48 protein-coding genes (1 of these 48 cut by a window edge) are annotated in these 56877 nt (G+C 67.8%); 23 read left to right on the plus strand and 25 right to left on the minus strand.

Annotated elements, in window-relative coordinates; translation table 11 throughout:
* Positions 1-85 precede the first annotated feature (85 nt).
* Positions 86-1207: a benzoate/H(+) symporter BenE family transporter gene (locus MG068_RS20755; protein ID WP_132811062.1), complete on the plus strand. Its 1122-nt coding sequence runs from the start codon at positions 86-88 to the stop codon at positions 1205-1207.
* 6 nt (positions 1208-1213) lie between these two features.
* Here MG068_RS20755 and MG068_RS20760 read toward each other — a convergent pair whose 3' ends face one another.
* The 5 genes from MG068_RS20760 to egtB form a co-directional block, all read right to left on the minus strand.
* Positions 1214-1987 (minus strand): DUF2628 domain-containing protein, encoded by a 774-nt coding sequence (locus tag MG068_RS20760; RefSeq protein WP_132811063.1) that lies wholly within the window; start codon positions 1985-1987, stop codon positions 1214-1216.
* A 49-nt stretch (positions 1988-2036) separates the two neighbouring features.
* A complete protein-coding gene (locus MG068_RS20765) occupies positions 2037-2903 on the minus strand; it encodes a D-hexose-6-phosphate mutarotase (protein ID WP_132811064.1) in 867 nt (288 codons plus the stop codon).
* A 40-nt stretch (positions 2904-2943) separates the two neighbouring features.
* On the minus strand, positions 2944-4212 hold the full coding sequence (locus MG068_RS20770; protein WP_132811065.1) for a lytic murein transglycosylase: 1269 nt from the start codon (positions 4210-4212) through the stop codon (positions 2944-2946).
* Positions 4213-4296: 84 nt separating this feature from the next.
* Positions 4297-5271 (minus strand): L-histidine N(alpha)-methyltransferase, encoded by a 975-nt coding sequence (gene egtD, locus MG068_RS20775; protein WP_132811066.1) that lies wholly within the window; start codon positions 5269-5271, stop codon positions 4297-4299.
* A complete protein-coding gene (gene egtB / locus MG068_RS20780; protein ID WP_132811169.1) occupies positions 5268-6539 on the minus strand; it encodes an ergothioneine biosynthesis protein EgtB in 1272 nt (423 codons plus the stop codon). Before egtB ends, egtD begins: the two co-directional genes overlap by 4 nt.
* Positions 6540-6689: 150 nt before the next feature.
* Between egtB and MG068_RS20785 the strand changes: the two genes are divergently transcribed.
* Positions 6690-7970 carry a GGDEF domain-containing protein gene (locus MG068_RS20785; protein ID WP_132811067.1) on the plus strand — a complete coding sequence of 427 codons (1281 nt, stop codon included), beginning with the start codon at positions 6690-6692 and terminating at the stop codon, positions 7968-7970.
* Positions 7971-7973: 3 nt separating this feature from the next.
* Here MG068_RS20785 and MG068_RS20790 read toward each other — a convergent pair whose 3' ends face one another.
* Positions 7974-8366 (minus strand): YchJ family protein, encoded by a 393-nt coding sequence (locus tag MG068_RS20790; protein WP_132811068.1) that lies wholly within the window; start codon positions 8364-8366, stop codon positions 7974-7976.
* A 102-nt stretch (positions 8367-8468) separates the two neighbouring features.
* Here MG068_RS20790 and MG068_RS20795 point away from each other — a divergent pair, with 102 nt between their 5' ends.
* Positions 8469-9248, plus strand: coding sequence for a sulfite exporter TauE/SafE family protein (locus MG068_RS20795; protein WP_071229494.1), 780 nt, complete (start codon positions 8469-8471; stop codon positions 9246-9248).
* Between the two features lie 96 nt (positions 9249-9344).
* Here the strand turns inward: MG068_RS20795 and MG068_RS20800 are convergent, their stop codons facing one another.
* From MG068_RS20800 to folE, 4 genes are all read right to left on the minus strand, one after another.
* Complete coding sequence (locus MG068_RS20800; RefSeq protein WP_132811069.1) at positions 9345-12725, minus strand: ATP-binding protein; 3381 nt, start codon at positions 12723-12725, stop codon at positions 9345-9347.
* Positions 12726-12741: 16 nt separating this feature from the next.
* Positions 12742-13443, minus strand: coding sequence for a DUF4194 domain-containing protein (locus MG068_RS20805; protein ID WP_005411692.1), 702 nt, complete (start codon positions 13441-13443; stop codon positions 12742-12744).
* Complete coding sequence (locus MG068_RS20810; protein WP_046985163.1) at positions 13430-14899, minus strand: DUF3375 domain-containing protein; 1470 nt, start codon at positions 14897-14899, stop codon at positions 13430-13432. Before MG068_RS20810 ends, MG068_RS20805 begins: the two co-directional genes overlap by 14 nt.
* Positions 14900-15011: 112 nt before the next feature.
* Positions 15012-15623 carry a GTP cyclohydrolase I FolE gene (folE, locus tag MG068_RS20815; protein WP_008267997.1) on the minus strand — a complete coding sequence of 204 codons (612 nt, stop codon included), beginning with the start codon at positions 15621-15623 and terminating at the stop codon, positions 15012-15014.
* A gap of 689 nt (positions 15624-16312) precedes the next feature.
* Between folE and MG068_RS20820 the strand changes: the two genes are divergently transcribed.
* From MG068_RS20820 to MG068_RS20845, 6 genes are all read left to right on the plus strand, one after another.
* A complete protein-coding gene (locus tag MG068_RS20820; protein WP_012481667.1) occupies positions 16313-16768 on the plus strand; it encodes a MarR family winged helix-turn-helix transcriptional regulator in 456 nt (151 codons plus the stop codon).
* Positions 16769-16876: 108 nt separating this feature from the next.
* Positions 16877-17086 (plus strand): DUF1656 domain-containing protein, encoded by a 210-nt coding sequence (locus MG068_RS20825; RefSeq protein ID WP_010487502.1) that lies wholly within the window; start codon positions 16877-16879, stop codon positions 17084-17086.
* Positions 17083-18000, plus strand: coding sequence for an efflux RND transporter periplasmic adaptor subunit (locus tag MG068_RS20830; protein ID WP_032973896.1), 918 nt, complete (start codon positions 17083-17085; stop codon positions 17998-18000). The genes MG068_RS20825 and MG068_RS20830 overlap by 4 nt, the downstream gene beginning before the upstream one ends.
* Positions 17997-19457: an efflux transporter outer membrane subunit gene (locus tag MG068_RS20835; RefSeq protein WP_132811070.1), complete on the plus strand. Its 1461-nt coding sequence runs from the start codon at positions 17997-17999 to the stop codon at positions 19455-19457. Before MG068_RS20830 ends, MG068_RS20835 begins: the two co-directional genes overlap by 4 nt.
* A gap of 3 nt (positions 19458-19460) precedes the next feature.
* Complete coding sequence (locus MG068_RS20840; protein WP_132811071.1) at positions 19461-21500, plus strand: FUSC family protein; 2040 nt, start codon at positions 19461-19463, stop codon at positions 21498-21500.
* A gap of 93 nt (positions 21501-21593) precedes the next feature.
* Positions 21594-21992, plus strand: a complete 399-nt coding sequence (locus MG068_RS20845; protein ID WP_132811072.1) for a hypothetical protein — start codon at positions 21594-21596, stop codon at positions 21990-21992.
* 326 nt (positions 21993-22318) lie between these two features.
* On the opposite strand, the gene MG068_RS20850 is transcribed toward MG068_RS20845, so the two are convergent.
* The 4 genes from MG068_RS20850 to recC all read right to left on the minus strand — a co-directional run bounded on the left by MG068_RS20850 (position 22319) and on the right by recC (position 31894).
* Positions 22319-22861 (minus strand): hypothetical protein, encoded by a 543-nt coding sequence (locus MG068_RS20850; protein WP_132811073.1) that lies wholly within the window; start codon positions 22859-22861, stop codon positions 22319-22321.
* 131 nt (positions 22862-22992) lie between these two features.
* Positions 22993-24873, minus strand: a complete 1881-nt coding sequence (recD, locus tag MG068_RS20855; protein WP_132811074.1) for an exodeoxyribonuclease V subunit alpha — start codon at positions 24871-24873, stop codon at positions 22993-22995.
* Positions 24870-28550: an exodeoxyribonuclease V subunit beta gene (gene recB / locus MG068_RS20860; protein WP_132811075.1), complete on the minus strand. Its 3681-nt coding sequence runs from the start codon at positions 28548-28550 to the stop codon at positions 24870-24872. Before recB ends, recD begins: the two co-directional genes overlap by 4 nt.
* Entirely contained in the window at positions 28547-31894 is a 3348-nt protein-coding gene (gene recC, locus MG068_RS20865; RefSeq protein WP_132811076.1) for an exodeoxyribonuclease V subunit gamma, read from the minus strand. Before recC ends, recB begins: the two co-directional genes overlap by 4 nt.
* A 189-nt stretch (positions 31895-32083) precedes the next feature.
* On the opposite strand from recC, the gene MG068_RS20870 reads away from it, so the two are divergent.
* The 6 genes from MG068_RS20870 to MG068_RS20895 are packed head-to-tail and all read left to right on the plus strand — an operon-like array spanning position 32084 to position 36186.
* Positions 32084-32872: an ABC transporter ATP-binding protein gene (locus MG068_RS20870; RefSeq protein WP_010487485.1), complete on the plus strand. Its 789-nt coding sequence runs from the start codon at positions 32084-32086 to the stop codon at positions 32870-32872.
* On the plus strand, positions 32872-33621 hold the full coding sequence (locus tag MG068_RS20875; protein WP_005414955.1) for an MlaE family lipid ABC transporter permease subunit: 750 nt from the start codon (positions 32872-32874) through the stop codon (positions 33619-33621). The genes MG068_RS20870 and MG068_RS20875 overlap by 1 nt, the downstream gene beginning before the upstream one ends.
* 59 nt (positions 33622-33680) lie before the next feature.
* Complete coding sequence (gene mlaD, locus MG068_RS20880; protein ID WP_010487482.1) at positions 33681-34205, plus strand: outer membrane lipid asymmetry maintenance protein MlaD; 525 nt, start codon at positions 33681-33683, stop codon at positions 34203-34205.
* Positions 34202-34870: an MlaC/ttg2D family ABC transporter substrate-binding protein gene (locus tag MG068_RS20885; protein WP_132811077.1), complete on the plus strand. Its 669-nt coding sequence runs from the start codon at positions 34202-34204 to the stop codon at positions 34868-34870. The genes mlaD and MG068_RS20885 overlap by 4 nt, the downstream gene beginning before the upstream one ends.
* Entirely contained in the window at positions 34860-35171 is a 312-nt protein-coding gene (locus tag MG068_RS20890) for an STAS domain-containing protein (protein WP_032128488.1), read from the plus strand. The genes MG068_RS20885 and MG068_RS20890 overlap by 11 nt, the downstream gene beginning before the upstream one ends.
* A 1-nt stretch (position 35172) precedes the next feature.
* Complete coding sequence (locus MG068_RS20895; RefSeq protein ID WP_132811078.1) at positions 35173-36186, plus strand: MlaA family lipoprotein; 1014 nt, start codon at positions 35173-35175, stop codon at positions 36184-36186.
* An 85-nt stretch (positions 36187-36271) separates the two neighbouring features.
* On the opposite strand, the gene MG068_RS20900 is transcribed toward MG068_RS20895, so the two are convergent.
* The 3 genes from MG068_RS20900 to MG068_RS20910 form a co-directional block, all read right to left on the minus strand.
* Entirely contained in the window at positions 36272-36817 is a 546-nt protein-coding gene (locus MG068_RS20900; RefSeq protein WP_010487473.1) for a glutathione peroxidase, read from the minus strand.
* Between the two features lie 137 nt (positions 36818-36954).
* Entirely contained in the window at positions 36955-37353 is a 399-nt protein-coding gene (locus tag MG068_RS20905) for a hypothetical protein (protein ID WP_132811079.1), read from the minus strand.
* A gap of 71 nt (positions 37354-37424) precedes the next feature.
* On the minus strand, positions 37425-38960 hold the full coding sequence (locus MG068_RS20910; RefSeq protein ID WP_049400349.1) for a DNA recombination protein RmuC: 1536 nt from the start codon (positions 38958-38960) through the stop codon (positions 37425-37427).
* 45 nt (positions 38961-39005) lie between these two features.
* Here MG068_RS20910 and MG068_RS20915 point away from each other — a divergent pair, with 45 nt between their 5' ends.
* Positions 39006-39611: a glutathione S-transferase family protein gene (locus MG068_RS20915; RefSeq protein WP_132811080.1), complete on the plus strand. Its 606-nt coding sequence runs from the start codon at positions 39006-39008 to the stop codon at positions 39609-39611.
* Between the two features lie 67 nt (positions 39612-39678).
* Here MG068_RS20915 and MG068_RS20920 read toward each other — a convergent pair whose 3' ends face one another.
* A complete protein-coding gene (locus MG068_RS20920) occupies positions 39679-40686 on the minus strand; it encodes a zinc-binding alcohol dehydrogenase family protein (protein WP_132811081.1) in 1008 nt (335 codons plus the stop codon).
* A 91-nt stretch (positions 40687-40777) separates the two neighbouring features.
* Between MG068_RS20920 and MG068_RS20925 the strand changes: the two genes are divergently transcribed.
* The 5 genes from MG068_RS20925 to MG068_RS20945 all read left to right on the plus strand — a co-directional run bounded on the left by MG068_RS20925 (position 40778) and on the right by MG068_RS20945 (position 45118).
* The gene (locus MG068_RS20925; RefSeq protein ID WP_132811082.1) at positions 40778-41749 is read left to right on the plus strand and encodes a LysR family transcriptional regulator; all 972 of its coding nucleotides are present in this window, start codon (positions 40778-40780) and stop codon (positions 41747-41749) included.
* Between the two features lie 14 nt (positions 41750-41763).
* Positions 41764-42393 carry a leucine efflux protein LeuE gene (gene leuE / locus MG068_RS20930; protein WP_005411716.1) on the plus strand — a complete coding sequence of 210 codons (630 nt, stop codon included), beginning with the start codon at positions 41764-41766 and terminating at the stop codon, positions 42391-42393.
* Positions 42390-42818: a hypothetical protein gene (locus MG068_RS20935; protein WP_049420929.1), complete on the plus strand. Its 429-nt coding sequence runs from the start codon at positions 42390-42392 to the stop codon at positions 42816-42818. The genes leuE and MG068_RS20935 overlap by 4 nt, the downstream gene beginning before the upstream one ends.
* A gap of 5 nt (positions 42819-42823) precedes the next feature.
* Positions 42824-43513 (plus strand): suppressor of fused domain protein, encoded by a 690-nt coding sequence (locus MG068_RS20940; RefSeq protein WP_219634980.1) that lies wholly within the window; start codon positions 42824-42826, stop codon positions 43511-43513.
* 177 nt (positions 43514-43690) lie between these two features.
* Positions 43691-45118 carry an amino acid permease gene (locus MG068_RS20945; RefSeq protein WP_032128498.1) on the plus strand — a complete coding sequence of 476 codons (1428 nt, stop codon included), beginning with the start codon at positions 43691-43693 and terminating at the stop codon, positions 45116-45118.
* Between the two features lie 92 nt (positions 45119-45210).
* Here the strand turns inward: MG068_RS20945 and MG068_RS20950 are convergent, their stop codons facing one another.
* The 3 genes from MG068_RS20950 to MG068_RS20960 form a co-directional block, all read right to left on the minus strand.
* Positions 45211-46452 (minus strand): dipeptidase, encoded by a 1242-nt coding sequence (locus MG068_RS20950; RefSeq protein WP_132811084.1) that lies wholly within the window; start codon positions 46450-46452, stop codon positions 45211-45213.
* A gap of 124 nt (positions 46453-46576) precedes the next feature.
* A complete protein-coding gene (locus MG068_RS20955) occupies positions 46577-47746 on the minus strand; it encodes a class I SAM-dependent rRNA methyltransferase (protein ID WP_126929264.1) in 1170 nt (389 codons plus the stop codon).
* Positions 47747-47800: 54 nt separating this feature from the next.
* Positions 47801-48763: an IS110 family transposase gene (locus tag MG068_RS20960; protein ID WP_132811085.1), complete on the minus strand. Its 963-nt coding sequence runs from the start codon at positions 48761-48763 to the stop codon at positions 47801-47803.
* Positions 48764-49399: 636 nt separating this feature from the next.
* Between MG068_RS20960 and MG068_RS20965 the strand changes: the two genes are divergently transcribed.
* Positions 49400-50362 carry a TerC family protein gene (locus MG068_RS20965; RefSeq protein WP_005411722.1) on the plus strand — a complete coding sequence of 321 codons (963 nt, stop codon included), beginning with the start codon at positions 49400-49402 and terminating at the stop codon, positions 50360-50362.
* Positions 50363-50455: 93 nt separating this feature from the next.
* On the plus strand, positions 50456-51226 hold the full coding sequence (locus MG068_RS20970) for a rhomboid family intramembrane serine protease (protein ID WP_071228672.1): 771 nt from the start codon (positions 50456-50458) through the stop codon (positions 51224-51226).
* Positions 51227-51380: 154 nt separating this feature from the next.
* Here the strand turns inward: MG068_RS20970 and MG068_RS20975 are convergent, their stop codons facing one another.
* The 4 genes from MG068_RS20975 to yidC all read right to left on the minus strand — a co-directional run.
* The gene (locus tag MG068_RS20975) at positions 51381-52496 is read right to left on the minus strand and encodes a glycerophosphodiester phosphodiesterase (protein ID WP_132811086.1); all 1116 of its coding nucleotides are present in this window, start codon (positions 52494-52496) and stop codon (positions 51381-51383) included.
* Between the two features lie 199 nt (positions 52497-52695).
* Complete coding sequence (gene mnmE, locus MG068_RS20980) at positions 52696-54045, minus strand: tRNA uridine-5-carboxymethylaminomethyl(34) synthesis GTPase MnmE (protein WP_132811087.1); 1350 nt, start codon at positions 54043-54045, stop codon at positions 52696-52698.
* 3 nt (positions 54046-54048) lie between these two features.
* Complete coding sequence (locus tag MG068_RS20985; RefSeq protein ID WP_132811088.1) at positions 54049-56721, minus strand: polysaccharide deacetylase family protein; 2673 nt, start codon at positions 56719-56721, stop codon at positions 54049-54051.
* Positions 56722-56871: 150 nt separating this feature from the next.
* Positions 56872-56877 carry the final stretch of a membrane protein insertase YidC gene (gene yidC, locus MG068_RS20990; RefSeq protein ID WP_005414969.1) on the minus strand. It continues 1710 nt past the right edge of the window, so 6 of the gene's 1716 nt are visible here — the last part of the coding sequence; the start codon falls outside the window, past its right edge — the gene reads right to left on this strand; the stop codon is at positions 56872-56874.

Here is a 56877-nt window from a genome sequence, read left to right on the forward strand (position 1 = left end):
GCACAGTGGAGAGACCGCCATGAACATCCACCTGCCGCCAGCCTGGTGGCCCGCCCTTTAATTACCGGCCCTCGTTGCCGGCTTCATTACTGTGCTGGTCGGCTTCGCCAGTTCGGCCGTCATCGTGTTCCAGGCTGCACAAGCCGTCGGTGCCAACCAGGCACAGATCGCCTCATGGATGTGGGCACTGGGACTGGGCATGGGTGTCACCTGCATCGGGCTGTCGCTGCGCTATCGCGTGCCGGTGGTGACCGCGTGGTCAACCCCGGGCGCGGCGATGCTGGTGGTCGGTGCAGGCGGTGCCTCGCTCGCTGAAGCCACCGGTGCATTCCTGCTCGCTGCGGTGCTTGGCATGCTGGCAGGCTTCTCCGGCATCTTCGCCCGGTTGATGCAGCGGGTGCCGATGGCGCTGGCCGCCGGCATGCTGGCCGGGGTGCTGCTGCGCTTCGGCCTGGACGTGTTCGTGGCCATGAACACCCAACTGGTACTGGCGCTGGCCATGTTCGCCACCTGGCTGGGCGGACGCCGCCTGTTCCCGCGCTATGCGGTCATCGCCACCCTGCTGGTCGGCATCGCGGTGGCGGCCAGCCGTGGCCTGCTGCACGCACAGCAGGTGCAGCTGCAACTGGCGGTACCGCAATGGGTGACCCCATCCCTGTCCTGGACTGCAGTGGCTGGCATCGCCCTGCCCCTGTTCGTGGTCACCATGGCCTCGCAGAACATTCCGGGCGTGGCGGTGATGCGCGCATCCGGCTACGACGCCCCGGTGTCGCCGCTGATCGGCTGGATCGGTGTAGTCAATACGCTGCTGGCACCGTTCGGTGCATACGCACTGAACCTGGCGGCAATCACCGCAGCGATCTGCATGGGCCGCGATGCGCATGAGGACCCGGCACGACGCTATACCGCAGCGATGGCGGCCGGCGCCTTCTACATTGTCGTCGGGCTGTTCGGCGCCACCGTGGCCGCACTGTTCGCGGCGTTCCCGAAAGAGCTGGTGGCCTGCGTGGCCGGTATCGCGCTGTTCGGCACCATCGCCAACAGCCTGGCCAGTGCGCTGGCAGTAGAGCGGGACCGCGAGGCGGCACTGGTCACCTTCCTGGTGACCGCCTCGGGCGTCTCGCTGGCCGGCATCGGCTCGGCGTTCTGGGGGCTGGTGGCCGGAGCCCTGTGCCTGCTGGTACTGCGGCCACGCCAGGCCGGCTGATCCGGCCTAACCCGCCAATGCAGCGCCGACCGTACTTAGCACCACCGCGATGACGATGGCGATCAGTGTGGCGACCACGCTGGTGCCGCCGCGTGCAGTCAGCTCGCTGCGCAGCCGTGTGTCATCACCGCCGGTCACGGTACGGGCCTGGGCGATCAGGCGCTGGCAGTGTGCCAGGTACCAGCTGTTGCCAAAGATGCCGGTGGTGATGCTGAGCGCGAAGGTGATGACCAGTGACAGGCCATCCGGCACATCCAGCAAGGTCTCGACCACGCTGATCAGCAGCAGCAGGCCAGCCCACATCGCCGCCAGGCGGTACATCTTGCGGTACATCATCCAGATCAGGCCGAGCAGGAAGGCCGGCCAGTGCCAGGTGCCACTGCCCGTGGCGATGCCCTGATCCAGCCGCCAGCGCTGGCGATAGATCGGGAAGTTGCCACCGACCACGCTGGCGTACAAGGCCATTTCGCCCTCCAGCCCAGCCGCCGCGGCCGTCTCCGGTGCCGCAACCGGTGCACGATAGGGATCGGACGGATCGCCGACACTCGGCGCGATGCCCTCAGCCGCGGGCGCTGCGTCGATATCCAGGACCGGAGCCACCTCGACCTGCGTTGAGGCCTGATCCAGCTCCGCCAACGGCCGCCACGAGGGCATGCCCTCGCACCAGAGCAGCGTTCGCGCCGTGACCGTCCCTTCCCGCTGCAGCTGGCGAAGACCGGCCAGATCCACCGGCCCACTGCTCTGCCTGCCATTGGCGTACCACCATTGTGCTTCCTGCATGTTTTCCGTCCTTGCTACTGCATCGACAAACTGAAACCGCTGCCAGCGCCTACAGCCCGGTACTGGCCAGGGTCTGCACCAGCTGATGGCGCTCACCCGGCGCAAGCGTAATCTGCTCCGGGCCTGCGTTGGCCACTTCCAGGCAAACGTAATCGTGCCAGCCATCGCCGACATCGGCCATTTTCGCTGCCGCCTCCGCACCGGGATTCCAGGCCACCAGCGTCTGGCTGCCTTCGCTGCGGATCTCGATCCGCCGCTGCAGTACGGGATCACGCAGCACGTAATGGCCGCCGGCACCGGTATAGATGCGATCGCTGCGACCTGGGTCACGCGGATCGCGCAATGACCACGGTCCCTGTTGCAGGCGCAGCTGCGCATAGTCCTCGTACTTGTCCAGGTACTGCAGGCCATCAAGGCCCTCGACCTCGACCTGGTTGGCATCGCCCACCCGGAAATAGCTGTGCAGGGCCTGGGTGAAGGTCACCGGCGAGGTTCCGGTGTTTTCGGTGACGAGCTGCTGACGCAGCTGGCGGCCGATGCGCAACTGCATCTGCAGGCGCAGGCCGGGATCGGCGCAGGGTGCAGGTGCCAACTGCAGCTCGACCTCACCGTCATCGCTCTGGCTGGCCTGCAGAAGCTCCCAACGCGCGGTGCGCACCAGGCCATGCGCGGGCACATCATTGTTCTGGCCCTGGCGGCCGAACCACGGCCAGCACACCGGGACGCCACCGCGGATGGGCGTGGGCAGCTCGGCGCGCGTGGGCGAAAGCCACAGTACATCGGGCTGCCCATCGGGAATGAACGACAGCAGCTGTCCGCCGAACACGCTGATGACCGCCGTCGCGCTGGGGGTGCGCACGTGCCAGGCCTCCAGCCCGTGATACAGGCCGCTGCTGATGTCCGGATCCGACTGCATGCGATGACGCTCCTTGAAGACCGCGGCGATGATGTCGCGGTCAGCGTGCCTGGGGCAAGGCCTTCTGCGCAGCGGGTGCGATGGCGGCCGCCTCTTCCTGCAGCGCGCGCAGGATGCGTTGGCCGGCACGCCCATCGGCGTTGGCCCAGCCCAGGCGCTGCTGCTCGGACTGGATCGCGCGACGGGTGGCAATACCGATCATGCCGTCGGCGCTGCCGATGTCGTAGCCACGCGCCAGCAGCAGGGCCTGCAGCTGGCGGCGTTCATCGCGGCCGATGCCGGGATCATCCGTCGGCCAGGCGGTAGCCAGCCCGTTGCCGCCACGCAGCTGGTCGGCCAGCGTGGCGATCGCCAGCGCATAGCTTTCGGCGGCGTTGTAGCTGTAGATCGCGTCGTAGTTGCGGAACACCAGCAACGCCGGGCCCTTGTTGCCGGCCGGCAGCAGCAGGGCGGCGCGCGCATCCGCCGGCAGGTTGGCCGGAGCCAGCGCACTGCCATCCAGCGCGGTCAGGCCCTGCGCACGCCAGTCGGCCAGGGCGCGACGCTGGGTACGTCCGGCCTGGCTGGCGTTGAAGCCAGCGGGAACGAGAACTTCCATGCCCCACGGCTCGCCACTGCGCCAGCCGGCACGCTTGAGGTAGTTGGCAGTGGAGGCCAGCGCATCGGGAATGCTGCCGACCAGATCGCGGCGGCCATCGCCATCACCGTCCACGGCGATGCGTGCGTAGGTGCTGGGCATGAACTGCGTATGCCCGAAGGCACCGGCCCAGGAACCGGTGAGGCCCTGTGCCTGCAGGTCGCCGCGGTCGATCAGCTTGAGCAGTGCCAGCAATTCACCGCGGAAGAAGGGTTGGCGACGGCCGGCGCAGGACAGCGTGGCCAGTGACTGCAGCAGGGGGCGCTTGCCGAACACGCGGCCGTAGTCGCTCTCCACGCCCCAGACCGCGACGATGGTGGCCGGATCGACACCGTACTGCGCCGACACTCGATCGAGCAGGTCGCGATGCTGCTGCAGCATGGCGCGACCATCAGCCACGCGCTGGCGATCGACCAGCGCGGCCAGGTAGTCCCAGATCGGCGTGGTGAATTCCGGCTGCGCGTCGAGCAGGCCGAGCACACTGGGGTCCGGGGTGAGGCCGGCGATGATTTCGTTGAAGCGCTCGGCGCTGATGCCTTGGCTGGCGGCCGTGGCCTGAAGGCCCGAAAGGCAGCGGCTGAAGGCCGGATCGACGCTGGCATCCGGTGCTGCAGGCAGCGCGGGGGGCGAGGCGAGAGCGGCCGCCAGGCCGAGGGTGGTCAGAATGGGCATGGCGTCCTCCGTGTTGCCGTTGCACGGCCATCTTAGGGGTAGCGGTGCTGCAGAACCTGAAGGGGTACCGGCTGGCCGGCCGCCCTAGATGGCACGCAGCAGGCGCAGGCCGTAGGCGGGACTGTCGGCATTCCAGCGCTGCGTGACCTGCAGGCCCGCCTGCTGCAGCAGCGCCTCGAAGCTGTCGTCGGTGTACTTGTGGCTGTACTCCACACGGATCGGTTCGTCGGCGGCGAAGTGGAAGGTGCGGCCGTCCAGATGCACATCCTGCGCCCAGCGGCTGACCAGATCGGTTTCGATGCGCAGCCGCGCGGTGCTGTAGCAGGCGCGGTGGTGGAAGCCGTCGAGGTCGAAGTCGCTGCCGATCTCGCGATTGAGCCGGGCCAGCAGGTTGAGAGTGAACGCGGCGGTGACACCCTGCGTGTCGTTGTAGGCCGCTTCGATCAGCGCCGGGTCCTTGTGCAGATCGATGCCGACCAGGGCCAGGCCGTCGCGGCCCATCGTCTGGCGCATCGCCCGCAGCAGTGCGACCGCGTCTTCGCCTTCAAAGTTGCCCAGCGTGGAACCGGGGAAGAACAGCAGCCGTCGCGCGGGTTCGCGCTCGGGCATGGGAACGGCGACGGGGCGGGTGAAGTCGGCACAGACCGGCAGCATCTCCACCTCCGGCAACGCCGACGCCAGATGATCGATGCTGGACAGCAGCGCGGCCCGCGAGATTTCAATCGGCGTATAGGCCACCGGGTCGTGAAGTGCGGCCAGCAGCAGCGCGGTCTTGCGTCCGCTGCCGCTGCCCAGCTCCACCACGTGCAGACGCGGGCCAACGCTGCGGGCGATGTCCGGCAGCACACGCTTCAGCAGGGCCAGCTCGGTGCGCGTGGGGTAGTACTCGGGGGTCTGCGTGATCTGCTCGAACAGTCGCGAGCCACGCGCATCGTAGAAGTACTTGGACGGCAGCTGGCGCGGCGTACGTGAGAGTCCGGCCACTACGTCGGCCAGGATCTGCTGGCGGCCGGGAGTGAGATCGGTCAATGCCTGCAGCGCGTCATGGACGGTGCTCATGTGAGGTCCCTGGCCAGGCGCAGCCCGGAGAACTGCCAGCGCGCCGGCGGCATGAAGAAGTTGCGGTAGCTGGCGCGCACATGGCCGCGGGGTGTCGCGCAGCTGCCGCCACGCAGCACCCACTGCCCGCACATGAACTTGCCGTTGTACTCACCGAGGTTGCCGGCGAAGGGACGGAAGCCCGGATAGGCGCCATACGCGCTGTGGGTCCACTCCCAGACATCGCCGAACAGCTGCCGTATTCCACTGCCCTGCGCTGCCAGCGGATGCAGCCGGTCGTCGTCAGCGAAATGGCCGCGCAGCGGCTGCGACGCAGCGGCGGCTTCCCATTCGTACTCGCTGGGCAGGCGCGCGCCGGACCAGCGGGCGCAGGCATCGGCCTCGTAGTAGCTGAGGTGGCAGACCGGCGCGTGCGGATCCAGTTCGCGCCAACCGCCCAGGGTGTACTCGCGCTGCAGGGCGTCATCCCAGTACAGCGGGTGCTGCCAGCCCTCGGCTTCGCGCAGCGCCCAGCCTTCGCTGAGCCACCAGCGCGGTTCGCGATAGCCACCGGCGTCGATGAAGGCCCGATACTCGGCATTGCTGACGGGACGCTCGGCCAATGCGTGCGCGGGGAGCAGCACGCGGTGCGCTGGCGATTCGTTGTCGTAGGCGAACGCGGCCTGCTGCGGCCATGCCGCGGCGCCGACGGTGACGATGCGCTCGGGTGATTCGATCCAGCCCTGCGCACTGGCAGCGCTGGTGGCAGGCTGCAGGTCCTCGCGGTAGGCGGGCTGCAATGGGTTGCACCAGAACGCATGCTTGATGTCGGTGAGCAGCAGTTCCTGGTGCTGCTGCTCGTGCTGCAGGCCCAGCTGCAGATGTTGCAGTGCCTGTTCATCGAGATCGCCCGCCGCCAACCGCGATTGCACCTGCGCATCGACCTGCTGGCGGTAGTCGCGCACCTGCTGCAGCGACGGGCGCGACAGCAACCCGCGCTGTGGCCGCGCATGCGCCGGGCCGATGCTCTTGTAGTAGCTGTTGAACAGGTAGTCCCAGCCCGGGTCATGCGCTGGCGCGGTGGCGAAACCCGCCAGCACGAAGCGTTCGAAGAACCAGGTGGTGTGGGCCAGGTGCCATTTGCTCGGGCTGGCGTCAGCCATGCTCTGCAGCATGGCGTCCTCGGCACTGAGCGGCGCGGCCAACTGCAGGCTGCGCGTCCGTACACGGGCGAACTGGCGGGCGAGATCGTGCTGCGGGGCAGCGACGGCGGCGGGTACGCTGTCCATGTGGGCAGCATCGGCGCTGGACGGTGAGTGCGACGTCATGGTTCGGCGTCACTTCGTTCACATGGATGAGCCTGCCGCATTCAAGAAGCCACCACGAGCGCCGCTAACGGCAATGCTGCGGCCGCGTCGTCACCGCGCTGGAATTCCTGCTTGCCCCTGCATCCGCTCCGCCAGCCTGCGCATTACCTGTTCGTGCTGCCTGCCGTGCTGGTTGCCGTGGTGGTGTGGACCGCATTGGATACCGCAGACGTGGCCAGCCCGGCGCAGCGCGTCCTGCCCTGGCTGATGGCCTGCCTCGGTGCCGGCCTGGCCCTGCTCTACCACCAGGTGCGCACGTTGTGCCTGCTGATGGTTGTGGCGGTGATGTTCGCGCTGCTGCACCAGGACGTCGCTGGCTACCTGCGCAATGGCCATGTCACCACGCTGACACCGCTGCGCTTCCACGCCATCTCGGCCTGGTTGCCGCTGTTGTCTGCCGGCCTTGCGTTGTGGCCGGAGCGCGGACGGCGGCGCCAGGACCTGCTGCTGCGCGGTATTGCCAGCGGCACCGCGGTGATGATCTTCCTGCTGCTAGCCACACAGCAGCCGCGCGGCATGCACGATCTGCTGTCGAACCGTCACTGGGCCTGGATTCCCGCCGACTGGAGCGCGCTGGCGCAGCTGCCGGCGCTGCTGTTCCTGCTGGCGACCGCAGCGTTGGGCTGGCAGGCGTGGCGGCATCCTCGGCCACTGCACACGGCGATGCTGCTGGCCCTGCTGTGCCTGTGGTGGATGCTGCCGCGGATCTTCCTGCAGCCGGTGCTGCTGCCGGCGCTGAGCAGCGCCGCCCTGCTGCTGATGCTGGGCGCGATGCTGCAGGAGTCCTTCCACATGGCCTTCCGCGATGAGTTGACCGGCCTGCCGGGGCGACGGGCATTCAACGAGACCCTGCAGCGGGCACGCGGCACCTACAGCATCGCGATGGTGGACGTGGACCACTTCAAGTCATTCAACGACACCCATGGCCACGACACCGGCGACGATGTACTGCGCCTGGTGGCCTCGCGGCTGGCGCGGGTGGGCGACGGTGGCCGTGCATTCCGCTATGGCGGTGAGGAGTTCGCGGTGGTGTTCCTGGACCGCCCTGCGGCGGCCTGCATGGATGCCGTGGAGGCGCTGCGGCAGAGCATCGAGGAGACCCGCATGCAGCTGCGCGACCGCAGCACCCGCAGCCGTGATGACGAAGCCGGCCGACAGCAGCGCGGACGCGGTGGCAGCGGCCAGGTGGTACAGGTGACGGTGAGCATCGGGCTGGCCGACAGCCGCGTGGATCCGCGCCCAATGGCGGTGGTCAAGGCCGCCGACCAGGCGCTGTACGTGGCCAAGGACGGCGGCCGCAACCAGGTGCACGCGCACGGCGGCCAGCGCGTGCTGGCTGCGCGCAGCGTGTAGGGCTCAGACCGCGTCGAGGTAGTACCAGCGGCCGTCGATGCGCTGGAAGCGGCTGTGTTCGGTCATCTTGACCGCACTGCCGCCGCCGACGCGATAGCGCGCGGTGAAGCGGACATCGGCGCTGTCAGCACCGGTGACGGTGTGCTCGTGCACGGTCAGGCCCAGCCAATGGGTACGCTGGCCGGGTGCATCATCCAGCGTCAACTCGGCCGGACGCGTGTCCGGATGCCAGCTCTGGCGCAGGTAATCAGCCAGACCGCGCACGTAGGCGCTGTAACGCGAACGCATCAGGCGCTCGGCATCGGGCGCGGCTTCACCGGCGTGGAAACGGCCGCAGCAGGCTGCATAGTCGGCGGGAAGGCCACAGGGACAGGGATCGGCGGGTTTTCGGCTCATGCCGGCATTGTCGCCGGGTTGCGCGGATTGATCCACGCGCGGCACGGGCCAGCTGAAGCAGGACAGGCGTATGCTGTCGCGCCCCCACCTTGATTGATCGCCGTGCTGGAACTGGTTCCCCCTGAGTTGTGGTGGCTGGTGGTGATCGCCTTCATCGCCGGTCTTGTGGATGCCGCCGTGGGTGGCGGTGGCCTGGTTCAGCTGCCCGGCCTGTTCACGGTGCTGCCGCAGCAGACGCCGGCGATGCTGTTCGGTACCAACAAGTTCAGTTCGATGTTCGGCACCGGTGCGGCTGCCTGGCGCTATGCGCGCAACGTGCGCTTCCCGTGGAAGCCGGTGCTGTTCGCGGCCGGCACCGCCTTCATCTTCTCCTTCGCCGGGGCCACCGCGGTGAGCCTGCTGCCCAAGGACGCGGTGCGCCCACTGGTGCTGGTGCTGCTGATCGCGATGTTGGCCTACACGTTGTGGAAAAAGGACTTCGGCGCGCTGCACCGGCCGCAGGAGATCGGCCGCCGCGAGCTGACCATCGCACTGGCCATTGGTGCGGCGATCGGCTTCTACGATGGTTTCTTCGGGCCGGGCACCGGCAGCTTCCTGATCTTCCTGTTCGTGCGCTTCTTCGGCCTGGATTTCCTGCGCGCGTCGGCGGCATCGAAGGTGGTGAACCTGGCGACCAATGTGGCGGCGATCTCGTTCTTCGTGCCGACCGGCAACATCCTGTGGCTGTTCGCGCTGCCGATGGCGGCGGCCAACATCATCGGTTCGGTGGTGGGCACGCGGTTGGCGCTGAAGGGCGGCACGCCGTTCATCCGCAAGCTGTTCGTGGGGCTGGTGGTGGTGCTGATCGCGCGGATGGCGTGGGATACGTTGCGCGGAGCGTGAGTGCGGTTGCCGGCCAGCGGCCGGCACTACCGGGTCATGAACCCCGCCCATGGGTAGTGCCGGCCGCTGGCCGGCATTCCCATTCAATCGGCCGGGTCAGGCCTCCGCTTCTTCCGGTTCGTTGGCCTGCTGGCGGCTGCGCTCGGGCAGCTTCAGGCGCTTGCCTTCTTCGTCGTACTCGATCAGCAGCACGCCGGAGTCGTGACGGCCGCTGATTTCGACGAAGCAGGCACCGCCGATGAACGGTTCCAGCGTCATCACCGACTTCAGCGGGGTGGCCACCACCATCTGGAAGCCGAAGTTGTCGAAGATGTTCATCGCCAGTGCGGTGAACTCGTTGTCGGCCTTGTCGAAGGCTTCGTCAAGCACGACCGCGGCGTAACTGGGCAGCTGGCTGTCGGCACCGCCGAGCTGGTAGCGCAGCGCTGCCGCCAGGCAGGTGGTAGCCAGCTTCTGGCGCTGGCCGCCGGACTTGCCGGCGCCGCTGCGGTAGATCTCGACCTGCTGGCGCGTTTCCGCATCCAGCTCGACGCCGATGAACTCCACGTGCATGCGCACGTCCAGCACCAGTTCGCGCCAGCGCTTGTCTTCGCCTTCCTGTGAACCCAGGCGGTTGACCAGCTGGCGCAGCACGGTGAACTGCGATTCGGCCAGCTCGCGCTGCTCGGTCTGCTGCTGCGACAGCACCTCGCGCAGCTGCAGGTGGAACTCACCGACTTCCGGCAGGCGGCGGTCGCTCAGTTCAATGGTCAGCAGCGTGCCACGGTTGAACGGCACCTGTTCCAGGCTGGCGTTCACCTCGTCCAGGCGCTGGCCGATCGACTTGCGGGCCTCGGCGCTGTGGCGCTGCAGGGCCAGCAGGTTGTTCTTGCTCTGGTTCTGCAACAGATCGAAGAAGCGCTCTTCGTGCTGCGGCAGGCCGTCGCGCTCCAGGCGTTCGAGGCGGGCGAGGAAGTCCTCGGCCGAGGCCACCGAGACGGTGAAGTCGCCCGATTCCTCCGGCCACTGCTGGATGAAGCGACGGAAGCAGCCGATCAGCTGGTTCTCGATGCGGTTGAGGTCCTGCTGCGAGGACGACAGCTGCTCGTTCAGCGCGTTGCTGACCTGGCGCATGTGCGCTTCCAGCGTTTCCAGGCTGAGCGGGCCCTGCTCCTGCAGGCGCTCGGCAAGGCCGGCTTCCTGCTCCTGGGCCAGGCTCGGCAGCACCAGCGCACGGCTCTGCTGGCGCGCGCGGTCCAGGCGGTCGCGTTCCTTGACCAGCTGCCCGCGCTCGACGCGGACGTCTTCATAGGTGCGGCGGGCCTGCTCGATGTCGGCGCGCACGGCGTCGATCTGCTTGGCCAGCTTGGCGAGGTCGGCGTTGCCTTCACGCAGGTCGCGCAGCGTCGCTTCGATATCGCTCAGGCGCTGCTGCGGGGCAGCGATGTCGATCTCGTTCCAGCTGATGCTGACCAGCTCGTGGCAGGCCAGGCGGCGCTCATTGTCGCGGTCGCGCTGGCCGCGCAGGCGTGCGATGTCGGTCTCGCAGCTGGCGATGCGCTTGGCCAGTTCCTGTGCTTCGCGCTCGAAGGCGCCCACCTTGTCGTGGTTGTTGAAGCCGAGGATCCAGCGACGGCGGTCGCCCACCGCACTGCGGTCGTCCTTCTCGAAGCGGTCGCCCGGATGCTTGACCTGGCCTTCGCGGGTGATGCCGCGGTCGACGTTGCGCAGCTGCTTGGCATCCACGCACTCGTAGTCGAAGCGCTTGCCGAGCTCGCGCCGCAGCCAGCTTTCGAACACATGCTCGCGCAGCTCCAGCTTGTGCAGCAGCGACTTCGCCGACGGCTCGCGCGCGAACGCATCATCGTTGCGGCGCACGCGGTAGTAGGTGAAGCGCATGCCCAGGTGGGTACGGTTCACCCACTCGGCGACGTCGTTGTAGTGCTTGTCATCGACCAGCAGCGACAGCGCGAAGCCGCCCAGCACACGTTCGATGGCGCCCTGCCAGCCCTGCTCTTCCGAGCGGACCTGGATCAGCTCGCCGACGAACGGCAGCGCCGCTTCGGCGATGCCGGTTTCCTCGGCCAGGCGCGCGCGCAGCTTCTGCATCGGCGCCGGAATGTTGGACGGCGTGCGCTGCATCGCTTCGAGTTCGCTGCGCACTTCACTGAAGCGGCGCTCGTCGTCGCGCTTGCCGCCGAGGCGATCGCTGATCGCATCGTCCAGTGCCGCCGAGGCACGCTGGCGGTCCTGCAGTTCGTTCTGCGCGCGCTCGACCAGCTCGGCGAAACCATGGGCATCGTCGGGCAGTTCGGCCTGCAGCTGCTGTGCCGCCTCCTGGGCCTGGTCACGCTTGGCCTTGCGGCGGTCGCGCTCGGCTTCGGCGCGGCCCTGCTCGCGCTCCAGTTCCTCGATACGCTCACCGCCCTGCTGGCGGCGCTGCAGTTCCAGTTCGGCCAGGCGCTCGGTGTGGTTGTCGAGCGCGGCGCGGCGCTGGGCCTCTTCGCCGAGCAGGCCACGGTCACGCACGTCCATCTCGCGCAGGCGCGCTTCGATCAGCGCCTGGCGGCGGCTTTCGCGGAAGCTGTCGACGCCGAGCTTCAGCGCTTCGTCGTCGCCGCGCTGGCGGTGCATTTCCTTCAGGTCGTTGTAGTAGGCGCGTGCCGGAAGCAGGGTTTCCACCTGGCGGCGCGCGGTGACCACGGCCTGGTGCGCGCCATCGAGCTCGGCGAAGTCGCTGACCAGGCGCTCGGCGGCGTCGAAGGTCTTCGGCGTGTCGAGCATGAAGTCGCGCAGGAAGACGTTGAGGTCGCCCAGGTTCTTCGCCGACTGCGTCTTGTGCAGCAGGCGCAGCGCCATTTCGTTGTCGATACCGAGCAGGTCGCGGAAGCGCTCGGCGTAGCCGGAGAAGGTGTCGAAGTGGTGCAGGTCGGACAGCTTCTGCTTGAGCTTGCGCAGGTCCAGGTCGAAGCCGCCGAGATCCTTGGCGATGTCGAACGGACGCTCGGCGATCATGTAGTGCTTGCGCACGTCGCCGGCCGAGGTGCCGTTGCCGGAGATCCACAGCAGGCGCACCAGGCTGACCACGCGGCCATCGCCGGCGCGGTACTCCAGCACCAGTGCGGTCCAGGTCGCGCCCTTGCGCAGGTACTGGGTAGCGATTTCGCCGGTGCCGCTGTCCTGCTGGTCAGCCCACGCGCCACGCACGTAGGACACCAGGTTGCGGTCGCGGCCGCTGCGCTCGGCTTCACGCGCGGCGGCGTTGAAGTCGACGATGGCCGGCGGCGTCAGCAGCGCGGACATGGCATCGAGCAGGGTCGACTTGCCCGAGCCGGAACGGCCGACGAACAGGAAGCCGCGCTCGGCGATCGGCACTTCGGTCAGGCCGTTGAAGGTGCCCCAGTTGTGCACCTGCAGGCGGCGCATGCGGAACTGCTGCAGGCGCGGGTCCGGCAGGCCTTCGTTGAACAGTGCGGGAGTGTGCTTGGAGATAGCCATGCGATGGTCGGGTCTCTCAGGCCTCGGCGGCCGGGGTTTCGCGCAGCTGGCGGTACACCGCCGAAAGCTGGGACACGTCTTCGGCGGAGAACAGCAGCTTCAGCGCCGGCGAGACTTCGTGGCGGTCTTCCTGGCCGCTGAGGCGGGTCAGGATGTGGTTGTCCTTCATCTTCTGCACTGCCGAAGCAACGCGGCGGTTGAAGCCGGCGCGGTCGGTGGACAGGTTCTTCTCGTAGATGGCCAGCGCTTCGGCCATCTCGGCGTCGGCGACCACCGCGCGGTTGCCGCGCGCATCGGCCTCGGCCAGCTGCTGGCGCAGGTACAGCAGCAGCACTGAATCGATGAAGGTCAGCGGCGAGGTGCGCAGCAGTACCGGCGCATCAACGTCTTCGGTGTCGGCCTGGCGGGTGAACGCCACGCCGCTGTCACGGTCGAGCACCAGTTCCAGGAACAGGTCCGCCAGCGACGAGCGGATGGCCGCCTCGCTGCGGATCAGCGCCGGCCACAGCTTGGCGTGGCGCAGCTGGTCGATGCTAGGGCCGATCAGCAGCTGGCACAGCGCGCGGCGCGCATCCAGCGGCAGGCGCCCGGTATCGCCGAGGTAGTACACGTCGTTGCCACGGCGGGGCTGCGCCACGGCCGCCACCGGCTCGGCTTCGTAGGCGTCTTCCGCCACGTCGGCCTGCGCTGCGTCGATGGGATCTTCATGCCAGCTCATGGCGTCTCTCCTGGGTAAACCAAACCAGCGGGATGCGGGCGCGACGGATCTGGCCGTCGCCACCACGCCATTCGGCAAGCTCCTGCTCGCCGGCGATCACATTGCCGAAGCGCGTGCCCAGCGACAGGTAGCCGATGACGCTGCCCAGGCCCTGCGGCGCTTCACGCTGCGACAGCGCCTGGGCGATGCTGAGCCGCGGCTGTGCATCGAGCAGGTCGTGCAGGTCGCGGCGCAGGGTGCGGAAGTCGATTTCGGACGAAGCGACCAGATCGCCGACGCTTTCCAGGCTGATCGCGGCCGCGTCGTTGTACTCGACGTTGCCATCGACCTGGGCGCTGCGTGGATCATGCAGCTTCCACTGCGACCACGAACGCAGGCGGCTGGTGGTCAGCTGCAGGTCACGGCCGATGCCGCGCTGTGCGGGGAACTCGTCGCGCAGCGCCAGCGCTTCGGACTGCGCCTGCTTCAGCAGCTGGTTGAGGCGGCGCTGTTCCAGGTAGCCACGGCTCTGCACGAAGCCGCGCAGGCTGCGCGCGAAGTTCTGCAGCACATCGTGTACCTGGCCACCGCGCTCGAGCATGGTGCTGGTGAAGCCACGCAGGAAGTTGCGCTCGTTGCGGTCCAGGCGGCGCGCAAAGCCACGCGCCAGCACCGCTTCCAGCGCAGCATCAAGCTGGGCGCTCTGTTCGGCGTCGTTGAGCAGTCGCCAGAACGCCTGGAAGCTGCGGCCGGCATCGCTCTCGCCGATCACGTCCACGCCTTCGAACAACTGCGACAGCACGTCGCCGCGCTCACCCTCGTCGTCGATGATGCGCTCGCGGAAATCGCGGTTGAGCTGCTCGAAGTCGTCGCGCACGCGGCGGAAGTCCTCGGTCAGCTCGTCGGCCAGGCCGATGATCTGGCGCGCACGTTCCAGCGCGCGCTTGCCGTCCAGCGCGATCACGCGGCCGGCACCAACGCGGGCGATCTCGGCGTCGATGCGGTCGCGCTCGTCGCGCAACGCCGACAGGCGCGCATCCGGATCGGACTCGGTCTGCGCGGCCAGCTGCGAGAGCTGTTCGATGACCAGCGCCAGCCGGCTTTCGGTGGCAGCCACGCGGGCCTGCTCCAGGCCATCGGCGAAGCGGATCGCCTGCAGCGCTGCGGTCGACAGCTCGTACTGCTCCTGGTCGGCACCTTCGGGCAGGCGGCGTTCGAGCCAGCCCTGGGCCAGCCAGTGCGCGATGTAGGCCTGCGCGGTACGCGGCAGGTCGCGCGACAGTTCGTCGCCGTTGAGCTGGTCCAGCGCACGTTGCAGGCGCTCGTTGAGCACCGACGACGACAGCGTACGCTCGCCGTCCATCAGCAGCCCTTGCAGCAGGCCGATGATTTCCGGAGCGTGGTCGGCGGCGAGCAGCTTCCACTGGGGCTGTTCGCGCAGATGGCGGTAACGGGAGATGCGTTCGCGATGCTTCATGCAGCGAAAGGAGTCATGAGGGCTGGCGGGGACGAGCAGCCGCGCACGGCGGCCGCGCGGGCAGCCGTGGGCATGCCGGCCACCAGGGGCCGGCGGGGTGCGGGCAAGCGGCTCAGCGCTTGCCGCCCACTTCGATGAAGCGCAGGAACTCGGCGCGGGTACGCGCGTCGTCGCGGAAGCTGCCCAGCATCTTCGAGGTGACCATGCTGACGCCGCGCTTGTGGATGCCACGGGTGGTCATGCATTCGTGGGCGCCTTCGACGACCACGCCGACACCGATCGGCTGCAGCACATCCTGGATGCACTGGGCGATCTGCGCGGTCATCTTCTCCTGCACCTGGAAACGGCGGGCGTAGGCTTCAACGACGCGGGCCAGCTTGCTGATGCCCACCACCTTGCCGGCCGGCAGGTAGCCGACGTGCACGCGGCCGATGATCGGCGCCATGTGGTGTTCGCAGTGGCTTTCGTACTCGATGTCGCGCAGGACGATCAGTTCGTCATAGCCGGCCACCTCCTCGAAGGTCCGCTCCATGTAGGCGCGCGGGTCGTCGCGGTAACCGCTGAACCAGTCGCCATAGGCTTCGGCGACACGGCGGGGGGTATCCAGCAGGCCTTCACGGGACGGGTCCTCACCGGCCCAGCGCAGCAGGATGCGCACGGCATCCTCGGCCTGGTCCTGGGTCACGTCGCCCTGCGGGGCGGCCTTTTCGTTGTTCTTGCTCATTGCGTACAGCGTCCCGAACGGGGGGCGAGCATCGTACCCGACCGGGGGGTGGGTCGTCCTGTTGGGACGGTTCATCGGGGGGTCGTTGTTGGCGCGTCGTTGCTATCGGTCTGGAGGGGGAGAGGGGACTGCGCAGGACACGCCGTAAACCCGTCCCTGGGGGCTCGATGGCGCCATCCATGGCGCCAACGGTCCTGCGCAGCCCCCTCTCCCCCTCCCTGACAGTTTCCTGCGGGCGCGGCCGGACCGCCCGAAAGCGGGGTCAAGAGCTGGGGTTCATGGCTTCGGAAGCACCACGCGCGACTGCGCGACTGCTGTGGTGGGTGCGGACCGTTGGTCCGCACTGCTTCTGCCCTTGCCTTTTAAAGAGCCAACCCTCCGCGCTCGCGGGATGTGGGACGGGTGGCGGAGGGCCGGGCTGGGCAGGGCCGTGAGGCGCATGGATGCGCCGATCGAGCTTACATGGGTGAGGGCGCTTAGCTTGCGAAGCACTGCTTCGCAAGCGACCGAACGCCCAGCCGCCAGCGGCTGGGCCGGGCCCCGGAGGGTACTTGCAGCGTGCCCTGCCCCGTCCGGCCCTCCGCCACCCCAGCCGATAGCCAGCAGGCGCAACGCTTTCCTCAAAACACCCACCCATTCAGAAAAACCCATTGATAGGAATGAAATTAGTAGTATCCTATCTATCTCTTATGGACCGACCCCTCGACGAGCGCACCGTGCTGCAGATGCAGCTCAGCTCCGGCCTGCTGTACGCAGGGCGGCAGTGGCAGCGCCTGGCCGACAGCCGGCTCGGCAGCTACGGCATCTCCACCGCCTGCACCATGCCCCTGCTGATGATCGGCCGCTCCGGCGGTGGCATCCGCCAGGTGGCGCTGGCCCAGCAGCTGGGCATGGAGGGTCCTTCCCTGGTGCGCCTGCTGGACAAGCTGTGCGCCAGCGACCTGGTCCGCCGCGAGAGCGATGCCAGCGACCGCCGCGCCAACCTGCTGTGGCTGACCGACGCGGGACACGCGCTGGTCAGCGAGCTGGAAGACCAGTTGATCGGCCTGCGCCAGGACGTGTTCGGCGAGCTTTCCATGGATGAACTGCACGCCGTGCTGAAGGCATGGCGCCTGCTGGCCGAGGCTGCCGACCGCATCACGTAAGACCGCTGCCCCCGAATACCGCCGCTGCCGTGCACACGCCAGCGGCTTTTGCCCGTTGCTGTTGTTTCGTTGTTCCTCCCCTCCCCCACCTCGCCCCCGCCCCTACCGATGCCCGGTGAATTCAGTCTCCACGGAGTGTTCGTCCCGACCCTGCTCGGGTTGATGTTGTTGGCCTATCTGGTCAACAGCGGCCTGCACGCGCTGCTGCAGCGTGCCGGCGCCTATCGCCATGTATGGCACCCGGCGCTGTTCAACCTGGCGCTGTACGGAATCGTGCTGGGCCTGCTGTTCCACCTCCTGCGTTGGATGCAATCGTGAACAAGATCGTGAAGAAGACCCTGCCGGTGCTGCTCACCAGCGCAGCCGTGATCGTCGCCCTGCTGGTGCTGCGCCAGCTGTGGGTCTATTACATGGATGAGCCGTGGACCCGCGATGCCCATGTCGGCGCCGACGTGGTGCAGGTGGCGCCGGACGTATCCGGGCTGGTGGAAACGGTGCAGGTGGCCGACAACCAGGCGGTGAAGAAGGGCGACCTGCTGTTCGTGGTCGACCGTGCCCGTTACCGCATCGCGCTGGAGCAGGCCAAGGCCAGCCTGGGCGAGCGCCAGGCCTCGGTGGCACAGCTGCGCCGCGAGATCGGCCGTGACCGCAGCCTGCAGGACCTGGTCGCCGCCGAGGACGCCGAAGTGCGCCGCGCCAAGCTGCAGGCCGCACAGGCCGCGCTGGCCACCGCACAGGCGGCGGTCGACCTGGCCGAGCTCAACCTGGGGCGCACCGAGGTGCGCGCACCGGCCGATGGCCGGGTCAACGACCGCACCATGCGCGTGGGCGACTACGTGGTGGCCGGCAAGCCGGTGCTGGCGCTGCTGGATACCGGCTCGTTCCGCATCGATGGCTATTTCGAGGAAACCCGCCTGCGTGGCGTGGCCCCGGGACAAGCCGTGGACATCCGCCTGATGGGCGAATCGACCCCGCTGCGTGGCCATGTCGAAAGCATCGCCGCCGGCATCGAGGACCGTTACCGCAGCAATGGCAGCACCCTGCTGCCGAACGTGACCCCGGCCTTCGACTGGGTGCGCCTGGCCCAGCGCATCCCGGTGCGCATCGCCATCGACGAGGTGCCCAAGGGCGTGGAACTGATCGCCGGCCGCACCGCCACCGTAACCGTGGACACCGGCCGCCACCCGCACAACGACAAGGCCGGCACCGCGCCGACACAGGCGGGCCTGTGAACGCCGCCCTGCCCCGTCTCGGCCTGATCGTCGCGCTGGCCAGCCTGGCCGCGTGCAGGACCGTCGGCCCGGACTATGCATTGCCGGAAGGTTCGGCGTTCAAGCGCCCGCAGGCCAATGCCGCCTTCATCGATACCCAGAACCCGCAGATCGCCGCCAACCAGGCGCTGCCCGACCGCTGGTGGTCGCTGTACAACGACCCGGTACTGGAAGGCCTGATCACCCAGGCGCTGCGCGACAACGTGGAACTGAAGGCCGCCGATGCGCACCTGCGCCGCGCGGCGGCGGTGTATGAGCAGGCGCTGGATGCCGGTGGCTTCGAGTACGAGGCCGAGGCCGGCGTCAGCCGTGCACAGCTGTCGGCCGAATCGTTCCTGCAGGAGCACGAGCTGCCGGTGATCAACCTGGCCGATGGCAAGTTCGCGGTCAGCTACCAGTTCGACCTGTTCGGCAAGCTCAAGCGCGGCGCCGAAGCGGCCCGTGCCGACGAGCAGTCGGTCGCCGCGGCACGCGATCTGGCCCAGGTCAGCGTGGTCGCGCAGGTGGCCGACAGCTATCTGGAAATCTGCCACGCCAACCACGAGCTGCACGTGGCCGAGCATTCGCTGCAGCTGCAGCAGCGCAGCCGTACGGTCACCGAGCGCCTGATCGCGGCCGGCCGTGGCACGCCGCCGGAGCTGGCCCGCGCCAATGCTCAGGTCGCTCTGCTGGAAGCTGCATTGCCGCCCCTGCAGGCACAACGCTCGGCCGCTGCCTATTCGCTGGCTGCACTGCTGGGGCAGACCCCCGGGCAGCTGCCGGCCGGGGTGATCGACTGTGCGCATGCCCCCGGCCTGGCGCAGCCGCTGCCGGTCGGTGATGGCCGCGCGCTGCTGCAGCGCCGCCCGGACGTGCGCCAGGCCGAGCGCAAGCTGGCTTCGGCCACGGCACGGATTGGCGTCGCCACTGCCGAGCTGTACCCGGACATCCGCCTGGGTGCCTCGCTCGGTGCCGCCGGCCTGCTGGAAGACTTCGGCACGCCGATGACCCAGCAGTGGTCGATCGGCCCGCTGATCTCGTGGACGCTGCCGTCCTCGGGCACCCACGCGCGCATCCACGCCGCCGAAGCCGGTGCTGATGCCGCGCTGGCCGAGTTTGACCACACCGTGCTGCAGGCGCTGCGCGAGACCCAGACCGCGCTGGACCGCTATGCGCAGGACCTGCGCCGGCTGCAGTCGCTGCGCATCGCGCAGGAGCAGGCCGCACTAGCCGCCGAGCAGAACCGCCGGCTGTACCAGGGCGGCCGCACGCCGTACCTGTCCAGCCTGGATGCCGACCGCAGCCTGGCCACCAGCGATGCCACCCTGGCCGCCGCCGAAGCGCAGGTCTCGCGCGACCAGATCCACCTGTTCCTGGTGCTGGGTGGTGGCTGGCAGGCCAGCGCCGCCGCGCCCAACGCCTCGACCGCAGCGAAGTAAGCCATGAACGCGCTGACCGACCGCCAGGCCTGGCTGTTCTCGATCAAGACCTACCTGGCCGCGGTGGCCGCGCTGTACATCGCCATGGCCGGCAACCTGTCGCGCCCGTACTGGGCGATGGGCACGGTGTACATCGTCAGCCAGCCGCTGCTCGGCCCAACCCGGGCCAAGGGCGTGTACCGCATCGTCGGCACCCTGGTGGCCGGCCTGGCCACCCTGCTGGTGCTGCCGGCGCTGGTGGAGACGCCGCTGGTGCTGAGCGCGGCAATGTCGATCTGGCTGGCCGGCTGCCTGTTCATGGCCCTGCTCAACCGCGGGCCGCGCGGCTACGCGTTCCTGCTGGCCGGCTACACCACCGCCTTCATCGGCTTCCCGGCGGTGACCTCGCCGGAAACCATCTTCGACACGGTGGTGGCACGCAGCGAGGAGATCATCCTTGGCACGGTGGTGGCGGTGCTGTTCGCGTCGCTGCTGTTCCCGGCCTCGGTACGCCCGATGCTGCGCGCGCGCATCGGCAACTGGATGGAGGACGCTGCGCAGTGGTGCCGGCAGATCCTTGAACGTGGCCGCGCGCATGCGCCGCGCAACCGGCTGGCCGCCGACCTGGTGCAGTTCGAGGCGCTGATCGAGTTCCTGCGCCGCGATGATCCACGCCATGCCGGTTCGGCGGTGTCGATGGAGCGCCTGCGCGAGCGCATGCTGCTGCTGTTGCCAGTGCTGTCCTCGATTGCCGACCGCCTGAGCGCGCTGCGCAGCGATGGCCAGGCCCTGCCGGAAGGACTGCCGGCACTGGTCGATGACATCCACGACTGGCTGGACGGGCCCACCAACGCCAGCGAGTACGCCCGCCTGCGCGCGCGCATCAGCGCACTGAAGCCGCAGGTGGACCGCGACCTGCAGCACCTGCAACTGGCCAGCCTGCTGCTGCGCCTGGAGGAGCTGGTGGACCTGTGGCAGGACTGCCGTACCCTGCAGCACGCGATCGACCACGGCACCGCGCCGCTGGACCGCGCGCATTACCGCATCCGCACCGAGCGCGTGGCCGCCGACAAGCACGTCGACTACGGCATGGCGCTGTTCTCCGCGCTCAGTGCCGGCGTGGCACTTATGAGCTACTGCGTGCTGTGGATCGCGCTGGGTTGGGAGGGCGGTGGCAACGGCGCGATGATGGCTGCGGTGACCGCCGCGTTCTTCGCCGCACAGGACGATCCGGCACCGAGCATGGTGTCGTTCCTGGTGTGGGCGATGGTCGCCTCGGTGGTGGCCGGTGTGTACCTGTTCGGCGTGTTCCCGGCGGTGCACGACTTCGGCCTGCTGGCGCTGGTGCTGGCGGTGGCGTTCCTGCCGCTGGGGCTGATGCTGCACCATCCGAAGAGCGCGCTGTTCGCACTGCCGCTGACGGTGAACCTGGCCGCGCTGCTTAGCCTGCAGAACACCTACAGCGCCAACATCCAGACCTTCCTCAACTCGTCGATTGCGATGTTCATCGGCATTGGCTTTGCGGTGGTGATGACCCGCCTGTTCCGCTCGGTGGGTGCCGAGTGGACCGCACGCCGGCTGGTGCGGCAGGGCTGGACCACGCTGGCCGAGGCCGCCGAAGGCCGTGGCCAGCAGGACCGCCAGCGCTTCGCCGCACGCATGCTCGACCTGCTGGGCCTGCTCGCACCGCGCCTGGCAGCGACGCCCGAGGGCAGCGACATCGCCTCGGTGGACATGCTCAACGAGGCGCGCATCGGCCTGAACATCCTGCAGTTGCGTCGCGCACGGCTGGAACTGCCCGAGCGCAGCCGCGAAGCGGTCGAGCACATCCTGGAAGAAGTCGCCGTGCATTACCGCCGTCAGATCGCCGCGCGCAAACCGATCGTGGCGGCCGAAGCGCTGCGTGAGCGGTTGGATACCTCGCTGGGCCGGGTCGGCAGCGTGGCCGCCTGCAAGGCCCGCGATGAAGCCCTGATGGGCCTGATCGGCCTGCGCTTCGCGCTGTTCCCGGAAGCGAAGGCATTGGCGCCGGGGCTGGCGATGAGTGCGGCGACGCAGCCGTAGCGCGATACCCTGTGCGTCCACAGACTCCGCGCCGGGGTCGGATCCTTCGCCCCCGGCGAAGGCTCTGACCCCCGCTCAGCACAGGAAGCTCCAATGAGTTACGACATGATGGTGTTCGAGGCCAGCGCCGCTCCACGCGTGGCTGCCGCCTTCATCGCCTGGTTCGAAAAGCAGACGCAGTGGAACGAGCGCCACGAGTACGACGACCCGGCGGTCAGCAGTCCCGCGTTGCAGGCGTGGTTCGCGGAGATGGCACAGGAATTTCCGCCAATGAACGGGCCGTTGAGCAATGACGACGATGATCGTGCTGAGGTGACCGAGTACAGCATCGGTAGTCAGGTGATCTACGGCGCGTTCGCCTATTCGGTGGCCGAGCGCGCGCACGGGCGGGTGCAGGACCTGGCCGAGAAGCACGGCGTGGGCTTCTTCGATGTGAGTGCCGATGAAGCAGCGATCGTGTTCCCCGATGGGCTGGTACTGATCGCGGAATGAACGTGGCGGCAGGGCTGCGCCCTGCACCTGCCGAATCAACGTCAACGTCAACGGCAAAAGCCTGCATTCCGTGGGTTGGCGGGGTAGGTCCGGTTGCGGGGGGCGCTGCAAGTACGTCCCTGTAAGCTCGGTCGCCGCATCCATGCGGCTCACGCCCCCGCAACCGGACCCACCCCACCTTCGACAGTTTCCCGCGATCTGCAGTAGATCCACGCCATGCGTGGATGAACGTCGGAATGATCGGAATTCGCTTTTGTAGAGTCGAGCCATGCTCGACTGACGCGAAAGGATCGTGGAGGCAACGTTCCCGCTCACCAGCGGAATCGCTAGTCGTCTCGTGTCACCTCTGCGAAGAAGATGTTGACTGCTTGGTCCATCTCATCCGACATGATCTCGGTATGCAGCCTGGCCATTGGGGTATGGCCCTGCGCAATAGCAATGGCCGCGAAGAGTGCTGAGGTTGTCCAAGCCTCCTGCGGCGTCGCGACAAGCATTGCCGCATGTTTCCCCATGCGCTGAATGGCCTGCGAATACTCCGGCTCCAATTCAGCAGGAAGCTCGATGCCTTTGTGGCATCGCAGCGTTTCGATAGTTTGCGCGAGGGAAATAAACTGTAAATCGTCCGAGTCAGCGTCCGCTGGCAATGCGTTGACGATGTATGGCACCGCCGCAAACGAAGCGCTGTAGACATCCCCTTGATGGCACAAGCTGCTCCACAGCTCGTGCCAGGTGTCCTCGATCGGATCGTCTTCGGATCTTTCGTTCTTCGGGATACTGATATTGGCCAGCAGCTCCGGAATGTCATCCGCAGCCCCGTAGGCATGCTGTAGCTCGGCCCAGCGTGGATCATCCAAGGCGATAAGCGCCATCTGCCGGTTCCTGTGGCGTGGGATAGCCACGCAGGCTAGGCAGCGCCAGCGGCGTCATCAAGGGGCAGATGCGACATCGGGGCTATGGGGGTCAGAGCCCGTTCCCGTTGGGAACGGGATCCGACCCCGATTCAGAACAATGTGCCCTGCACCGTGGGCTGTTCAATGCGCGCCGGTGCTTCGGCCTCCGCTTCCGCACCCAGTCGCCACGCCAGACCACCCAATCGGCTGGCATGGCGCTTCAGCGCGGCCTGCAGCACGTCGGCGCTGCCCGCCACATGCAGCACCTGGCGGGCGCGGGTCAGGCCGGTGTAGACCAGTTCGCGTGACAGCACGCGGCTGTCCTGGCGCGGCAGCTGCAGCCACACTTCGTCGAACTCCGAACCCTGCGCCTTGTGCACGGTCATCGCGAAGGCGCTTTCGTGCGCGGGCAGTGCCGCCGGGTGGAAGGCGCGCGGCTGGTCAACGGTATCTCCTGGGAACCAGGCCACCATCGCGCCGCTGCCATCGCGCAGGCAGATGCCGATATCGCCATTGAACAGGCGATGACGGTAGCTGTTCTCGGTGACCAGCAGCAGGCGGCCCTGGAAGTAGCCGGGGGTGTTGCCGGCCAGCAGCTGTTCGATGCGGCTGTTGAGCCCGCGTGCGCCCTGCGGGCCTTCGCGCAAGGCGGTCAGCACGCGCAGGCGCCCGGCCTGCTGCAGCGCCCGTACCGGATCGGCGGCGTCGGCCAGTGCACGCCAATGGCCCAGCAGGTGCTCGCGCTGGCCACGCAGCGGGTCGGCTTCGCCTTCGTGGAAATGCACGCCGGCCAGTTCACCACTGCGCAGCAGCTGCAGCGCGGTGCTGCTGTTGCCCTCGCGCACGGCATGGGCCAGCGGTGCCAGGTCCAGTGCATCGCTCTGCCGGTAACCGCGCTGCAGCTGCACGCGGCGGCCGGTGAAGGCGCGTGGTGCGGCCTGCGGCTGCAAGGTGGCCGGCGCCAGCAGACCATGCAGTGCCTGCGCGTCATCAGCGCGGGTACCGATGCCATCACCGCTGGCGCGCAGGATCGCGCTGAGCACGTCGCCGGCCTCGACCGAGGGCAACTGATCGGGATCGCCGAGCAGGATCAACCGGGTGCCGCTGGCGATCGCGTCGACCAGCTTGGCCATCATCGGCAGATCGATCATCGAGGCTTCGTCGACCACGACCACATCCACCGGCAGCGGATTGTCGGCGTGGTGGCGGAAGCGCGGCGAATCGGGAATCACCCCAAGCTGGCGATGCAGGGTGGTGCCGGTACTGGGCAGCGCCGCGCACAGCGCCGGGTCCAGTCCTTGTTCCTGCAGCCGTTGCACAGCCACGCGCAGGCTCTCGGCCATGCGGTCGGCGGCGCGCCCGGTGGGCGCGGCCAACGCTACCTCGGGCAGCGGCTGGCCAGCGTGCCGGGCCTGTGCGGCCAGCAGCAGCAACAGGCGCGCGATGGTGGTGGTCTTGCCGGTGCCGGGGCCGCCGGTGACCAGCGCCAGCGGATGGCGCAGGGTCACGCCGGCAGCGCGTGCCTGGTGATCCTCGCTGCCCGATGCCTGCGGGAACAGCTGCGCGAACAACGGTGCCAGCGCGGCCATGTCCGGTGCCGGCAGCGGATGCCGGCCGATCCGCTGCAGCCCGGCCGCCAGCTGGCGCTCGTACTCACGATAGCGGCGCAGGTAGAGCAGGCCGTTTTCCAGCACCAGCGGCGCATCCTCGGCGATGGCATCGGCCTGCTCCGGCGTCGCGACCCACGGCGATGCGCGCAACTGTGCCAGCCAGTCCTGTGCGGCAGGCCACTCGGATACGCCTTCCAGCAGTCGCTGCGGTTGCGCCGGATCGAAACCGGCGTGGCCCTGCGACACCGCCAGCGAGGCGAGTGCGGCCGCCACTGCCACGCTGTCAGGGGTGTCCTCCCGCAAGCGTTGCAGGCTGGTCGCCAGTGCGTGATCGAGAGTGCGCAGCTGGCCGTTGCGATACAGCTCCTGCAGCAGGCTCATGCGCTGGCTCCGCGGGCACGCGCAGCCAGTTCTGCCTGGGCCTGTTCGCCACCGGCGAACAACGCATCCAGGGCATCCACCAGCGCCAACGGGAAGCGGTCTACATGCACACCGTTACCGGCAGCATCCAGGCCGCGGCAGAACAGGTAGCGGATGCCGCCCATGTCGCGCTCGTAGTCGTAGGCCGCACCCAGGCGGAAACGCAGCCAGCGATGCAGGGCCACGGTGTAGATCAGCGCCTGCAGGTCGTACTCGCTGTGGCGCATGGCAATGGCCAGCAGGTCCCGGCTGTAACCGGGCAGGCGGTTGGACTTGTAGTCGAGCACGTACCAGCGCCCGTCGCGCACGTAGGTCAGGTCGATCATGCCGGTCATCAGCCCTTCCAACCGGCGGCGCTGGCCGAAGCCGCGTCGCGTGCTGGAAACACCGTGCGCATGCAGCACCTGCAGCAGCGCCGGCACCGTGGTCGGCTCGATGGCGAAATGGAAGTCGATTTCCGCGCGACGCTCGCCTTCACCCAGGCTGTGCAGCGCGCCGCCTTCGGGTAGCGGCACGGTGAGCGTGTGGCCCACAAGCGGCACCAGCACCGCCACGCCATCATCCAGATCGACGTCAGCATATCCTTCGTCGTGCAGTGCCTTGCGCAGTACCTCGGCCTGTCCCTCAGGGGCTTGCAGACCTGGCTGCCAATCACCCCATGCGGCGAAGTCGACGTTCTCCATCGCTTCGTGCAGCACATTGCCGAAGCGACTGCCCATGAAGCGCGGGTCGATCGGTGTGCTGTCTTCGGCCGCCGCGGCGGGTTCCGGCAACGCCGGTTCCAGTGGCAGTTCCGGGCCAGCGGGTTCGTCGGCAGCGGGCGCCGGCAGCTCGGTGGCGGCGGCTTCGATATCACTGCCCGCGCCGGCATCGGCGTGGGCCAGCTGGGTGAAGCTGTACACCCACCAGTCGTGCGGGACGCGCCGGGTCAGGGCACGCACCGCCGGAAGGTCACCTTCCACTTCGGCCGCCAGCTGCGGCAGCGCGGCCGCTGCCTCACTGTCATCGATGTGCACATCGGCGTGCGCGCGCAGCGCCTGCAGGTCACCCAGCAGCGGCGCCAGCCGCGTCTTGCCGAGCCCGGCCAGATCACCCACGGCGATCCACAGCGCATGCTCGGCACGGGTCAGTCCCACATACAGCAGGCGCGCATCCTCGGCGCGCTGCTCGCGCTCGCGCTGGGCACTGGCCGCTTCCCAGGCTTCGTCCTTGTCCAGCTTCCAGTGCAGCTGGCGCTGGCCATCCACATGCACCGTGCAGTGCGACGACGTGTTCGGCGCGCCGCCGTCGATGCCGACGAACGGCAGGAACACCAGCGGGTACTCCAGGCCCTTGCTCTTGTGCAGGGTGATGATCTGTACCCGGCGCGCATCCGATTCCAGGCGCAGCAGCTGTTGCTCGTCATCCTGGTCAGCGCTGGCCATCTGCCCCTGCAGCCAGTCCAGCAGGCCGTGCATGCCGAGCGCCTGCGCCGAGGCTTCCTGCAGCAGTTCGCCCAGCTGCAGGTAATTGGTCAGGCGGCGCTCGCCATCGATCAGCGCCAACAGGCGTTCGCCCTGCGCGGCACAGACGTCGGCGATCACTGCGAACGGTCCGCCGCGCTGCCAGCGCTCACGCCAGTGCAGCAGTTGTGCCTGGAACTCGCGTTGCAGGTCGCCCTCGCGTTCCATCGCCGCGATCGCGCTGGCGCGTTGACCGAGCAGGACAGTGGCCAACGCCGCACGCAGACGGCCTTCGTCGGCCGGTTGCAGCAGTGCCAGCAGCAGCGCACGGAGATCGCGCGCTTCAGGGGTGGAAAACAGGCTCTGCTTGCCGGCCGCCACCGCGGGGATGCCGACCGCTGCCAGCGCGCGCTGCACCAGCGTGGCCTCGCGATGCGAGCGCACCAGCACCGCGATATCACCGGGTTGAACCGGGCGCCCACGCAACACGGCATTGCCCGCACGCGCCTCGACCAGGATCTGGTGAATCGCAGCCACGCAGGCCTGGGTCGCGGCATCACGCGAGGCGTCCGCACTCATCGCCTTGTCACCGCCACTGCGCAGCACGCGCAGGGTGAGTGCCGTGGCGGCATGGCCATCACGCTGGTAGTCCTCGTCGATGCGCACGCCACCGGGCCGCACCGGCTCGAACTGGATGTCGCGTTCGAGGAAGGCGTCTTCGCCACCGTTGTCGTACAGCGCCTGCAACGCACGCAGCACAGCCGGTCGCGAGCGGAAGTTCTGGTCCAGCACCGGCGCCTGCTGCGCCACCTGCTTGGCCTTCAGGTAGGTGTGGATGTCACCGCCGCGGAAACCGTAGATCGCCTGCTTGGGGTCGCCGATCAGGAACAGTGCCGGCGCCACGCCGAGTTCGCGCACCTCCGGCGAATCGCCGAACACGGTGTGGAAGATGCCCCACTGGCGATCGTCGGTGTCCTGGAACTCATCGACCAGCGCGATGCGGTACTGCGCACGCAGCTGCCTGACCAGCGCCATACGCTGCGGGCCTTCCAGGGCGAGCGCTACGCCATCGATCAGATCGTCGTAGGTCTGTACCCGGCGCGTGCGCTTCAGCGCCTGCAGGCGTTGCATGGCTTCGGCGCGAAGCGCGTGCAGGAAGTTCAACGCGGTACCACGCAACCAGGCATCGCGTTCGGCCAGCAGCGCGACATAGCGCGCCAACGGCGCCTGCAATGGCGACGATGGCGTGCGGTCGGGGAACTTTTTGTTGGTCTTGTCGGCCAGCACCGCCGGCAGCAGCGCCGGCAGGCGCTCGCTGACCAGCAGCTCGCGCGGGTCGCCGCGCCCGGCCCAGGCCATCATCTGCCGGCCCAGCGGATGCAGCCAGCCCAGCTTGTAGGACACGCCGTTGATCCACTTGTTGTCGACCGCATCGCAGAGGTCGATGAAGAACTGATCGCCATGTTCGCGCACGCTTGCGGACAGTGCCTCGGCCGCGCTCTGCAGCGCCGGGTGTGGATCAGCCAGCGTCACCGGCTGTGGCAACGGGTGCAGGGGCGGCGTGCCCAGCAGCGCGCGCAGATCGGCGGCCAGCGCGTCCGGGTTGGACCACAGCCAGGTCAGCGGCTCCAATGTGGCCGGGTCATTGGCATGCACGCGCCACAGATCAGCGGCCAGCTCCTCCAACAGTTCACGATCGCTGGCCAGCAGTTCCGGCGGATCAAAGGTATGGCCGCTTTCCAGTGCATGCTCGCGCAGCACGCGGGTGCAGAAGCCGTGGATGGTGAAGATCGAAGCCAGGTCGATCTCGTCGGCAGCCACCTGCAGGCGGCGTTTCAGTGCGACCGCGCTCTCGGTTCCGCCCTGTAGATGGCGCTGCAGTACCTCGCGGGTCAACCGCAGGTCTGGCGCTTCACCCTCGGCCGGTTCCAGATCGACCAGGCGCGCGGCCAGCGCCAGGCGCTCACGGATGCGCTTGCGCAGTTCCTGGGTGGCCGCATCGGTGAAGGTCACCGCCAGGATCTGGCCGATGCGAAGGCCCTGCTCCACCACAAGGCGGGTGAACAGCGTCGCCAGTGTGAAGGTCTTGCCGGTACCGGCGCTGGCTTCGATCAGGCGGATGCCATCCAGCGGCAGGGCCAGGTAGGGATCGCCCGCCATACGCTGGGTTTCCTCATCTGCGATGGCGGGGGTCATGCGTTGCCCTCCTGGCTGGTGTCGGCGCCAAGGGCGCGGCCTTCACGCACCGCACTGAAGACCAGCTGGCTGTTGCGCAGCAGCTCGGCATAGCTGGCATCGGTGGCAAACGGGTCGGCACCGCGCAGCAGCAGCTGCCAGGCGTCGCTGCTGGATTCACCCCAGCTGCGGTCGCTGCCATGCCACTGCTTCCAGCCTTCGCTACGCTGTTTTTCTGCTGGCGCGTTGTACAGCACCCAGCCGGTATACGGGGCAAAGCGCAGCGGCTCACGCAGGCCGCGCTGGCGCAATTGCAGCAGCGCGCGCAGCGCGGCGCGTGCAGCGGGGGCGCTCAGTGCTGGCAGCACATGCGGGCCGGGACCGGCGTCACCGCCATCGTGGAACTGCACCAGCGGCAACGCATCGCCGGCGGCGTTGACCAGCAGCCAGTCCAGGCCCTGGCGGATCACTGCATTGCCATTGAGGGTACCGGCGCGCAGGCGCACCAAGCCCTCGGGATGCCGATCGGCCACGCGGCCATGCAGGCGCACGCCGTCGATGTCCACTTCGTAGCGACGGCTTTCCAGCGGTTCGCCTTGCATCCAGCCCAGCAACGCACTGGCATACGGGCGCGTCTTCAACTGCTCCCCCTCGAACTGGCGCTCGCCCAATGGGCCGGACGGCAGCAGGCCGCGCGCGCGCAGCCGCGGGTACAACGGCTCGGTATCGCCGCTGAGCGTGGCACGCACCACCGCCGCCTGCACGCTGCGCTTTTCCGGGCCGCGCGATGACAGCACCAGCGGTTCCAGGTCATCGACCTCCTCGACATCGTCGGCCAGGCGCAGGCCCAGCGACTGTGCGAGGAACTGTCCGGCCGGGTCGCACAGGAAACGGCGCAGGGTATCGAGTGCGACGTCGTCCTCCACCGCATCGTCGAGCGGCGGTGGCAGCGGTGCGTCGAACCACGGCTGCAGTCCACCGCGCTGGCCAGTGAGGCGACCGGCCGCCGGATGCCACTGGCGGCGATAGCTGAAGCGGCGGGGGTCGCCGTCACCGAACGCGGCGGGCGAGAACGGCTGCAAGGCATGGCGCACGGTGAAGTCGCGGACCGCCGCAGGCGGATCGAGGTGATACGCAGCGGCGGCATCGATCAGTTCACTGACCAGCACCGACGGCTCGCGCACGCTGCCATCGCGCGGATCGGCACCGAGGTAGCTGAGGTAGAACACCTCCTGCGCGGCGGCGAACAGCTGCAGGAACAGGAAACGGTCGTCTTCGCGGGTGGAGCGGTCGCCCGGTCGGCGGCGCGGCGTGTCCAGTTCGGCGGTGAGCTGGTTGAGACCGGCCGCCGGGTCACGGCGCGGGAAATCGCCATCATTGAGGCCCAGCACGCAGATCACCCGGAATGGCAGCAGTCGCATCGGCACCATGCGGCCGAAACTGATGCCACCGGTCAGCAGCGGTGCGCGCGTATCGGCCTCGCCCAGCGCGCCGGCGAAGTGCGCACGTACCACCTCCGGCGGCACGCCTTCCGCGAAGCCGGCCTTGGTAGCATCCTCGGCGAACTGGTTGAGCAGCTTGCGCAGGCGCTCCAGCGCGCGCTGGCTGTTGGGTGAACTCGGCGCGGTGGGCAGCAGTGCATCCAGCAACGACAGCAGGCGCTGTCGCCATTGCGCCGGGGTCAGCAGCTCGCCGAGGCGACGCTGGTAGATGGCCAGCACGCGCAGCAGGCGCAGCAGCCGGTCCAGCGCGTCCAGCGCGCCGCCTTCCAGTTCGATCCACGGTGCGACACCGGCCAGGTCGGCCTCGCTGCCGGTGGCATGGCCGAGCACCAGGCGATCCAGCGCGAACTGCCAGGTGTAGGCGTCGTCGGCCGGCGCCTGGTGCTGGTGGCGGTGCTTCGCATCCAGGCCCCAGCGTGCACCGGCCTGCTGCAGCCAGCCATGCAGGCGGTCGAAGTCCACCGCTTCCAGCCCGGCCGCTTCGGCCAGCGGCGCGCTGGCCAGCAGGTCCAGCACTTCATTCAGGCCAAAGCGCGAGACAGGCAGGCCCAGCAAGTGCACGAACACATCAGCCAGCGGTTCACCGGCCAGCGGGCTGCTGTCGGCCAGCGCATAGGGGATGTGCTCCTCCTCGCCACCACGGCCGCCGAACACCGCTTCCAGGTACGGCACGTAGGGATCGATGTCCGGCGCCAGCACCGCGATCTCGCGCGCCTGCAGCGGCGGGTCGAAGCGCGGGTCCTGCAGCAGGCTGCGCAGCTGGTCGTGCAGCACCTGCAGCTCGCGCAGGCGGGTATGGCAGGCGTGCACCTGCAGGCTGGGGTCGTCGCTGCGCAGGCCGTCGCGCAGCTCGCCCGAGGGCAGCGCGCGGCGGTGGAACAGATCGCGCTGCAGGCGATGCAGCAGGCTGTCGGACAGGCCGCCTTCGTCCAGGGTCGGCCGGGTGTCGTCCTCCGGATCGGAATAGGCGGCGATTTCGCCGGCCGGATGCACCACCTCGTAACTGCCCAGCACCGCCATGAAGTCGCGCCCGGCCGCGCCCCAGGCTTCCAGCAGGCGGTTTTCGCCGGCTGCTTCGCCGAAGGGATCGGGCGCGCCGCTGCGCAGGCGCTCGGCCAGGGTCTGCAGATCGCCCCAGTACGACTGCACCGGGGTGGGCATATAGAAGTGCAGCTCGCCAACACGTGCCTGGGTGGCCATCACCCGCAGCACATCGGGTGAGATGTTGAGCGTCGCGAACGCAGACATGCGCGGTGGCAAGCCCTTCGGCAAGGGTTGGCCGGCCCCTTCGAAACGGTCCAGGTATTCCTGGATGCGGCGCGCGCGATAGTCCTGGCCGTGGGTGATGGTGCGCCACAGGATCGCCTGCGGGTCGGCTGGATCGGCACCGGCGGCCCAGCGCAGCAGCCAGTCGCGGCGCCACGCCTGGTACTTCTCGAACACCGAGGCCAGCTCGCCAGCCAGCGCCCACGGCTTCAATGCGTCATCGCCGGCAAGATAGGACTGCAGCGCGCGCATCGGTGGCTGCGCCAGCAACGCCGGGTCGCGCAGGGCCTGGTACAGCTTCCAATGCAGGCCGGCCGCGTCCAGGTCGTCCTGCTCGCCGCTGACGTTGGCCTTCAGCGCGCGCGCCACGAACTCACCCGGGGTGAGGAATTCGAGGTTCGCAGCCACACCGAACTCGGCGGCCAGTGTCGCTTGCAGCCAACGCCGCATCGCTACCTGCGGGATCAGCACCACTTCCGGTGCCAGCAGCGGCTGGCCAGGAACGGGCGCCCGCACATTGCGCGCCAGCAGCGCGGCCAGCACGTCCAGGGAGTTGGAATGGTAGAGGCGGAAATCGCTGCCTGGGTCACTCATCATGCACAGTGTGCAGGACAGCAGGCAGTATTCAATGGTTGGGCCGCGAGCGGTACGGATTGTTCCGGGACGCCAGCCGATTGTCCCGGCCTCCGCCGAGGCTTGTCGTGCAACAATACTGCACCGTCCAGTCTGCTTATGTTCAGCCGACGGGCCCGATCCTTCGATGTCTAAAAAACGTTAATGGTGCCCATGTCGGCTTCCACCTCCAGTCTGGTGCAGTTATCCAACGTCCGCATCGACCGGAGCGGACGCACGATCCTGCGCGACGTGTCGCTGCAGGTGCCCAAGGGCAGCATCACCGCCGTTCTGGGTCCGTCCGGCAGCGGCAAGTCGACCCTGCTGGCGGCGCTGACCGGCGAACTGCGCCCGGTCGCCGGCGAGGTCACCCTGTTCGGCAAGCCGATTCCGCATGACAGCGGCGCGCTGCTGGAAATGCGTAAGAGCGTGGGCGTGCTGCTGCAGGGCAACGGCCTGCTGACCGACCTGACCGTGGCCGAGAACGTGGCGCTGCCGCTGCGTACGCACACCCGCCTGCCGACCGCCGTGCTGCGGCGGCTGGTGCAGATGAAGCTGCATGCGGTGGGCCTGCTGGCCGCCGCCGATGCCTGGCCGCGTGAGCTGTCCGGCGGCATGGCGCGCCGCGTGGCGCTGGCCCGCGCGCTGGCACTGGACCCACCACTGATGATCTACGACGAGCCGCTGACCGGGCTGGACCCGATCGCCTCGGGGGTGATCATGAGCCTGATCCAGCGCCTCAACCACAGCCTGGGCCTGACCAGCATCATCGTCAGCCACCACGTGCACGAGACCCTGCCGATCTGCGACCAGGTGATCGCGATCGCCAATGGCGGCATCGTGTTCCAGGGCACGCCCGAGGCACTGCAGTCCAGCCAGGACCCGCTGCTGCGGCAGTTCCTGCACGGCCAGCCCGATGGCCCCATCCCGTTCGATGCCGCGCCGCGCGCGAGGGTCGCCTGATGCCGTTCGTTCAAGCCACCCGCTCGCTGGGTCGTGCCGGCCTGTTCTCGCTGACCGTGCTGCGCGGTTCGCTGCCGACCCGTGATTTCCTGGCCGAGTTGACCCGCGAGATCTACAAGATCGGTGCGCGCTCGCTGCCGATCATCGCCGTCGGCGGTGCCTTCGTCGGCCTGGTGCTGACCCTGCAGGGCTACCGCACGCTGACCACCTTCGGTGCGGCCGACGCACTGTCGACCCTGCTCGGCCTGTCGCTGTACCGCGAACTGGCACCGGTGCTGACCGCGCTGCTGTTCATTGGCCGCGCTGGCAGCTCGATCGCCGCCGAACTGGGCCTGATGCGTGCCACCGACCAGATCAAGGCGCTGGAGCTGATGGCGATCGACCCGGTGGCCAAGGCGGTGGCGCCGCGCTTCTGGGCGGCGGTGCTGACCGTGCCGCTGCTGACTGGCATCTTCTGTTCGCTTGCAATCAGTGCCAGCTACTTCGAAGCGGTGCACGTGCTGGGCCTGGACAACGGCGTGTTCTGGTCGGCGCTGCGCAACAGCGTGGACTTCTGGGACGACTTCGGCGTGGCAATGCTGAAGTCGGCGATCTTCGGCGGCACTGCCGCGCTGGTTGCCGCCTATGTGGGTTTCCACGCCGAGCCGACCATTGAAGGCACTTCGGTGGCGACCACCCGTGCGGTGGTCAACGCCTCACTGCTGGTGCTGATGTTCAACTTCGTGCTGTCGGCAATGTTGTTCACCTAACCCCTCCACCGGCGGTGCGCAGGCGCGCGCGGCCACAACGACTCGATCAGGTAATCCACATGGCCATCCGCGGTCCCAGACTCGAATTTTCCGTCGGCGCCTTCCTGCTGCTGGCCCTGGCCTCGCTGATGGTGCTGGCCGTGGCCTCGACCAACCAGCGCTGGAGCTGGGGCAGCGAAGGCTACGACCTGAAGGCACGCTTCTCCCAGGTCGGCCAGCTGCGCAAGCAGGCGCCGGTGAAGATCGGCGGCGTCACTGTCGGCCAGGTCGCTTCGATCGACCTGGACCCGGTGAAGTTCGAATCGATCGTCACCCTGCGCATGGACAGCAAGGTCAAGGACCTGCCGGCGGACACCTCGGCCGGCATCTTCACCAGCGGTTTGCTCGGCGAGAGCTATATCGGTCTGCAGCCGGGCGGTGATCCGGACGTGCTGAAGGCCGGTGACGAGATCGTCTTCACCCAGCCGGCGGTGGACCTGATCCAGCTGGTCGGCAAGTACATGTTCAGTGGCGGTGCCGGTGGCGGCGCTGCTCAGAAGCCCAACGATGGCGCGCAGGCGCCTGCAACGGAACCGCAACCATGAAGATGAAACTGATCCCGACCCTGCTCGCCTCGGCGCTGCTGGCGGCCACCCCGTTCCTGGCCCAGGCCCAGGCCCAGGCCGCTGCGCCGGCCGCTGCCGCAACGCAGAGCCAGGCCGGCAAGGTGGTGATCGATGCCAGCAGCCGCATCCTGTCCACGCTGCAGCAGCGCAAGAGCGAGTTCACCAGCAACCCGGCCAGCCTGCGCAGCTACATCGACAGCGAGCTGACCCGCACCTTCGACCGCGACTACGCCGCGCGCCTGGTGCTGGGCCCGCACGCCCGCGGCGCCTCCGACGCCGACATCAAGCTGTTCGCCGATGCCATGGCCGACAGCCTGATGCAGCGCTACGGCTCCACCCTGCTCAACATCCAGGGCAAGCCGAGCTTCCGCCTGAAGGGTGAAAGCCCGCTGCCGGGCAATCGTGGCGTGCGCGTGAGCACCGAACTGGTGCGCGCCGGCAACGAACCGACCCCGGTCGAGTACTGGATGCGCAACGTGAACGGCCAGTGGAAGATCTTCGACGTCAACATCGAAGGCATTTCCTACGTGCAGACCTTCCGCAACCAGTTCGACACCCCGCTGCGCCAGAAGGGCATCAAGCAGGTGGCCAACGAACTGCACAGCGGCAGCATGCAGGCCGGGCCCGCGGGCAATGGCAAGTAACGCACTGGCGCTGCTGGAAGGCGACACCCTGCGCCTGCGCGGGGTGCTCGACCGTGCCGCGGTGATCGCGCTGTGGCCGCAGCTGCAGGCCCTGCCGGCAAAGCTGTCACGGCTGGAGCTGGGTGAGGTCGAACGCGTGGACAGCGCCGGCCTGGCGCTGCTGGCCGAGCTGGCCGCACGTGCGCGCAAGAGCGGTCACCCGCTGGCAGTCTCCGGCGCGCCGGCCGGCTACAACGAGCTGAGCGCAGCCTACCGGCTGTCGCCCGACCTGGATTTCAACGCTACTTCTGCTGCGAGCTGACATGAACGTCGTACGCACTTTCCCCCTGATCGTCCTGGCCACCGCCCTGACCGCCTGCGCCGGCAAGCCCGCACGCAGCGATGCACCCGCAGCCAGCACCGTGGTCCCGGCCAGCACCATCGCCGAGGCCTCTGCCGCCACCACCGATACCGCTACGGTCGATGCCGCACCGGCAACAGCCGTGGTTGCCGCACCTGCGCCGGCCACGCCGCCATCCGCACCGGCCCGCAGCGCCGACACCGATGCGGCCAGGGCCGCGGCGGCGACCGCCCCCGGTGGTGACGACGACTTCGATGCCCTCTACGGCGGTGCCGGCAACACTGGCAGCGCCGCAGCCTACGATCCGTGGGAACCGTTCAACCGCAAGGTGCACACGTTCAACAACGCGGTTGACCGTGGCATCGCCCGCCCGCTGGCCACGGCCTACACCCACGTGGTGCCGCGCTTCGCCCGCACCGGCGTCAGCAACTTCTTCAGCAACCTGCGCGCACCGGTGACCATCACCAACCAGCTGCTGCAGGGCCGTGGTGCCGATGCGTGGGACAGCCTGGGCCGCTTCCTGATGAACAGCACGCTGGGTATCGGCGGCCTGTTCGATCCGGCCAGCAAGGCGATGGTGCCGCGTCGCAATGAGGACTTCGGGCAGACCCTGGGTGCCTGGGGCTGGCGTCGTTCGCGTTACGTGGAACTGCCGTTCTTCGGCCCTCGCACGGTGCGCGATGTGTTCGGCCTGGCCGGTGACATTCCGCTGTCGCCGATCCGCCGCATCGAAGAGGACAAGATCCGCATCGGCCTGCAGGGCATGCAGCTGGTCGATACCCGCGCGCAGCTGCTGGCGATCGACGACCTGCGTGACACCGCCGTGGACGAGTACTCGCTGGTACGCGATGCGTGGATGCAGCGCCGCAACTACCAGATCGAGAACGATCTGCGCAGCAAGCGCGACCGTGGCCATGACGATGCCAATTCGCCGATCCCGGTCGATGCGATGCCGATGCCGCAGTGGACGCACTGAGTCCGGTCTGCAGCGCATGAAAAAACCCCGCCTCGGCGGGGTTTTTCTTTTCCGGTAGGTGCCAACCTTGGTTGGCACGCTTTCCTCAGGCTGCCAGCGCTGCCTCGATGGCCTCGCGCAGGCGCGCGTCATCGGCAGCCACGTCCGGGGCGAAACGCGCGATGACCTTGCCGTCGCGGCCAACCAGGAACTTCTCGAAGTTCCACAGCACCGCCGGTGCTGCGTGGATCGGGATCTCCTTGCTGGCCAGGCGCTCACGCAGCGGGCCTTCGCCGATCGACTGCGGCTGGGCGGCGGTCAGCTGCTGGTACAGCGGATGGGTATCGTCACCGGCCACGCTGATCTTGGAGAACATCGGGAAGCTGACGTCGTAGGTGAGCTGGCAGAACTGCTGGATCTCCGCCTCGCTGCCCGGCTCCTGGCCGAGGAAGTTGTTGGCGGGGAAGCCCAGTACTTCCAGACCCTGCGCGTGCTTTTCCGCATACAGCGCCTGCAGGCCTTCGTACTGCGGGGTCAGGCCGCACTTGGAGGCGACGTTGACCAGCAGCAGTACCTTGCCCTGGTAGTCGGCAAGCGAGGACGGCTGGCCGTCGATGGTGGTGAGGGAAATGTCCTGGATCGGGGTGCTCACGCGGGGGCTCCGGCAACAGCGGGGAATGGCCCACCAGCATAGCGCCGCGCGATGGCGGTAGTGCCGGCCGCTGGCCGGCAATCGTGCGACCGTTCGCAAGGGTTCATGCGGTTGCCGGCCAGTGGCCGGCACTACGATCAGTCCACGCAGATCGTGCCCTGCGCCTTGCCGTCATCAATGCGCTGGCGGCAGCCGAAGTTCTGGAGCACATCGCGCTGGCAGGTACCGGTAGCGGCGCTGCCAGCGGCCACCTCGGGACCGGCCAGGCACTGGCCCGTGCAGTCGCTTTTGCGGCTGCAGGCCTTGCCGGCATCGGCATAGGGAATCACGCACTGCTCGCGTTGCAGCCGGCCCAGCCGTTGCAGGCTGCCGCCGGCGGCCTGGCAGTCAACGTCGCGCGCTTCGCGATACGCCTCGGCCGCTTCAGGGCTGGTGGCTGCGGCAGGTGCCGCGGTCGTATCGGCAGCCGGTGGTGCGCTGCTGCAGGCGGCAAGCAGCGCGGTCAGGACAAGGCTGGTGAAGCGGCGCAGGCGCATGACGATACCTGATCGAGGCGGACAGGCCGCCAGCATACGCATCGGCGATGCAGGCGGCGTGTCAGCGTGGCTCAGGCCTCGTCGCCGTCACTGCCTTCCTCTGCTGGCAGCGCGTCCGGCAGCAACTGGCGGCTCTGCTCAACCGGCAGCGACTCGACATCCCTCAGCTTGCGGGCGATCGCGCGGGTGCGCACCCCGGTCTGGTCGATCTGCTTGCTGGCCTGGTCCAGCTTGGCCTTCACGTTGTCCAGTACATCACCGAACTTGCCGAACTCGGTCTTCACCGCACCCAGCAGGCTCCACACCTCGCTGGACCGCTTCTCGATGGCCAGCGTGCGGAAGCCCATCTGCAGGCTGTTGAGCAGTGCGGTGATCGTGGTCGGCCCGGCGACCACCACGCGGTGGTCGCGCTGCAGCAGATCGACCAGGCCGGGGCGCCGGATCACCTCGGCATACAGGCCTTCGGTAGGCAGGAACATCACCGCGAAGTCGGTGGTGTGCGGCGGCACGATGTACTTCTCGCAGATCGACTTGGCCTGCACCTTCACCGCACGCTCCAGCTGCGCACCCTGCACGCGTACCAGTTCGGCATCACCCTGCTCCTGTGCGTCCAGCAGGCGCTCGTAGTCTTCGCGTGGGAACTTGGAGTCGATCGGCAGCCACACCGGCGTGTCATCGCTGCTGCGACCCGGCAGGCGCACGGCGATGTCGACCATTTCGCCACTATCCGGGCGTACCTTCACCCCGCGCGCGTACTGCTCCTGGATCAGGGTCTGCTCGAGGATGTTCTCCAGCTGTACTTCACCCCAGCTGCCGCGCGTCTTGACGTTGGTCAGCACGCGCTTGAGGTCACCCACGCCGGTGGCCAGCTGCTGCATCTCGCCGAGGCCGCGCTGCACCTGCTCCAGGCGCTCCGAGACCAGTTTGAAGGACTGGCCAAGGCGTGTTTCCAGGGTGGACTGCAACTTCTCATCCACCGTCACGCGCATCTGTTCCAGCTTCTGCGCATTGTCGCTCTGCAGCGCGCGCAGCTGCTCTTCCAGCGTCGTGCGCATCTCGGCGATGCGCTGCTCGTTGCGCTGGGTCAGTTCCTGCAGGCGCAGGCCAAGGCTTTCAGTCAGGCGCTGCTGCGACTGCGCGCCCTCCTCGCGGCCCTTGCGTGCATCGTCCACCAGGGTCTGCCGCAGCGCGCCGAGCTGGGTATCGGTACGCCCGGTGAGCTCCTGCAGCTGCTGGCCAAACGCATGGATGCGGGCTTCCTGCTGCTGGCCGAAGGTCTCCAGCTGGCCGCGCAGCTCCTGCAGCCGCTGTCCCATCAACGCCGCGCCGCGCTGCTGGCTCTCGGCCGCTTCGGCGCGCGCCTTGCGGGCATCTTCGCCCAGCGCTTCGCGCAGCAGGTCGAGGCGCTGGTCGGTGCGGGTGGACAGATCGGTCAGCGCGCGGGCGAAGCCATCGAGCTGTTCGCGCAGCTCGCTGCGCCCGGCCCGCGCCTCCTCGCGCACCGCCTGTTCCAGGCGGTCATGCGGCGGGCGGCGCAGCAGGGCGACCAGCTGCAGGATGAGCACGGCCAATAGAAGGCCGCCAATGAGCAGATATTCGGTTTGCATGGGGCAAGTGTAGGCTGGCCGAGTCTCAACTGCTGCGTCAGGACCATGGTCGTCCTCTACGGAAAGCCCACCTCCATCAATGTGCGTAAAGTGCTGTGGCTGTGCGCGGGGCTGGATCTGCCCCTGCACCACGAACCGGCCCCCTCGCCGGACCTGCTGGCCACGCTGAACCCCAACCGGCAGGTGCCGGTGCTGCGTGATGGCGACTTCGTGCTGTGGGAATCCAACAGCATCTGCCGCTACCTGGCCGCACGCGCCGGTCGCGAGGATCTGCTGCCACATGCAGCAAAGGACCGGGCCCGGGTGGAGCAGTGGATGGACTGGCAGGCCAGCGACCTCAACAGCGCATGGCGCCATGTGTTCATGGCGCGCGTGCGCCAGCATCCGGACTATCCGGATGACGCCCGTGCCGAGGCCAGCCTGGCGCAGTGGAACCGGCTGATGGGCGTCCTTGATGCACAGCTGGCCACTACCGACGGCTACGTGGCGGGCAACACCTTCACTCTGGCCGACATCGTGCTCGGGCTGTCGACCCAACGCTGGTGCAGCACACCCGGCCACAAGCCCGTGCTGCCACACCTCGCGGCGTGGTTCGAGCGCCTGCGCCAGCAGCCCGGTTTCGCCGAACACGTCGACAACGGCGTGGCCTGAGGCAGAGGTCAGATCCCTTTCCCAGCGGGAAAGGGATCTGACCCCAAGGGCGCGGGAACAACCTGCGTTACCAGCCTTCCAGCACGATCTTGCCCTTGGCGCGGTGGCTCTCCAGCAGCGCGTGGGCACGCCGCAGGTTGGCCGCGTCGATGCGCCCGAAATGCTCGCCCAGGGTGGTCTGCAGCACGCCTGTGTCGATCAGCTCGGCCACCCGGTTCAACAGGTCATGCTGGCGCTGCATGTCGGCGGTCCTGTAGAGCGGCCGGGTGAACATCGACTCCCAGTGCAGTGACAACGCCTTGCGCTTGAGCGCCATCACGTCGACCTGGCCGGGATCATCGATCAGCCCCAGCTGGCCCTGCGGCGCCAGCAGTTCCACGATCTGCGCGTAGTGCTGGTCGGAGTGGGTCAGGCTGGCCACGTGCTGCACCTCGCTGATGCCGAGCCGCGCCAGGCCCTCGGCCAGCGGCAGGCTGTGGTCGATCACATGGTGTGCGCCCATTGCGTACGCCCAGTCCTGGGTATCCGGACGCGAGGCGGTGCCGATCACCGTCAGTTTCGTCAGCTTCCGCGCCAGCTGCACCAGGATCGAACCGACACCGCCAGCAGCACCGATCACCAGCAGGGTCTGGCCTTCACCGCCGCCCTCGGGAATGCGCAGGCGGTCGAACAGCAGCTCCCAGGCCGTGATCGCGGTCAGCGGCAGCGCGGCGGCGGCCGCATCGCCGAGACTGGCCGGCTTGCGGCCGACGCTGCGTTCGTCCACCAGCTGGTACTCGGCGTTGCTGCCCGGGCGATCGATGACGCCGGCGTAGTAGACCGCATCGCCGGGCTGGAACAGGGTCACCTCGCTGCCCACCGCGTCGACGATGCCGACCGCATCCCAGCCCAGCACGCGCGGGCCATCGGTGGCCACGCCGCGACGGACCTTGGTGTCGACCGGGTTCACCGCCACCGCGCGCACCGCCACGCGCAGGTCACGCGGGCCGGGCTGCGGCAGCTCCAGTTCGATGTCGATCAGGGCCTGGGCATCATCGATCGGCAGGCCGGCTTGGGTGTAGGCAATGGCGCGCATGGCAGCGGTCCAGTGGGGAAGGAGGCGACAGGTTGCGCCGCACGCGCTCCCGCAGAAAGGCGCAGAATCGGGCAGCACTTTCACTCTGGCAATGAAGATGATCCGCTTCGACGATCTGCAGCTGTTCGTCCGCACTGCCGCACTGGGCAGCTTCTCGCAGGCGGCGCGCGAGGCCGACCTGCTGCCCGGGCAGGTCGCCGCGGCGGTGGCGCGGCTGGAACGCGAGCTGGACCTGCGCCTGTTCGTGCGCACCACCCGCAGCCTGCGCCTCACCGGCGAGGGTGCGCTGTACCTGCCGTATGCGCAGGAGGTACTGGCCACCCTGCGCGAGGGCCAGGCGCGCGTGCAGGGCGAGGACACCGAGCTGCACGGCACCCTGCAGCTGTCGGCGCCCTCGGACCTCGGCCGCAACCTGCTGCTGCCCTGGCTGAGCGCCTTCCGCGCCGCGCACCCGCGGCTGCGCCTGCACCTGCGCCTGTCCGACGAGGTGGCCGATGTATTCCGCGACCCGGTCGACGTGGCCATCCGCATCGGCCACTTCGACGACGCCAACTACGTCGCCCTGCCGCTGCTGGAAGGCAATCGACGCGTGCTGGCCGCCTCGCCCGGCTACCTGCAGCGGCGTGGCACGCCCACCCGCCTGGAGGATCTGCGCGAGCACGACTGCCTGGTCTATCAACTCAACGGCCGCGCCTACGATCGCTGGTCATTCGAGGTCGACGGGCGTCGCAGCGTGATTCCGGTGCGCGGTCCGCTGGTCTGCGACGACGCCGATGTAGTGCGACGCTGGGCCGTGGCCGGCGAAGGCATCACTTACAAGTCCTGGCTGGACCTGCGCGAGGACGTGCTGGCAGGGCGCCTGCAGCTGCTGCTCGACGGTGTTGGCAGCAGCATTCCGTTGCAGCTGGTATGCCCGCACCGCAAGCAGTTCTCGCCCGCGGTACGGCAACTGCACGCGCAGCTGCGCCAGCACCTGCAACCGCTGCTGTCTGGCATGCCCGATGGACTTCTCCGCCCCCTGTCGCCCACCCCGGTGCTGGCCGACAATGGCGGCCCCCCGTAAGAGAGAACACCGCCATGCCGTGGATGGGCATCCAGGACCTGTGGACGTTTCTGGTCGCCGTGCTGGTGTTTCTCGCCCTGCCTGGCCCCGGCACCTTCACCCTGCTGACCGCCACCGGCCGGGGCGGCGTGCGCGGCGGCTACACCGCACTGGCCGGACTGCTGGTCGGCGATCAGATCCTGATGTGGCTGGCGCTGGCCGGTGTGGCCGCACTGCTGAAGGCCAACCCCTTGGTCTTCCACGCTGTGCAGTACCTGGGTGCGGCCTACCTGGTATGGGTAGGCATCAGCCTGCTGCGCACGCCGAAGCACGAGGGCGGTGATGCTGGTCCGATCCGCATGCAGCCGGGCCGCTACTTCCAGCAGGCGATCCTGGTCAGCCTGCTCAACCCGAAGGCGATCCTGTTCTACATGGCCTTCCTGCCGCTGTTCATCGATCCGAAGGCACACCAGGGCATCGCTACCTTCGCGGCCCTGGCCGGCATCATCCTGGTGGTCAGCATCGCCTACTGCTCGATGCTGATCGGCGTGGGCAACCTGGCCCGTCGCCGCCTGATCCAGCATCCGCGCATCAGCGATGCGCTGCGTCGGGTGGCCGGCCTGTTCCTTGTCGGGTTCGGCATCCGGTTGGGGTTGAACGGATGAAACCCTGGCCGACGGCGATGGGCGCCCTGCTGCTTCTGGCCAACACGACCGCCCCGGCGGCCACCGCACAGGATCATCGCTGCCTGAGCGGCGGCCGCAATGACGGCATCCATCTGGAATGGCGTTGGCTGGATGACGGCCAGGCCGACGTTCGCTATGCCGGGCAGCGCGAACGCCTGCTGCTGCGCCGGGTTTCAATGGAGACCACGGTGCTGGCCGAAGACCGCCCCTACCAGTTCGACAGCGTCTGGGAAGAGCGCATCAACGGGCGCCTCAACGGCCGCTACCTGCTGAGCACGCAGGGCGCGCTGGTGCTGGACCTGAGCTACGAGCGTAGCCGCGACGGACGTCGCACCACCTTCCACGATGACGTCGAGGCCTGGCAGGAAGACGGCTGCCGCTGGCCCGGCAAGGTGGCCGAGTGAGCATCATGGACGACGACACCCTGCTGGAGCGCAGCTGGGAATATCGGGAGGAGACGCTGTACCGGCGGTTGTTCGGCGATACCGGGCCGGGGATCTATCCGATCGACATGGATCTGCTGCGCAACGTCTTCAAGCAGGACCAGATCGACCCGCGCTGGCTGCATGTCGGCGTCAATGCCTGCCCTCCGCACGGTGATCGAACGCACTGGATCTATGTCAGCTCCGGCCTGTCCAACCCCTGGGAAGGGCGGCACGAAGATGGCGATTCGGGGTTGGGCATCGAACTGATGCTTGAGACGCAGGAAGAAGCGACCTGGGCACTGACCACCTTGCGCTGGTTCACCGCGTACCACCTGCTGCTGTGCCACTCACGCATGCCCGGCAATCCGTTGGCGCCATGGGACCGGCTGAAGCTGGGGGGGCCGGTGGATCACGCAGGGAGCATGCTGCAGGCGGCCGTCTTCGTTCCGTCGTTGCATTTCCCGGGACCCCAGCAACTGCCATCGGGACGATTCGACTTCCTGCAGCTGCTGCCGTTGACCCTGGACGAGCACGCGTTCGGCCGCGCGCAGGGCTTCGAAGTACTGGTGGCCCAGTTGAGAACCCAAGGTGCGGCGCCAGTGGTCGATCCGCAGCGGGTCAGCATCGATCTGGCCCCTGCTCTCACGCTTCAAGCGCCTCCCGGCTCGCCTTGAGGGATCGAATCATTTCGAATCCTGCCGGCATTTGTGCCGATTCCGGCAGAATGCTCGGAGTACAGCCGCGCCGGTGACGCATCTGACCCTCGCATGACCCCCGTCAGTGGTAATGCTGCGCTGCGTTCGGTCACACTCGGGAACTTGTCGTTCTTAGTCACCCCTTCCGAGGCCTGCATGTCCCTGTTCCGGCGCAAGTCCCTAGATTCCGTCACCGTCCATGAAGCCGGCAGGCGCCTGATCCCGACGCTCAGCTGGCCGCACCTGATCGCGCTGGGTATCGGCGCCATCGTCGGTACCGGCATCTACACGCTGATCGGCGTCGGTGCCAACCTGGCCGGCCCGGCCGTGCTGATCTCCTTCGCCATCGCCGGTGCGGTCTGCGCCTGCGCGGCACTGTCCTACGCCGAGCTGTCGACGATGATGCCGGCCGCCGGCAGTGCCTACACCTACAGCTACAGCGCGCTGGGCGAGGTGTTCGCCTGGGTGGTGGGCTGGAGCCTGATCCTGGAGTACTCACTGGTGGTGAGTACCGTGGCGGTGGGCTGGTCCGGCTACTTCGTCGGCTTCCTCGAATGGGTCCACACCCAGTTCGGCTGGAACGTGCACCTGCCAGCGTGGCTCGCAGCCGGCCCGCACGTGGAAGGCGGCATGATCAACCTCCCGGCGATCGTCATCACCTGGCTGGTGGCCGGCATGCTGATGGCCGGCACCAAGGAAAGCGCCACCCTCAATGCCATCCTGGTGGTGTTCAAGCTGATCGCGCTGGCCATCTTCGTGGCCGTGGCCCTGCCCGCCTTCGACAGCGCCAACCTGCAGCCGTTCATGCCGTATGGCTTTGCCAAGTCGATGGGCCCTGATGGCGTCGAACACGGCGTAATGGCGGCGGCAGCGATCATCTTCTTCGCCTTCTACGGCTTCGATGCGATCTCCACCGCCGCCGAGGAAACCAAGAACCCCGGCCGCGACCTGTCGATCGGCATCATCGGTTCGATGATCGGCTGCACCATCGTCTACGTGCTGGTGGCGCTGGCCGCGGTCGGTGCGATGAGCTACGCGGTGTTCGGCCACAGCGCCGAGCCGCTGGCCCTGATCATGCGCCAGCTGGGCCATCCGACCGCGGCGATGGTGATCGGCGTGATCGCGATCATCGCGCTGCCGACGGTGCTGCTGGCCTTCCTGTACGGCCAGAGCCGCATCTTCTTCGTGATGAGCCGCGATGGCCTGCTGCCGCGTGGCCTGTCCAAGGTCAACGCACGCACCGGCACGCCGGTGGCGACCACGCTGTTCACCGCGGTAGTGGTGTCGGCGCTGGCCGGCGTGGCCCGCCTGGATGAGATCGCCGCCCTGGCCAATGCCGGCACCCTGGCCGCGTTCACCGCCGTGGGCATCTGCCTGGTGGTGCTGCGCCTGCGCGAGCCGAACCGCGAACGTACCTTCCGTACCCCGCTGGCCTTCGTGGTCGGTCCGCTGGCCGCGCTGGGCTGCATCTACCTGTTCCTCAGCCTGCCGCACAGCACCCAGCTGTACTTCCTGCTGTGGAACCTGGCCGGCCTGGTGCTGTACTTCCTGTACAGCCGCCGCCACGCGCTGATCGCGAAATAACCGGATCACCGGTAGTGCCGGCCGCTGGCCGGCACCTCGCATCCTGTTGATACGGCCAGTGCCGGCCAGCGGCCGGCACTACCGCCGGGCGGTCAACCGCCCTGCTTTGCAGCGTAGTCCTGCGCCTGGCGCATCACGCGCAGCAGGTTGCCGCCCCAGATGCCGGCAATCTGCTTCTCGGTATAGCCCTTGCGCAGCAGCCACGCGGTGATCTTCGGCAGCTGGCTGACATCGGGCAGGTCGCTCAGGCCACCGCCGCCATCCCAGTCCAGGCCGATGCCCACGTGCTCGGGGCCGACCACCTTGAGGATGTGCTCGAAGTGGGCGAAGAAGTCGTCGAGGCTGGCATGGCGCACCGGGTGCTCGTGGTCCAGCGCCTGCTCGGCCTTCAGCAGGGTAACGCCCTGTTCGATGCCCATGCCTTCCCAGCCACCCAGCTGCTTGCTCAGCGCTTCCTCGGCCTGCTTGCGCTCGGGCGTCTTTGCGGTGTCGATCAGGTAGCCACCATAGGCGTTCACCTGGATCACACCGCCGGCCTTGGCCAGCTTGCGCAGGCGCGCGTCATCCAGATTGCGCGGATGGTCGTAGACCGCCTTGGCCGAGCTGTGCGAGAGCACGAACGGCACCGGCATCATCGCCAGCAGGTCGTCGAACACCGCGTCGGACGCATGCGACTGGTCGATCACGATGCCCAGCTTCACCGCCTGCCGCACCAGATCCTTGCCGGCCGGGCTCAGGCCTTTCCACTCCGCACCCTTGGGGTCAGTGGCCGAATCGGCGAACTCGTTGTTGGCGAAGTGCACGGTGCTGAGCAGGCGCAGGCCGGCGCGGTGGTAGAACGACAGCAGGCTCGGGTCTTCCACCAGCGGGCTGGCGTTTTCCATGCTGATGTAGACCACGCGCTTGCCGGCGGCCTTGATCCGCGCCGCGTCATCGGCGGTCAATGCCAGCGCGAAGCGCTCGGGGTTGGCCGCCAGCATTTCGCGGATCTCCAGCAGCCGCTGCAGGCCATGGTCACGCTCGGCGAGGTGCGCGGCGGGGCTGCGATCGCCCTGATCGGTGTAGATCGCCCAGAAGCCGCCGTCCAGCGCACCTTCGACCATGCGCGGGTAGTCGACCTGCGAAAGCGCGTTGCGGTCGTGACGCTGCTCGATGTCGAAGCCGGTCCGGCCGAAATTGGCCGGCGTATCCAGGTGGCTGTCGAGGGTGACCAGGCGCTGCTGCAGGGCCTTGGCGCGCGCCAGCTCCTGTGCGCTGAACTCGATGGCATGAGCCGACAGCGGCGCGCACAGCGCCAGGGCAAGCACGACGGACAGGTGGCGCAACGATGGCATGGGCTCTCACCGGCAATGGGAAGAGCCCGACCATAGCGCTGCGGACCGCGGATTTGTAGAGTCGAGCTGCGCTCGACTGATCAGGCACCGCGAGTCGAGCATCGCTCGACTCTACATCTGGAAATCAGTCCACCACGCGGCAGAACACGGCCTTGAGGTAACGCGATTCCTGCACGTGGGCCATGAACGGATGGTCCGGGCCGGCGCCGGCCACCTTCAGGATCTGGATCGTACGGCCGGAGAAGTAGGCCGCACGACGCAGCATGTCGAGGAACTGGTCCTCGGCCACCAGGCCGGTGCAGGAGAACGTGGCGAACAGACCACCGGGCTTGACCACGCCCAGCGCCAGCTTGTTCATGTCCAGGTACTTCTTCAGCGCGGTGATGACCTGGTCGCGGTCGCGGGTCATCTTCGCCGGGTCCAGGATCACCACATCGTACTGCTCACCGCGGTTGGCGGCGTCGCGCAGCCACGGGAAGATGTCGGACTGGACGAACTTCGGGCGCACGTTGTTCAGGCGCGAATTGCCCTTGGCGATCTGGATGACGTCTTCATCGATGTCGATGCCGACCACTTCAGTGGCACCACGCGCCGCCGCGTACACGGCGAAACCGCCGGTGTTGCAGCACAGGTCCAGCACGCTCTTGCCTTCCACCTGCTGGCTCAGCCACTCGCGGTTCTCGCGCTGGTCGGCGAAGAAACCGGTCTTGTGCGCGCCGGCCGGGTCGGCGCGGAACTTGATGCCGTACTCGGTGATCACCGACGCTTCGGTGGTGGTGTTGCCGTGGAAGTCGAAGCTCTCCTGCTTCTGCACGTGTTCGTCGGCGAAGCTGTGGAAACGGCAGCCCGGGAACTGCTCGCGCAGGGCGTCGTAGATCCATTCGCGGTGGCGGAACATGCCGGCGGCGAAGAACTCGACCACCACCAGGTCGCCGTAGCGGTCCACCACCAGGCCGGACAGGCCATCGCCCTCGCTGTGCACCACGCGCCAGGCGTCGGACACCGCGTCGAGCTTCAGCACCTCACGGCGCAGCGACACCGCCTGGGCGATCTTGCGCGAGAACCAGCCAGCATCGACCGGCACGTTCTGGTCGGTTTCGAGGATGCGCACGGCGATGCGCGAGTGCCCGTTGTAGAACCCGCGGCCAATGAACTCGCCATCGATGCCGACCACGTCGACGATGGAACCGGGCTTGGGCCGGACGGTCGGTTTCTCGACCAGTTTCTGGAAGATCCACGGGTGGCTGGAACGCCACGCATTCTTGAGGCGGACAATCGGAAGGGGGGTATTCATCCACCTATTGTAGCCGGGGGGCGCTTTCGTAGAGTCGAGATCCTATGTTCGTGGTCAAGCCTGCTGGAAGCAGGCTTGACCCACCTTCAGCATGGCCGGATCGAAGTCCCGGCCGCTTTTGAAGACACCCCAGGCGATCCTGGCCAGCTTTCTGGCCAGGATGTTGAAGACGGCGGTGCTGGGGTGACCACGTTTTGACAGCTCGTCGTAGAGCGGTTGCCCCCGACGACACCGCTTGAGCCCCATGGCGGCCATGTAGAGCATCTGGCGCAGCACTGGCGCGCGCTGTTTGGACAGCCGACGCCGTCCCGTTCTGCCGCCAGACTCGTTGGGCCGGGGATCCAGGCCCGTGCAGGCGATCCACGCGTTGGCGTTGGCCAACGGCCAGCGCGTCATGTAGTAGATCAGGTGAGCGGCGACAGCGGGGCCGATACCAGGGATGGTCAACAGGCGCTTGTAGAGCGTGCCATGCTCTCCATCGCGAGCCAAGCGCTGCAGTTCGCTTTCCAGCTCGGACAGCGTCCCAGCCAGAGCGCAGAACAGATCTGACAGCTCCCCGGGGGCACTTTTGCTTACCCCGAAGGATTGCTCCAGGCGCGCGCGTGTCTTTACCAGCGTCTGCCGCTTGCGCAGCAAATCGTGCATCTGTTGCTGCTCGTCGGTACGCGGTACGTATTCACGCAGGCGATCGTTCTCCTTCTTCACGTACCGGGCGATCGCTTCGGCGTCCATGGCGTCCGTCTTGCCACGCGAGCCCGTCGCCCGGCCGTAGTGCTTGATCAGACGTGGATTGATCACATAGACAACGTGGCCTGCCTGGCCAGCCATCCGAGCCAACAACTCGTAGTACCGCCCCGTCGCCTCCATGCCAATCCGGCATCGCTGGGGCAAGGTGTTGAGCCACTGGGCTATGCCGGCCCGGGTGTTGGCGATCCTGTCGCCGGCCTTGCGGTCGGCCACTGCCGGTACGAACTCCTTGGAGTCCACGTCCACGCCAATATCGAGAGAATCAGACATTTGTACGGCTCCCAGCTATCTTTAAGGGGCTGGGGTGGTACCGCACCGACGTTAGCTTGCCTACATCGACGATCCCCTTTGGGGGCCGTACGATCCTTTATCGACGTTCGTGTGCGGGATGGGGATCGCTCGACTCGTCTGTCGGCTAGTATCCGCAGATGCATGCTTGACGGTCCCTCCACCCTGGCTCCTACATACCGCGTAGGAGCCGGGAGGAACATACAAGCTGGCTCGACGGGCGTTGCTGAACGGCCCGGGCAAGGCGTGCCAACCAAGGTTGGCACCTACCAGGGCGGGCCGGCCGGCGTGCCAACCAAGGTTGGCACCTACCGCGGCGGGCAGGCAGGCATGGCAACCAAGGTTGGCACCTACCAGAGCGGGGGCCCCGGCCGCCCGGCATTTGACGGCAGCCCGGCCAGGCCGCAGAATCGGCGCCAGAAGGGGAGTAGCTCCCAGACGTTGTCGCCGTCATTTCGAGCCCGCAGGCTCCGGTGCAACGGCAGTTCCAGCCGACTGGAACTGCGAGCGAGACCTTCGCCGTACTGGCGAAGCTCTGTCCCCGGATCCCCCTCCCGATCCTCCGTTGCAGATCCTCGCCGTCCGGCCTGGCATTCATCTTTCCAACGGACATTCCCAATGCAGACGATCGGTAACGTGTGGTTGTGGGGCGGCTTCGCAGCGGTGGTGGTCATCGCCCTGCTGGTCGACCTCGTGTTGATGCGCCATGGTGGACCGCACAAGGTCACCTTCAAGGAGGCCCTGTGGTGGTCCATCGGCTGGGTCGCGCTGGCCCTGCTGTTCAATGCGGGCCTCTGGTACTACCTGAATGAGACCGCCGGCCAGGTGGTGGCCAACAAGGTCGGCCTCGAGTTCCTGACCGGCTACCTGGTCGAGAAGGCGCTGGCGGTCGACAACATCTTTGTGTTCCTGATGATCATGAGCTACTTCGCGGTGCCGGAGGAGCAGCGCCAGAAGGTGCTGATCATCGGCATCCTGGGTGCGATCGTGCTGCGTACGATCATGATCTTCGCCGGCAGCGTGCTGATCAGCCAGTTCCATTGGCTGCTCTACGTGTTCGGCGCCTTCCTGCTGTTCACCGGCTGGAAGATGTGGTTCGCCGCCGGCCAGGAGCCGGACCTGGAAACCAATCCCGCCCTGCGCTGGATGCGCAAGCACCTGCGCCTGCTGCCGGACTATGCCGGCAACGCACTGAGCGTGAAGCGCGACGGCGTGCGCTGGTTCACCCCGCTGTTCGCGGTGCTGATCCTGATCGCGGTCACCGACGTGATCTTCGCCGTGGACAGCATCCCGGCGATCTTCGCGATCACCACCGACCCGTTCATCGTGCTCACCTCCAACGTGTTCGCGGTGCTGGGCCTGCGCGCGATGTTCTTCCTGCTGGCCGGCATGGCCGACCGCTTCCACCTGCTGCCGTATGGCCTGGCGCTGGTGCTGGGCTTCATCGGCATCAAGATGATGATCATCGACCTGTTCAAGATCCCGACCCCGGTGTCGCTGGGCGTGGTCGCGGTGATCATCGCCGCCACCGTGGTACTGAGCCTGAAGTATCCGCCGAAGGAAGGCTCCGGCCACGCCTGATCATGGCCGGCCGGCGGGATTGTCCCGCCGGCCGCACCCACTCTCCCGTTGCGGTGGCCTTGGTTTCGCGCCAGTCACCGCCATTGCTGAGGTATGGACAACAACGCGCCCCTGCCCGCTGGCGACGTGCCGGCCCCCCGCAATGACCGCTCGCGCATCCTGCGGGCGTTCAATGTCAGCCTGGCCGCCGTGCTGGTGCTGGTGGCCGTGTTCGCCCTGCAGGGCACGTTCGATTGGCGACCGTGGGCGGTCGCGCCGCTGGAAGCCAAGGGCCTGCTTGGCCTGATCGGCGGCCCGATGCTGCATGCCTCGGTCGAGCACATCGCCGCCAACAGCATCGCGATCCTGATCCTCGGCACGCTGGCCGGCAGCGTCTACCCGAAAGCCACCGTGCGCGCCCTGCCCCTGCTGTGGCTGGGCTCGGGCATCGGTGCGTGGATGCTGGGCAATCCGGGCAGCGTGCACCTGGGCGCCAGCGGCGTGACCCACGGCCTGATGTTCCTGCTGGCCAGCCTGGGCCTGCTGCGCCGCGATCGCGCGGCCATCGCCACCGGCCTGATCGGCATGCTGTTCTACGGCGGCATGCTGATGACCATCCTGCCGCACGCCGATGGTGTGTCCTGGCAGTCGCACATGGGCGGCGCCTTCGCCGGCATCATCGCTGCGCTGCTGTTCCGCAACGCCGACCCGCTGCCGCCGCGCCCGCGCTACAGCTGGGAAGACGAAGAAGAAGACGTCGAACCGCTGGCCGACGACGAGCTGGAGCCGCCGTCACCGCAGCGCGTCCCGGTGCTGTGGCAGCCGCGCGAGGGCCAGGACTACGTGGTGATCCCGTTCCGCCGGCCGGACGAGCCGCGCGGCTGAGCGATGGTAGTGCCGGCCGCTGGCCGGCAACCTCATGAACCGATAGTGGCCGACCTTGGTCGGCGCTCCTGCTGCATGCCAACCAAGGTTGGCAACTACCAGAGCATTCCGTCACATCCGGTAGCGCCGGGCCATGCCCGGCGGCATTGGCCGGTCAGTTCGCCGCATTCCCCGCCGCGCCCATCCCATCCACCGCCTGCCGGCCCAGTGCCGGGTCGTCGGTGAAGAAGGCATCGATGCCGGTGGCCAGGTAGGCGCGCATCTCGGCAACCGACCCCTCTGCATTGCGCGCGTTGTCGGCGCCCTTGCGCAGATTGCTGGCCTGGAAATGGTTCTCCGGGCGGAAGGTATACGGAATCACCATCAGGCCCACTGCATGTGCGTCCTGTACCAGCGTGGTCGGTGTCCCCAGTGCACCCTTGGCGTCCAGCGGAATGATCGAGCGCAGCTCCGGGCCGATGCTGTCGGCGTAGCTGGCAATGTCCTTCAGTCCGGCCGGCGTCATCATCTGCGCGTAGGTCAGCTTGCCACCGGCCTTGGCGATGTCGGCCGGCTGGGTATCGCCCTTCCACAGCAGCTGCAGCAGGCGGATGTTGCTGCCCCGCCCGATCTTGCCGCGCAGGTAGCGCAGGTTGGCGGTCTCGAACGACTGGATGGTGACCGGCCCGACGTTGGTATAGGCGTTGCCGCGCAGCGCGGTCAGGAGCTTGTCTTCCATCGGCAGGCCGATCGACTGGAAGTAGGTCGGATGCTTGATCTCCGGCACCAGGCCGATGCCGCGGTTGGCACGGCCGGCCTGCTGCACCAGGAAGGCAAGGATCTCGTCGAGGCTGGCAATGCGGAACTGGCCATCGTAGGCGGTGCTGCGCAGTTCCGGCAGGCGCTCACGTGCGTACAGCGTCTTCAGCTCGGCCAGGGTGAAGTCTTCGGTGAACCAGCCATCGACCTTCTGCCCGTCGATGACCTTGCTGGTGCGGCGGCTGGCGAATTCGGGATGCGAGGCGACATCGGTGGTGCCACTGATCTCGTTCTCGTGGCGGGCCACCATCACCCCGTCCTTGGTCATGACCAGGTCCGGTTCGATGTAGTCGGCGCCATCGGCGATGGCCTGCGCATAGGCCGCCAGGGTGTGCTCGGGCAGCAGTGCGCTTGCCCCGCGGTGGCCATAGACCGACACCTTGTGCGCGGCCGGGGTGGAGGATTCAGCACTCATGGCCACCGATGGTGCCACGGCCAGCGACAACAGCAACGCACAACCCCACGACTTCACTGCGACTTCCCCAAGCGGTATGTGATGGGCGTCAGTATGCGGCGGCAATGTGACAGGTGGGGGACCTGGGGTCGGATCCCCGCAGGGGCTCCGACCCATGTATCTGGTAGTCGCCGACCTTGGTCGGCGCTCTGCCAGCGGGCGTCGATGACCCGGACGCCCTGTGCCAACCAAGGTTGGCACCTACCAGAGCTCCGCCTTACTTGCCGATGCAGAAGCTGGAGAAGATCCTGCCCAGCAGGTCATCGGCACTCATCTGCCCGGTGATCTCGCCCAGCGCGTCATGCGCCAGCCGCAGTTCCTCGGCGGCCAGCTCCAGGTGCTCGTGCGCCAGCTCGCCGTCGGCGCGCTGCGCGTGCTCCTGCGCACGCTCGATTGCATCCACATGCCGCGTGCGCGCGGTAAACTCGCCATCCACCTGCTCCCCTGCCCCGGCCGAAGCAATCGAACGCAGACGCGCATGCAGATCGTCGAGCCCGGCGCCGGTGGCGGCCGAAACGAACACGCGGTCCGGATCGTCCAGCGTCGGCAGCGCCGTCAGCAGATCCGACTTGTTGTGGATGTAGACCTTGTGCGGCACCGCCGCCACGGCATCGCCCAGCGCCGCTTCGCCGGCCGCTGGATCGCGCGCATCCAGCACGATCAGCGCCAGGTCCGTACGCTCGATTTCCACATGCGCGCGGCGCATGCCTTCGCGTTCGATGGCGTCGCCGCCGTCGCGCAGGCCGGCGGTGTCGACCAGGGTCAGCTCCAGGCCGTCCAGGCGGATGGTCTCGCGCAGGGTGTCGCGGGTGGTGCCGGCGATGTCGGTGACGATGGCGCGTTCGCTGCCGGCCAGCGCATTGAGCAATGAACTCTTGCCGGCATTCGGCGGCCCGATCAGCACCGCATGCAGGCCATCGCGCAGGCGGCGGCCGCGCTCGGCATCCCGCCGCAGCAGGGCAAGATCGCCGCGCGCCTGCTCCAGGCCACGCCGCACCTGTGCCCCACCAAGCGTATCCAGCGGTTCGTCGGCGAAGTCGATCGCTGCTTCCACATGGATGCGCAGCAGCACCAACTGCTCGACCACCGCGTCGATGCGGCGCGAGAACACACCATCCAGCGAACGGCGTGCAGCGCGCGCGGCACGGTTGTCGCCCGCGGCGATCAGGTCGGCGATGGCCTCGGCCTGGGCCAGGTCCAGCTTGCCGTTGAGGAACGCCCGTTCGCTGAACTCACCCGGCCGCGCCTGGCGCGCACCGAGCGCGATGCAGCGCGCGACCAGCTGCTGCAGCAGCACCGGGCTGCCATGGCCCTGCAGTTCCACCACCTCTTCGCCGGTGAAGCTGTTCGGTGCCGGGAACCACAGCACGATGCCATCGTCGATGACCTCGCCGTCGGCATCACGCAGGCGCGCGTAGTGCGCGTGGCGCGGGCGCAGTGCAGGTGCACCCAGCGCATTGGCAATCGCTGCGGCACGCGGGCCGGACAGGCGCAGCAGGCCAACACCACCCGCGCCGGGCGCACTGGCGATGGCCACGATGGTGTCGGTGCGGATCGCGTCGTTCATGGCTCAGAGTTTCTCCAGCTGCGCACGTGCCTGGGCCGCGCCGCTGCCCTGCGGCTGCAGGGCCAGGTAGGTGGTGTAGGCCTGTTTGGCCTTGGCCTTGTCGCCGGCGTTGAAGTAGGCGTCGCCCAGGTTGAGATAGGCCACGGCGCGCGAGGGGTCGATCTTCAGTGTGTTCTCCAGCCAGCGCGCCGCTTCGGCATAGCGCTGCTGGCGGTAGTAGACGAAGCCGAGGTTGTTGGCGGCCTGGGCGAAGTCCGGGCGCAGCTTCAGCGCCTCGGTGAACTGGGCTACCGCTTCGTCGTACTGCTTCTCGCGGTACAGCTGCAGGCCACGGTCATTGGCCTGCTGCGCGCGCTGGCGGTCGGACGCCGGGCCGGCGGTGGGCACCACCAGCTTGGCCTTGCCGCCCTGCAGGTCGGCCACGGTCACCGGCGCCTGGCTGCCCTTTGCTTCGCTGGCAGCATCAACCTTGTTGTTCAGCGCGATCGCATCGGCGGTCAGCTGGCGCGTATCGGCGTTGAGGAATTCCTGGCTGTCCGGCACCTGGAACACGAACTCGCCGCCCTGCGAACCGGGCAGGCTGCCGAAGGCCGGGGTCTGGTGCGAGACCGCCGAGACCGCCGGCGCCACGTAGGCGGCCAGTTCGGTACCGGTGATCAGCCCATCGCCGTTGAGGTCGCCCTTGCCGGCCAATGCCTGCAGCAGCACCCAGGTGAACACCGAGTGGCCGTTCGGGCCGGCGTCGGCCACCTGCTGGTCGGCACCACCGGCGGTCAGCATCTGCCGCGCGCTGCGTCGCGCGTTCTCGCGCAGGAACGACGACGACGAGGGACCGCCACGGGTCAGGCCCAGGCCGCTGTAGCAGGCATCCATCACGAACATCACATGCTTGGCCTGCATGCTTTCGGCGATGTTCTGGATGTCGGTCATCGCGATCGCGTCGGTGGCGAATTCCTTCGGATCCGAATCGACCGGAATGATGTAGCCGAGGTCGCGCCCGGAGGCGAGCTGGCGGGTCGCGCCATGACCGGCGAAGAACACGAACACGCGATCGTTCTTGCCGGTGCGGTCGTCGGCCAGGCGGTCGTGGAAGGCGGCCAGGATATTGTTGCGGGTGGCCTGCTCGTTCTTCAGCACGATCACCTGCGAGGACGGGAAGCCGAACTGCCCGGTCAAGGTATCGGCCACTGCCTGAGCATCATGGCTGGCGTATTCCAGCTTCGGCCACTTGGCGTAGGTGTCGATGCCGACCACGATCGCCCACGACTTCTCGTAGCCGGTGGTGACGGTGGCGGCACCGGCGTCGCCCTTTCGCGCACGGGCGACGGTGAAGTCGCGGCCATTCCAGCCGGCGAACTGGTAGCCATCGGCGATCAGCCGGTCGAGGATCTGCGGCAGCGCCTTCACCGCACGATCGTGGATGTCGTGGAACAGGATGATGCCGCGCTGTTCCTTGTTCACCTGGTCGAGCACGCGCTGCACGATCGACTCCGGTACCGGGTCGGCCCAGTCCATCGAGTCGATGTTCCACATGATCGACTTCAGTCCGGCTTCGTTGAGCAGCTGCAGGCCTTCGGCGTTGCGCGCGCCATACGGGAAGCGGAACAGGGGCGCGCGCTTGCTATCGACGTCCTTCAGCAACGTGTCGGTGTCCAGCACCTGCTGGCGCAGCGCATCGCCGGTGGTGCGCGACAGCTGCGCGTGGGTCAGGCTGTGGTTGCCGACCGCATAGCCCTCCTCCATCAGGTTGCGGCTGATCTTGGCCATCGGGCCAAGGCTGACCTTGCCATCGGCCTCGACCTTGCCCAGGTTGCGGCCCACTTCGAAGAACACGCCCGGCACGTCGTAGCGCTTGAGGATGGCCACCACTTCATCGGTGTAGGCCTTGTGCGGGCCATCGTCGAAGGTCAGCACCACGGTCTTGGCCGGCAGGTCGCGGCCGAAGATTTCGCGGTCGCTGTCCTTCATGGACATCGGGTACGGCTCGATCACCCCGTAGTCGCGCAGGATCGCTTCGCGGCTGTAGTCCTTGTGCAGGTGCGCGATGTAATCGTCCCACTTCTCACGCTTCAGCTCGATGGCACGGGTGCGCTCGAAGCGGCTGAAGATGCGGGTCAGTTCCTGGTTGTAGTTGCGTTCGATCTCATCGAGCGCCTCCAGGTCCTCGCCGATGCGCTGATGCAGCTTCACCGCCGGCAGCGACGAATCCGTGCCAATGCGCTCATGCAGATCACGCAGCACTTCGCGGAAGGCCAAGCGGTCGGCATCGAACAGTTCCGGCGCCGACTCGATGTAGTCCAGCACGGTACCCAGGGTGGCGAAGCGCTGCGGACTCGAACCGCGCAGCAGGGTGTCGAACTGCGAGGCGATGGCCGTACGTTGCTCCAGGCCATCATGGAACAGCTGCTGGCCCACACGCGTGGAGGTGCCACGGTCGGCGGCCGACTGCTGTTCTTCGTCGGCCAGCAGCACGATGATCCGACGGTAACCGTCGAGCTGCTTCTGCAGCGCAGCCAGCAACGGCGCGGCGGCCGGGTCGGCGGCGGCCGCGGCCTGCGCGCTGGGCTGGGTCACGCCGGTTACCGGTGCCTTCGCGTCCTTGTCGCCACAGCCGGCAACGACCAGGGTCAACAACAGCGAGGGCAGGAACAGGCGGAACGACGACGCACGCGGCATGGCGGACTCGATGGATGGAGGAACGGTGTGCCGGCGATTCTAACGCCGCATGCGAAAAGCCCGCCTTGCGGCGGGCTTCTGCGGGTCGGTCGGGGCTCAATGGCAGTCGACCAAGGTCGACTCTACGAAGCCGGCGACCTGCCGGTCGGATTACTT

Origin of the sequence: Stenotrophomonas sp. ASS1, assembly GCF_004346925.1 — a bacterium.
Taxonomy (GTDB): Bacteria; Pseudomonadota; Gammaproteobacteria; order Xanthomonadales; family Xanthomonadaceae; genus Stenotrophomonas; species Stenotrophomonas maltophilia_A.

Excerpts from the sequence above, each read along its gene's own strand:
- MG068_RS20765 (WP_132811064.1), bottom strand. The coding sequence starts at position 2,903 with ATGCAGTCGGATCCGGACATCAGCAGCGGCCTGTATCACGGGCTGGAG.
- MG068_RS20895 (WP_132811078.1), top strand. The coding sequence starts at position 35,173 with ATGAACGTCGTACGCACTTTCCCCCTGATCGTCCTGGCCACCGCCCTG.
- recD (WP_132811074.1), bottom strand. The coding sequence starts at position 24,873 with ATGAGCCTGCTGCAGGAGCTGTATCGCAACGGCCAGCTGCGCACTCTC.
- egtB (WP_132811169.1), bottom strand. The coding sequence starts at position 6,539 with ATGGACAGCGTACCCGCCGCCGTCGCTGCCCCGCAGCACGATCTCGCC.
- recB (WP_132811075.1), bottom strand. The coding sequence starts at position 28,550 with ATGACCCCCGCCATCGCAGATGAGGAAACCCAGCGTATGGCGGGCGAT.
- MG068_RS20820 (WP_012481667.1), top strand. The coding sequence starts at position 16,313 with ATGGACCGACCCCTCGACGAGCGCACCGTGCTGCAGATGCAGCTCAGC.
- MG068_RS20910 (WP_049400349.1), bottom strand. The coding sequence starts at position 38,960 with ATGCAAACCGAATATCTGCTCATTGGCGGCCTTCTATTGGCCGTGCTC.
- MG068_RS20965 (WP_005411722.1), top strand. The coding sequence starts at position 49,400 with ATGCAGACGATCGGTAACGTGTGGTTGTGGGGCGGCTTCGCAGCGGTG.
- MG068_RS20770 (WP_132811065.1), bottom strand. The coding sequence starts at position 4,212 with ATGCCCATTCTGACCACCCTCGGCCTGGCGGCCGCTCTCGCCTCGCCC.
- mnmE (WP_132811087.1), bottom strand. The coding sequence starts at position 54,045 with ATGAACGACGCGATCCGCACCGACACCATCGTGGCCATCGCCAGTGCG.
- MG068_RS20955 (WP_126929264.1), bottom strand. The coding sequence starts at position 47,746 with ATGAATACCCCCCTTCCGATTGTCCGCCTCAAGAATGCGTGGCGTTCC.
- egtD (WP_132811066.1), bottom strand. The coding sequence starts at position 5,271 with ATGAGCACCGTCCATGACGCGCTGCAGGCATTGACCGATCTCACTCCC.
- MG068_RS20915 (WP_132811080.1), top strand. The coding sequence starts at position 39,006 with ATGGTCGTCCTCTACGGAAAGCCCACCTCCATCAATGTGCGTAAAGTG.
- folE (WP_008267997.1), bottom strand. The coding sequence starts at position 15,623 with ATGAGCAAGAACAACGAAAAGGCCGCCCCGCAGGGCGACGTGACCCAG.
- MG068_RS20875 (WP_005414955.1), top strand. The coding sequence starts at position 32,872 with ATGCCGTTCGTTCAAGCCACCCGCTCGCTGGGTCGTGCCGGCCTGTTC.
- MG068_RS20810 (WP_046985163.1), bottom strand. The coding sequence starts at position 14,899 with ATGAAGCATCGCGAACGCATCTCCCGTTACCGCCATCTGCGCGAACAG.
- MG068_RS20920 (WP_132811081.1), bottom strand. The coding sequence starts at position 40,686 with ATGCGCGCCATTGCCTACACCCAAGCCGGCCTGCCGATCGATGATGCC.
- MG068_RS20825 (WP_010487502.1), top strand. The coding sequence starts at position 16,877 with ATGCCCGGTGAATTCAGTCTCCACGGAGTGTTCGTCCCGACCCTGCTC.
- MG068_RS20935 (WP_049420929.1), top strand. The coding sequence starts at position 42,390 with ATGAAACCCTGGCCGACGGCGATGGGCGCCCTGCTGCTTCTGGCCAAC.
- mlaD (WP_010487482.1), top strand. The coding sequence starts at position 33,681 with ATGGCCATCCGCGGTCCCAGACTCGAATTTTCCGTCGGCGCCTTCCTG.
- MG068_RS20970 (WP_071228672.1), top strand. The coding sequence starts at position 50,456 with ATGGACAACAACGCGCCCCTGCCCGCTGGCGACGTGCCGGCCCCCCGC.
- MG068_RS20940 (WP_219634980.1), top strand. The coding sequence starts at position 42,824 with ATGGACGACGACACCCTGCTGGAGCGCAGCTGGGAATATCGGGAGGAG.
- MG068_RS20890 (WP_032128488.1), top strand. The coding sequence starts at position 34,860 with ATGGCAAGTAACGCACTGGCGCTGCTGGAAGGCGACACCCTGCGCCTG.
- MG068_RS20925 (WP_132811082.1), top strand. The coding sequence starts at position 40,778 with ATGAAGATGATCCGCTTCGACGATCTGCAGCTGTTCGTCCGCACTGCC.
- MG068_RS20800 (WP_132811069.1), bottom strand. The coding sequence starts at position 12,725 with ATGGCTATCTCCAAGCACACTCCCGCACTGTTCAACGAAGGCCTGCCG.
- MG068_RS20760 (WP_132811063.1), bottom strand. The coding sequence starts at position 1,987 with ATGCAGGAAGCACAATGGTGGTACGCCAATGGCAGGCAGAGCAGTGGG.
- MG068_RS20840 (WP_132811071.1), top strand. The coding sequence starts at position 19,461 with ATGAACGCGCTGACCGACCGCCAGGCCTGGCTGTTCTCGATCAAGACC.
- leuE (WP_005411716.1), top strand. The coding sequence starts at position 41,764 with ATGCCGTGGATGGGCATCCAGGACCTGTGGACGTTTCTGGTCGCCGTG.
- MG068_RS20905 (WP_132811079.1), bottom strand. The coding sequence starts at position 37,353 with ATGCGCCTGCGCCGCTTCACCAGCCTTGTCCTGACCGCGCTGCTTGCC.
- MG068_RS20805 (WP_005411692.1), bottom strand. The coding sequence starts at position 13,443 with ATGAGCTGGCATGAAGATCCCATCGACGCAGCGCAGGCCGACGTGGCG.
- MG068_RS20870 (WP_010487485.1), top strand. The coding sequence starts at position 32,084 with ATGTCGGCTTCCACCTCCAGTCTGGTGCAGTTATCCAACGTCCGCATC.
- MG068_RS20790 (WP_132811068.1), bottom strand. The coding sequence starts at position 8,366 with ATGAGCCGAAAACCCGCCGATCCCTGTCCCTGTGGCCTTCCCGCCGAC.
- MG068_RS20985 (WP_132811088.1), bottom strand. The coding sequence starts at position 56,721 with ATGCCGCGTGCGTCGTCGTTCCGCCTGTTCCTGCCCTCGCTGTTGTTG.
- MG068_RS20845 (WP_132811072.1), top strand. The coding sequence starts at position 21,594 with ATGAGTTACGACATGATGGTGTTCGAGGCCAGCGCCGCTCCACGCGTG.
- MG068_RS20950 (WP_132811084.1), bottom strand. The coding sequence starts at position 46,452 with ATGCCATCGTTGCGCCACCTGTCCGTCGTGCTTGCCCTGGCGCTGTGC.
- MG068_RS20960 (WP_132811085.1), bottom strand. The coding sequence starts at position 48,763 with ATGTCTGATTCTCTCGATATTGGCGTGGACGTGGACTCCAAGGAGTTC.
- MG068_RS20945 (WP_032128498.1), top strand. The coding sequence starts at position 43,691 with ATGTCCCTGTTCCGGCGCAAGTCCCTAGATTCCGTCACCGTCCATGAA.
- recC (WP_132811076.1), bottom strand. The coding sequence starts at position 31,894 with ATGATGAGTGACCCAGGCAGCGATTTCCGCCTCTACCATTCCAACTCC.
- MG068_RS20850 (WP_132811073.1), bottom strand. The coding sequence starts at position 22,861 with ATGGCGCTTATCGCCTTGGATGATCCACGCTGGGCCGAGCTACAGCAT.
- MG068_RS20885 (WP_132811077.1), top strand. The coding sequence starts at position 34,202 with ATGAAGATGAAACTGATCCCGACCCTGCTCGCCTCGGCGCTGCTGGCG.